This is a genomic window from Aliivibrio sp. S10_S31 (assembly GCF_014694495.1).
Classification (GTDB): domain Bacteria; phylum Pseudomonadota; class Gammaproteobacteria; order Enterobacterales; family Vibrionaceae; genus Aliivibrio; species Aliivibrio fischeri.
Window position 1 is genome coordinate 1 of the sequence record NZ_JAAUWR010000018.1, and the last position, 57671, is coordinate 57671.

Consider the following 57671-nt stretch of genomic DNA (forward strand, 5'->3'; position numbering starts at 1 on the left):
CGCCGCTCGACGCCCTTAACGTTCCCCGAAGGTTCAGTTAAGTCGTTTCCGCTCGACTTGCATGTGTTAGGCCTGCCGCCAGCGTTCAATCTGAGCCATGATCAAACTCTTCAATTAAAGTTTTTTTGGGTTTGTTTCAGCAGAAACAAAACCGACTCAATGATTAATACTGATTGTTACATAAAAGTAATTTTGTGTAGTCACTCAGTTCATTGATTCCATTTGTTTTCGCAAATAGTGATTATCAATTCACAAGTGCCCACACAGATTAATAGGTTTCTAATTTTTAAAGAGCTTTTCTTCTACTTTCAAAGCGTTTCCGCTTCTCTGCGAAGAGGACGGTCATTTTAGCTAATTAAACTTTCGTGTCAAACACTTTTTTAAATTTAATTTTCAAACCGTTTTTCTTACCAACCCTTTGCAGCTCTTGGTTGAGCGCTCCGTGTCAGTGAGGTCGCATTATAGGGAGTTCGATTTCATTAGCAAGCATAAAATAGCTTTTTTTTTATATTTTATGCTTGTTTGATGGCATTTTATTCAAAAGAAAACTTATCTTTTTTTACCCTTACCATGGCAACAGCTTACCCACAAAGTTATCCACATTTAACCTATTTTAATCAAATTCAAACTGATAAATTAAATCAACAGCATTATCTACTCCTGATACAGCTTCTATATAGAGATCACTAATAATTCGATATCTCAATGTAAATTCACCTAATGAGTTAAATATGCCGACTCCATACTTCACTTGTAATCCAGGGGCTATATAACCACTAATCGTTACTTGTGAGTCATCTCCTGAACCAGCCGTATCTAATTGTAAATCTTGTACACCAAATGCCTGGCCAATTTCACCAACAACCTTTCCGCTTTTTGCCAAACTTAATCCAATTAAAGTGGTTGTCATTGCATTGCCACCTGACTCCCCATCAATATCTTGCCCTCTTAATAAATAAGAAAGCGCATTAGCTTGAGGCATGCTTGGTGATGAAAATATTTCCACTCTTGGTGTATCAGCAGGACCTGTGACCTTAATACCAGCAACAACGTCATCTTGTGTATTCTCAGGATTTCGAATTGCCTTTATATCTACATAAGGTTGGTCTGCTGGACCATTAAATAGAATTTTACCTTTTCTAATTTGTAGATCTTGCCCAAATGAACGATATGTCCCTTCTTTAATATTTACTTCACCTGTAATAAATGGCCCTTTATTTTTTTGAGTAATATTAAGATTACCAACTAACCCACCTTCTAAACCAAACGCTGATAACAGTACATCATTACCAATATTGATATTAATATCGGTTTCAACCGTCATAGGTAATGGTGATGGTTTTTCTATTGGTTTTAGATCATCGCCAAGAATAACTTCATCTTTAGATACTCCAATAGCACTCTCTGGTAATTCTTGAACAACAATCCTGCCCCATGGTATTCCAATAGAACCCGTAATCTTAGCGAGTGTAGGGTTAATTCGAATCTTCATATCAGGCTTAACTTTGAGTTTTACCATTGGTGGCACATTAACTTGTAATTCATTCCCAAAAATATCTAAGCCAGCATCCCACTTATTCAAATCACTCCAATGCGCAGTACCATCAATATGCAAGTCACCATCAGCAGTTGTAATTAATGAGCTTAGTTTTCCGCTATGACCTGCGAAAACAATATCAATATTTCCCTCATTAATATCTACGGGAGATACCTCACCTTTGACTTTTATCTCATCGATACTCAAGTTACCTAACAATTTCGGATGTTCTATTGGTCCAGAAATATCAATATCAGAATTCACCATCGCTCTCAGTTGGCTATATTCACCTAAAATAGGCTCTAACATTGCTAATGAAACTTGCTCTATCTTTGAGTTACCCGTTAATGTTTTTGCTTTTGTTAACTGGTCAATTTTCATATTTCCTGTTAATTGGCCATTATCAGTTAACGCTAGCAGCCAATCAGCAGCTAACTCATCATCTTTCATTTCAGCATTAACAGTAAAATCGTCCCAACCAATAATAAGTGGGCTTTCCATCTGCTGTTGAATATTACCCTTTGGAAGATGCAATTTAGCTTTAACATAAGGAGACTGACCAACAGACCACTTAGCTAATGCATCAAGATTAACTTCACCATTAATAACGGTTTCTTCTGGAATGAATTTTTGCAGTTTACTAAATTCAAAATGTTTAATGCTTATATCAGCATCACCGGACTTACCGGCATATAAATCTTTATTCAAACAAAGCGCCGTTTTTCCCTGACTCCAACAGTTTGCCTGAACAAATAATTCTTCTTTTTTAATGTCATAAGCAAGGTCTGCTTTTTTATCTAAATTCCATGGTCCAATTTCAGTAATCACATCAGCTTCACTTAATTCCCCTGTCCAACCTTGGGTTCGATCAAGTGAGCCTTTAAATACAAGGTGAGAATCAATAACGTTTGAATTTAAGTCTATTTGCAATTTGTGAGCTTGTTCTTTACCACTAAATCGAATAATCAAATCATTCAATACTTGTTTTTGGTATTTTCCGTCTAATAACTTAATACTTAAATTGGCATCAATTGTTGGAGACGGTACTATATATCCTTCTATAGAAGCTTTATTTAAGGTTGCCTTCTTAGGTAACTGTAATCCTAGAGCATCGATATCAAGATCGATTCTAGGTTTAGTTAACTCTCCCGTTAATGCAACATTACCAATCAATTTGCCATGAACATCTGGCACGCTATCTGATAACTCTGGGAAGTCGATATTAACGTTTAGATCCCACTCTTTGTTTAATTCACCAGAAACCGCTAAACCATTATCACCATGGTTAATTGTTAACTGGGAAATACTTAAATGAGGTTCGCCCACACCTCGAACATCGTCAGCTTTTAATGCACCCTGAACTAGCAAAGGGTAATTTCTGAATACGCCATTAATATCTATAGTTGGTACATCAACAACCCAGCCACCATTTTCAGTTAAATGTCCATCAGTAATCAATTGCCCACTGATATCCCCTTCGGCTTCTGGCCACTGTAATCCGGGTTGTATATTCTGCAAATTAATATCTGTTTTCCACGATACCAATGAAGCCCAATTGACTTCTGCACTTCCTGAAATGGATCCACCTAACGTATCAATTAACAAATCAGATAAATCGACTTTCTCTAAGGTTCCTCTTCCTTCTAAGCGTAAATCTGTTTGAGGAATTGATTTCCCCTCTATATATAGAGCACTTGCAAAGTTATATTGATCAAGATTACCTTCTGTCTTTATATTAGGGATGTGAACCTTAATGTCTTTATCGCCAGTTAATGGCCAGTACAGGTCACCTTTATATACATGTATATCAAACGGAAATTTTTTATCTAAAGGATGAACATTTGCATCGACTTTAACCTTTAGACCACCACTCAAGGTTAATGAAGCATTCAAATCAGCAACACTTCCATCAACTTCTATAGCTAACTTATGACCTTTTAGTTCCGTTTCTTTTAGTTCAAGCAATCCGTCTAAAGTAAGAGGGTAATCCCCCTTTAAAACCACTTCATTATTAAGTGATAAGTTTGCTTGTGGTACATCCAAGTAAAAATCATTAATACTCGCGTTATTTTCACCAGCAGTTGCTTTGAAGTTTAGTTTGTTTACTTTTACGGGGGTCTCTTGCTGTAGGATAAAATCACGAAGTGCGAACTGTTCAACTTTTATATTTAAAGGGATAAATACTTCAGGTAAAACGATAGGTGCATCATCTTTTTTTGACGATGTTGTTTTTTCTGTATTTTTTACAGCAGTGCTTTCACTTGAAGCAAGCTCTAAGCGAATATGATCCCAGTTCAAAGGAGTTAATGTTAATTCACTTTTATGGATATTCACTCCAGTAGAAAATGTTTTCCACTGAATATGATTTCCCAAAATATTCGCATCTATATTGTTTAAGGTAATATTGGTTATTGCAATCGGGATAGGAATCGACAACAACGTATTTTCAGCAGTATTCGTTGGCTCTTCTTCATTTGAAGTTGGGAGTGTTGGAAAATCTAACGTCAGTCCATCCACAGAAATCTCATCAATACAAACGGAAGGAATTAATAGACATTTAGGTGTTAGTGCAAAATGAAAGCGAGATATCTCCGTACTAAGCAATTGTCTATTGTCATAGGTTATATTCGATAATGTAAATTCAGGAATGACACTTCCTTCTACACCTTCAATTGATAGTTCAGGAAGTGCTTTTTCTGCGCCCCAAACTATCAGCTTTAATCCTGAATTCGTAAAGACAACGGCGCCTACTATTAATAGGAGTAATAATAAAATTGATGGAAAAAAAAGAGCAAAGCAAAGACAGTGGCGACTAAAACGTCGTTTTTTCTTCAACTCTTGATTGTTATGTTCTTCGTTCATGTTAATGGAACTCATACTTCTGGCCCCAAGGTAAAATGGACTTTAAATTCATCGCCTGGCTCAGCATCAAACCCCCATGCGAAATCAAGTCGAACGGGACCTACAGGCGAAGCCCATCGTATACCAACACCGGTACCCATTTTCCAATCTGGAGTATCTAACCATGCATCACCATAATCAACAAACGTTGCAACCCACCAATTACCGACTACTCGATATTGATACTCAAGGCTAGCTGTCGCCATATATTGGCCACCAGTTAAATAACCTTCACTGTCTTTTGGAGATACTTCTTCATATCCATAACCACGAATACTATTATCACCACCAGCGAAAAAACGAATTGATGGCGGTAACTTATAAAAATCATCAGTATATATAGCACCAATATCGGCACGAGCTACACCTCTATGGTTTTCTCCGATACTACGAACAATCGCACCTTGAGCTTGTAAACGTAATAACTTCACATCCGATGTTAAGGCTTGATCTGTTGCCTCAATGGTAAATGCTTTTTTATCTCCCCACATTGGCATGGTGCCACCACGGGAACGGCTTTGAGAAAAAGAAATACCAGGTAACACTAACCATGCAGTGCCATCTTGTACACCTTGAGTAAATTCTTCATATAAAAAACGAGTATAGATAGTTCGATGCCAACCTGAGTCATAAACCCAATGTCTTTCAAAAGCTAAATTCGACTCTAAACTGTCTGTATCATTATTATCTACGTTTTTAAGACCATATTTAACGATGTAATAATCTTTTAAAACTTGCTCTAACGGGATCTTATAAGAAATAGTTGCTTCTTGTTCTGGTTTTGAAATTGAAAGAGCAGTATCTAAACTGTGTCCTTCAGGGTTTAACCAAGGCTTTTTCCAGCGAATTTTCCCCCTCGCACCAACGTCAGTTGCATAACCAATACTTGTTTCTAATTGATTTTTAACTTGAGGCGAAAGATGGACTTTCATTGGCAGTTGATATGTTTTTCCAACAGCGTCGATATCTGGCTCAACATAAACAGAAGAGAACCACTCAGTATTTGAAAGGGATTGATTTAATTCACCGACTTGACTTGCAAGATAAGGGTCTCCAGCTTTAAACGGAATAATTGAGCGAACTCTTTTTTCTTCAATTTGACTACCATCAATCGATGTATCCCCAAAACTGTATCGTTTACCACTATCATAATGCAAACGAACCATTGCTTGATGTCGACCAGGTGCTATTTCCAAAAGATTCGTCGTAAAATCACCATCAAAATAGCCTTTTCTCAATGCCAAATTTTGTAGCGTACTTTTTAAACTTTCATATCGACCATGATTAATGACTTGTCCAAGATTTAATCCAGAATTATCTACGGCCTTAATAAAATCCTCATCTGTCGCAGCTTCACCACTAATCACTATATCGCTGACATAGATAATAACAGGTGCACCTGCTTCGATATTCATAATTAAAGTATGATCTGATTGTTCTTCTTCGATAGTGAAAGTAGTGACTGGTTGATAATAACCAAGAGCTTTTAAGGCATCGGTAACACTTTCTTGAAGACGAGCTTGAAAACGAAGAGAGACAGAATAGTCTTCTTCTGGAATACCTGAGATATATGCTTCGACATTACTCAGCAAAGGTCCTTCTAATCCCTCTATTTCTAGTTCTGTTTCTGCTAAGGCTTGAGATGAGATTGCAAGCAAACAAACTATAATGAATAAAGGTAACTTCTTTATCATACTTGTAATTATTCTATTAATTCATTAATGCATTATATGCAATGGTAATTTACTCGTTTTATAGAGTAGCACAAGATAAATGTCTTCTATCTTAACTCAGTTGAAGGATGCAACATGACAACTAAACAACCAACGTCACCACCACTTCATTTTATTTCTCAACGTAATTTAGAATTCATACCGCCAAATTTTGAACAAATATTTTTTGGTATGGGTTGCTTTTGGGGTGCTGAACGTCTTTTTTGGCAGTTAGAAGGCGTCTACTCTACTGCAGTTGGATACAGTGGAGGAGTGACATCACACCCTACTTATAAAGAAGTCTGTACAGGCACAACTAATCATACTGAAGTTGTAAAAATCATTTTTGACCCAACAATAATTTCATTAGATACCTTATTACATTCTTTCTGGCAAAAACACGACCCGACAGAAGGAATGCGACAAGGTAACGATATTGGGTCACAATATCGTTCAGCTATTTATACAACATCTAAAGAGCAACTGGAAACAGCGAAACAAACTCAACAGCAATACCAAGCAGCTCTACAAAAACAAGGTATCATGCGAGCTATTACAACGGAAGTTGTACCAGCCCAAACCTTTTACTTTGCCGAAGAGTATCACCAACAATATTTAGCTAAAAACCCTGATGGTTATTGTGGTCTAAAAGGTACTGGAGTTTGTTTCATATAAACAAAAAAGGTGCTCATGACCACGAGCACCTTCTATTAACTATTACTATAATTTTAAGCAGGCATCATTGATAGTTGACGAATATGTTGATTCACTTCACTCATAACTAATAGCATTTTCTTAGTTCCTTGATTTGGCATTAAAATTTTACCGCCATCAAACTCAAAAGTTCCAATTCCTTCAATATGCAAATTACCCTTAAATAACGTTTTTACAAAACGAGCGACTTGCAATGGTCGATAAGCCTTAAAATTTCTAAACATAGCCATTCCCCGATTATCCATATAAAGGTTTTATTAGTCCTGAAAACAAACGCCAATCCACACTGTTTTATTACAAACAAAACAAGTGATTAACATTATAGGAAGCAAAACTATTTTCAACAAGGAGAAAATCAAAACAGCAAGGACTGGTCGAATCGCTTTTTTCTTATCGCTACACTAAACTACGAAAGTTAATCATCAAGGATAATAAAAATGAAAAAAGTAAAACTACTTACACTTGCAGCTTGTCTGCTCCCTTCTCTTTCATTTGCTCACAACCTAACTCTTAATAAAGAAGTTCCATCTGTTTCGATTGAACAATATGGTGAAATCTTTTTTAAAAACTCAGCTGCAACCTATCAAAACTGGAATACTGAACAACTTAAAGGAAAAGTTCGAGTATTGCAGGCAATAGCAGGTCGAAGCAGTGCGAAAGCAATGAACGCCGAACTTATGAGTGCTATTACATTAGAAAAGTTCCCAGAAACAGAATATCAAACAACAACCATCATCAATCAAGATGATTCTATCTGGGGAACTGGTGGATTTGTGAAGTCTTCTGCTGAAGAAAGCAAAGAAGAGTTTTCATGGTCTTCAATGGTATTAGATGAGCACGGTAAGGTAGCAAAAGCTTGGGATTTACAACCTGAAAGTTCAGCAATTATCGTTCAAGATAAAGAAGGGAAAATTCTTTTTATTAAAGAAGGAAAGTTATCAAAGGATGAAATTAAGCAAGTTATTGCGCTAATTCACACTCAATTATAAATAATGCCTTGCTTATAAAATGTTATATTATTACATTTACTACTCATTCAATTAGGGTAGTACAATGCAATCGTATTTCTTTACTAAACAACGCTGGTTAAATTGGGGGTTTGCAATACTCCTAGCGTTGTTTGGTATTTTGGTTGCTAATCACCAAGTTGATACCAACTTACATCATCATGAAGATCATCATTGCCAGCAGTTTCAATCATTTAGCTCTGGAATTTGTATCAACATTACATCACCTCCAGTTATTCCCCAGCTAATTATTTGTTCTTTATTTTCTATAGTTGAAAACTCATCACCTTTAAACATAACAGTTCATTCGCGAGCACCTCCAACTCGGTCTATTCTCTAAACAATAATTACATTCAATTTATCATTCTTAGAAAATAGGAAATTATTATGTCTATCTGTAATAAAAAAACACTTCTTTGCCTAGCCGTTTCAGGTTCTTTATTCTCGGTAAGCTATGCTGCAAATGCTAATGACCACCATGATCATAACCACCATGATGGAGAGCATCATGAAACTGAACATCGTCACCACGATGCTCATGTCCATGGTGTTGTTGAAACTAATATTGCTCAAGATGGTGATCACTTACTTTTTGAGATCACCGCTCCTGGTGCTGATGTTGTTGGTTTTGAACATGCTCCAAAGGATGACGCTCAAAAGCAAGTACTTGCTAATGCAGTAAAAACATTAAACAACCCAAACCTAATCTTTACACTTCCTGAAAATGCAAAATGTACATTTGAAGAAGCTCATGTATCTCATAACCTAGTTAATCATAACGATCATGATGACCATGAACACGACCACGACCACGACCACGACCACGACCACCATGATGGTGAACACCATAAAGAACATGGCAAGCATGGTGAGTTTAGTGCTCAATATGAATATCACTGTGAAGCGATTTCAAACCTAGACCAAATAGAAACTCAGTGGTTCACTCACTTCCCTCATACACATAAAATGACAATTCAATATCTTGGTGATGCTGGACAAAAAGCCGCTTCATTAACACCAAAATCATCAGTTATCACTCTATAGCTTAGGTATGGCGGTGGTAACATCGCCAGTTTTACTATGAACATTATTGAATTATCAAACCTGACTTTTCATTGGCCCAATCAAAGTGAATTAACATTAAATATTCCTTCTTTTACTCAAAAACAAGGAAGCAAACTATTTATTAAAGGTCCGAGTGGAAGTGGTAAATCAACCCTATTGAGTCTTTTAACGGGTATCCTCTCACCAACGTCTGGTTGTGTAACAATTAATGGTACTGATATTAATCAACTCTCATCAAATCAAAGAGATAGATTCAGAGCTGATAATATTGGTTATATTTTCCAGCAATTTAACTTACTACCTTATTTATCCGTTATCGATAATGTAATTTTGCCTTATCAATTTTCTTCAAAAAAAACATTATCTATAAAAGAATTACGCATAGAAGCAACACGTCTTTTAACCCAGCTTCAATTACCAGCTTCTCATTTTAATAAGCCAATTACAGACTTAAGTATTGGCCAACAACAACGAGTGGCCGCCGCTAGAGCTTTTATTGGAAAACCTAAATTAATCATTGCCGATGAACCGACATCAGCACTGGATCACGAAACTCGTTTTGCTTTTATTGAGTTATTAATGAATGAGTGCAGAAACAGTAACGCGAGTTTACTTTTTGTCAGCCATGACCCAAGTTTAGAGTCTTTATTCGATCAAAGTATTGATTTAAGAGAATTGAATAAAGCTGGAGGCATCTCATGATAGGCATTACAAAATTAGCTTGGAAAAGTCTAATTAATCGTAAAACAACCGTATTACTTACTGTTGCAACAATTGCTATTTCGGTAATGCTATTGGTTGGTGTAGAACGCATTCGTACAGAAGCTAAGAATAGTTTTGCGAACACGATTTCGAATACTGATTTGATTGTTGGTGCTCGTTCTGGTCAAGTTAACCTACTGCTTTATTCTGTTTTTAGAATAGGTAATGCGACAAATAATATTGATTGGAAAAGCTATCAAGAAATCATTCATCAAAGAGCAGTAAAGTGGGCCATTCCGATTTCTCTAGGTGATTCCCATAAAGGTTTCCGTGTCATGGGGACGAATCAAGACTATTTTCGTTTTTATCAATATGGAAAAAAACAGCCTCTTGAGTTTAAAGAAGGCAAATCATTTAATGGATTATTTGATGTCGTATTAGGTGCTGATGTTGCTAATAAACTCAATTATCATTTAGGGGATAAATTGGTTATTGCGCACGGGATCAGTGATAAGTCTTTTACCAGACACGATAATTTACCTTTTACTGTCGTAGGTATTTTAAAACCAACAGGAACACCTGTAGATAAAACCCTACATGTTTCACTAGAAGCAATATCAGCCATTCATGTAGGCTGGGAAAGCGGTGCGCATTTAGGCAATACTCCAGATGCAAAAGTCTTAGAAAAGCAAAAATTTGAACCTGCAGAAATCACAGCTTTCATGCTTGGATTAAAATCAAAGATTCAAACCTTTGCTCTACAACGCTACATTAATGAATATTCAAAAGAACCACTTAGTGCCATTCTTCCAGGTATCGCATTACATGAATTATGGGGAATGATGTCTGTGGCAGAGCAAGCGCTCTTAGCCGTATCTGTTTTTGTTGTTGCCGCGGGCTTAATGGGAATGCTAACAAGCCTATTAACTAGCTTGCAAGAGCGCCGTAGAGAAATGGCTATCTTGCGTGCAATGGGGGCTCAACCTAAGCATATTTTTATCTTATTGATTAGTGAAGCCGTAGTAATAACTAGCTTTGGGATCATAGTAGGCCTAATGGGGCTTTACTTATCTCTCAGTATTCTACAACCTATAATCCAACAATATTATGGCATTGCCATTGAGTTAACCCTACCAACACTTTATGAACTCAAGCTACTTGGTCTTGTTTTGTGTTCAGGCTTTGTGATTGGCGTTATTCCAGCAATCCAAGCTTACCGACACTCTTTAAGTGATGGCATGACAATAAGGTTATAAGGACCCTTTTAATGAAAAAGAAAATAATTATCTTCCTATTGATGCTGGTGCCTTTTAGTGCATTCAGTAATGAGGTACTAAAACTTGATTGGATTGATTTGATTCCTGAACAAGAAAGAAATCAATTTGACTCGATGGGAATGCCTAAAATTGATCATAATGGTGGTCAAATGCAGCAATCTTTAGTGGGTTCAGTTAGACAAGAATTAAACGGAAGTATGGTAAAAATACCCGGTTTTGTGATCCCTTTAGAGGGCGACGATAAAATGATCACAGAATTTCTGTTAGTACCTTACTTTGGTGCGTGTATTCATGTTCCACCACCACCACCAAATCAGATTATTTACGTGAAATTCGAAAAAGGCGCTCCAATACAGCAACTATGGGATGTCATTTATATTGTTGGGAAGTTAAAAACAGAAACCATTGATAGCGAACTTGCTGAAACCGGTTATCTTATTGAAGGCGTTAGATTAGAAGAATATGATGATGACGAATAATTAACAAATATTTTACACTGGTTTATTTTGTTTAGTTAAATATAATTAGATAAATAAACCAGTGTTACTGCATAAACACTAACTAATGTAACGCTAAATAGAATTTTCTTAAAATTTGACTCTTTCATTTCCTCTCTCCATCGTTATTAATTAACTGGTTTATTTTAACAAAAATTTATCATTTGACCACTAATTACCTGCTACTTTATTTGACTAACTCGCAAATACTGCTTTGAGATTAAAGTTTTTATTTTCAGCAACCGATAAGATAATGGGAAATCATGTTAAATCGAAGCTAGGCGAACTCATGAATACGCAGCAAACTATCATCACTAAAGATGAAACAACTAAAAAAGAACAACCAACTCATAAAAAAGAACATTATGTAGTTAGCAGCGCTAGACGACTAAAAGAAATTGCAATTCAGCAAGGTCTTGCGGCCAATCTTCAGCCTCCAAAACCAGAAGAAACACTACTTAAACGTGCGTTATATCGTGAGAAATTATTGCGTGAACAACAACAACAAAATTTAGAAAAAATCGTAAAACTCGCTCACGATTATTGCAATGATGAAACCGCAGGCGACCCAGACCCTGATTGGCTACATCGTTTCTTTGAAATGGCAAAAGATATTCACGACTCATCAATGCAAAAACTGTGGAGCCAAATATTCAAACAAGAAGTGATCAGCCCTGGCTCCACTTCAATGAAAGCTCTCAAAGTTCTAAAAGACATGACCCAACGTGAAGCTCAAACATTTCAAAGAGCTGCTTCACTGGCTTGCAGCTTTGGACAAGACAACAGTAAAAAACTCCTATTGGGTTACAAATGTGCTGGTACTTTTTTTAATTTCTATAAAACAGATGGACCTCAGCTCATTCATTTAGGTAACTACAAACTGCCTTATTCAAGTTTATTACTTCTTATTGAGTTAGGTTTACTACTTAGCACTGAACTAGAGTCAGGAGAGATTGAGTTTGAACCCGCCTTACCCTTGCAATATCAAGGGAAGAACATAGCAATAAAACCAATGCAGAAAGGGTCTCGATTAGTATATTACCGATTTAGTCCTACTGGTGCTGAGCTATGTAAACTGCTAGGCAATAAACCGAATGAAAATTATTACGATAATCTCATCAGTTTATTAAGTCAGAAATTTATGGTTGAAACGGATGTTGCTGCGAAATCCATTTCAACAATGGCTTAGTTGTCTAAGTTAAAGGTAAGCATCAAAAATAATCAGAGCCCTAGATTGAATGGTTTCAAAAGACAGTCACTACTAGGGCTATGTTTTTCTTCTAGATAATTGAACGTACTTTTAGCTCTTCTAAACACTGCTCAACTAATACTTCTATCGACTGAGTTCCTGCGGGCAAATCAATTTCGGGGTTTAACGGTTGTTGATATTCAGAATCAATTCCTGTGAAATGTTTTATCTCACCGGCTCGTGCTTTTTTATATAAGCCCTTTGGATCTCTTTTTTCACACTCGTCCAGTGAGGTATTCACAAAAACTTCTAAAAACTCACCTTCAGGCAGTAACTCTCGAACCATTTGACGCTCAGCTCTATGAGGTGAAATAAACGCACTTAATACAATAAGCCCAGCATCTGCCATCAACTTTGCAAGCTCACCAATACGTCTAATGTTTTCTTGCCTATCATGATCTGAAAAGCCCAAATCTTTACATAAACCATGACGAACATTATCACCATCAAGTAAATAGGTATGATACCCAAGCTCTGCCAATTTACTTTCTAATGCACCTGCAATGGTTGATTTCCCTGACCCCGATAATCCAGTAAACCAAAGCACCGCCGGTTTTTGCTTTTTAAGATCGGAACGAATTTTCTTTGTTACTGTATGTTGATGCCAAACGACATTCTCATCTTTTATTACTGATTGTGCTGTCATGTTTCATCCTTGAATTAAAATGGGAAAAAGTAAGGGATTAATGCTAATACCAGTACCGAATAAATAATCGACATGGGTAATCCTACTTTCACATAATCGAGCAGTGTGTAATTGCCCACACTAAAAACGAGTAGATTGGTTTGATATCCATAAGGGGAAATAAAACTGGCACTCGCACCAAAAAGCACCGCCATAATAAAAGGCATGGGGTCAACGCCATACCCCAATGCCATGCTATAACCAATAGGAAAAGCCAGTGCTGCCGCTGCATTATTGGTAATAAGTTCAGTCAACACCAACGTAATAAGGTATACCGCAATTAATGCCCCCATTACTCCCCAGCCATTAAACAGCTCAATAAACATTTCGCCTAATTGAACAGAAAGACCTGATGACAACATTAACTGTGCAATAGAAAGCGCTGCACCAACAATAACAACAATATCAATTGGGAATCGCCTACGAATTTCACCTAAATTAATAATCCCTAGCGCCAGCATACCAAGTAAGTAAACAGAGAGTCCTTTAATAATAGGAAACACATCAAGTAAAGCGGCGGTAATCACAGCAGCAAAACCAACCAAAACTAAAGCACTCTTATCTCCATCCAGTTTTGCGGCTGAATCTAAATCACTAATAATGACGAATTCACGTTTTAGTTGTTGCTTGCTCTGTTCAAAGTCTTTGCCGGGAACCAAAATTAATGTATCCCCTGCTTGTAATTCAATTTTGCCTAATCCACCTTCAAGGCGCTCATGCCCTCGACGAATAGCAACCACTACCGCATCAAAGCGTTCTCTAAATTGAGCTGACTTAATGCTTTTTCCACGAATAGAAGCCGATTGACTTACAACAACCTCAAGTAGATTCTGTCCATTTAAATGATGCTGACCAAATAAGGTTAAGCCATTAATTTCTTGTAACGTCGTAACACTTTCAATGTCCCCACAAAACAGAAGCCTATCTCCTGCCAATAAAATCATATCTGGATCAACCGATGGTATGGTTTTTCCATTACGAATGACTTCAGCTAAAAACAACTTACGCAATGCTCGAAGGTTATTTTCACTGATTGATTTACCGACTAGTGGTGAGCCACCCTCTACTCTTGCTTCTAAAAAATACGGTAATTCATCTTGATGACTTTCATCGTATTGAGGTAATAAATAACTCAGTGGAATTAAAATCAATAAACCACCAAATAGAACGGCTAAACCAATCGTTGTTGGAGCAAAGAAACTTAAACTCGGTAAACCAGTGTCTTCCACAAAACTATTAATGATAAGGTTGGTTGAAGTACCAATTAACGTTAATGTTCCACCTAATATAGCGGCATAAGATAAGGGAATAAGTAATCGTGAAGGCGCGTGTCGTTGATTACGTTTGATTGCTCCAATCAGTGAAACAACAACCGCTGTATTATTGGTAAAAGAAGAAAGTAAGGCAGTAGATAGACCTAATTTGCCTACCACACTCCCTAACCTTCCTTCAGAAATATAACGCCCAACCCAACTGATAAGGCGTGTTTTTTCTAAAGCACAAGAACTTAAAATAAGCAGCACTAGCGTTAGCAAAGATGAATTAGTAAAGTTTTTTGCCAAGCTAGGTAAATCAATCATACCAAGCATAAAAGCAATAAATGCAGAGCCTGCAAATATGACGCTTGGTTTTAACTTACTTGCCAATAAACTCACAATAATCAGAGTTAATAACGCCAGAACGAATCCTTGTTCCCATGCCATAGTGACAGTCCTTAGCCTAATAGCTTAGAAATATCTTGGGTTTCCCAGTGTGGGAAGTGCTTACGAATTAACGCATTTAGCTCAATTTCAAACGCACTGATATTGTCATTAATTGGCTTAGTCTCACTCAAATCAGATAGGTTTTGGATCATCCCTGCCCCTACCGTTACATTAGTTAAGCGATCAATAAAAATAAATCCACCAGTATCTGCACAATCTTGATAGCGATCTAAACTCACGGTTTCCGTTAACGATACATCACATAAACCAATACCATTCAGCGGCAGCTCTTGAGTATCAAACTTTTCTAGACTGTTGATATTCACTTGATGGTGAATAGCATCAATTTGCCCCACGGTTTTCTTACCTGCAATTTTAATATCGTATTGGCGACCCGGTTCTAATCCTTTTTCCGTCATCCATACAATCTCTGCTTTAAACTGATCCGTGGCTTGCAAGTTCGATTGTGATTTAACTAACAAGTCACCACGACTAATATCAATTTCATCCTCAAGTGTTAGCGTTACCGCTTGGCCTGCTTGAGCTGATGTTAAATCACCATCAAAGGTAACAATACGAGCGACTTTCGATTTTTTACCTGATGGTAAAGCCACAATTTCATCACCAACAGAAATTCCGCCAGAAGAGACCGTTCCAGCAAAACCACGAAAATCTAAGTTTGGACGATTAACGTATTGCACAGGGAATCTAAACTCACCATTGCCTTTATCTGCATCAATATCCACATTTTCAAGTACTTCTAATAATGGCTCACCTTGATACCAAGATAATGCCTCGCTTGGGTTTACTACGTTATCTCCTTCTAATGCAGATAAAGGTAAAATAGAAATATCTAAATTTGGATTATTCAATTTCTTAGAAAAAGCTAAGTATTCCTCTTTAATCTCTTCAAAACGAGATTGAGAATATTCAACTAAATCCATTTTATTCACAGCTACTACAAAATGACGAATACCAAGAAGGTTCGCGATATAAGAGTGACGGCGAGTTTGATCAAGCACCCCTTTACGAGCATCAATCAAAATCACGGCGACATTACAGGTTGATGCACCCGTAGCCATATTACGAGTGTATTGCTCATGTCCCGGCGTATCTGCAATGATGAATTTACGTTTTTGAGTTGAGAAGTAACGATATGCCACATCAATCGTAATACCTTGCTCACGCTCAGCTTGCAGACCATCAACCAATAAAGCCAAGTCTGGACGTTCACCCGTAGTACCCACTCGTTGGCTGTCAGCATGAACTGCATCTAATTGATCTGCATAGATTTGTTTTGAATCATGGAGTAATCGGCCTATGAGGGTACTTTTACCATCATCTACTGATCCACACGTTAAAAATCGAAGTAATGATTTGTATTGATGTTCTTTTAAATAAGCTTCAATACCAAGCTCTGCCAATTGTTGCTCTACTGCACTATTCATTTATTTAATCCTTCCTTAGATGCCTGATATTAAAAGTAACCTTGACGCTTCTTGAGCTCCATGGAGCCAGATGAATCATGATCTATCGCTCGTCCTTGACGCTCACTTGAGGTCGCAACTAACATCTCTTCAATAATTTCAGGCAATGTATTCGCTTTTGATTCCACCGCACCTGTTAATGGATAACAACCTAGAGTTCTAAAACGAATATCTTTATGTTGGATCTCTTCACCTTCTTCCAGTTTTAAGCGCTCATCGTCTACCATGATCAACATGCCATCACGCTCAACTACTGGGCGTTTCTCTGATAAATACAGAGGAACAATTTCAATATTTTCTAAATAGATGTATTGCCAAATGTCCAGTTCAGTCCAATTTGAAAGCGGGAATACTCGAATGCTTTCCCCTTTATTTACTTGTCCGTTATACGTATTCCATAACTCAGGGCGTTGATTTTTCGGATCCCATGTATGGTTTTTATCTCTAAATGAATAAACACGTTCTTTGGCACGTGACTTTTCTTCATCACGACGAGCTCCACCAAAAGCAGCATCAAATCCGTATTTATTTAATGCTTGCTTCAAACCTTGTGTTTTCATGATATCGGTGTGTTTTGATGAACCATGCACAAACGGATTAATGCCCATTTCTAACCCTTCAGGGTTTTTGTGTACTAATAGGTCAAAGCCGTATTTTTCTGCTGTTTTATCACGAAATTCAATCATCTCTTTGAATTTCCAATCGGTATCAACATGAAGAAGTGGGAATGGGATCTTTCCTGGATAAAATGCTTTACGAGCTAAATGCAGCATCACTGATGAATCTTTACCAATCGAGTACATCATTACAGGGTTATCAAATTCAGCTGCCACTTCGCGAATAATATGAATACTCTCCGCTTCTAGTTGCTGAAGGTGGGTCAATCGTTTTGCGTCCATGTGCTTTTGTCCTTTAGGCTAAATTTGGTAATGGCTCCTGCTTCTGGTGATAGTCTTAACACTTCTTTTTATCGTTGCAGGCGGCGAATTGTCATTCCAATAAAACCACTATAGACGGGTTACTTTATTACCTGAAATTCTAAAATTTCATTTTTTATTCGATTTAATGCTAACGCAAAAAAATTAATGCGTTTCATTCAGAAAAAATAAAGAAAAATCGAGAAAGGAAAATCAAAATATCGGTCAATACCATGACTAACTAATTAAAAAATAAAGCTGTGATCTAATTACCATAAAGCGTACTGAAACAAGATCAACTGCACACATTGAGAGGCCAGTTACATTTATAACATAGCCAATCTGTTATCTTATTGGCGCTTTTATGATTATCACCTTTTGGAGACACACTATGAACCTCTCAGCAAAACCTGTTTCAATTGCAGTATTAGCTGGCCTAGGTCTACTTACCCTTTCAGGTTGTAGCCCAACAGTTACCGATACCGATGAAGTTATTAATCTACGAGTGGTAGAAACAACAGACATCCATACTAACCTTATGGATTATGACTACTACAAAGATAAGCCGACTCAAAAAATTGGTTTAGCTCGTACAGCAACATTGGTAAAAGAAGCTCGTGCTGAAGTAACAAACAGTGTTTTAGTTGATAATGGTGATTTATTGCAAGGTAGTCCAATGGGTGACTACATGGCAGATAAAGGCATTGAAGCTGGTGAAGTTCACCCTGCATATAAAGCGATGAATCAATTAGATTACGATGCAGGTAACATTGGTAACCACGAATTTAACTACGGTTTAGAGTTTTTAGCAGAATCAATTAATGATGCTGATTTCCCATACATCAGTGCTAACGTTTATGATGCAAAAACAAAAGAGCATTATTTCAAACCATACATCATTAAAACTCATAAACTAAAAGATACGGCAGGTGTAGAGCACGAAATCAAAGTCGGCTACATCGGATTTGTTCCACCACAAATCATGGTATGGGATAAAAAGAATCTTGAAGGTAAAGTTTTTGCTCGTGACATAAAAGAAACAGCAGAAGAATTAGTACCTCAAATGAAAGCAGAAGGTGCTGATGTTATCGTTGCAATTCCTCACTCTGGCGTATCAACGAATCCATACAAACAAGGTGAAGAAAACTCAACCTACTACCTTTCTGAAGTAGACGGCATTGATGCTATTGCCTTTGGTCACTCACATGCGGTTTTCCCAGGAAAAGGATTCGATAACCTGCAAGGTATTGATAACGAAAACGGTACAATTAACGGCGTTGCTGCTGTTATGCCTGGCCGCTGGGGTAGCCATGTTGGTGTAATGGATTTAACTCTTGAGCAAAAAGATGGCAAATGGAGTGTAGTAAAAGGTCAATCAGAAGCTCGCCCTATTTTTGATAAAACAAATCAGAAATCACTGGCTGACGCTGATAAAGGCATAGTACAAGCTTTAGAAGCTGATCATAAAGGCACGCGTGATTTCGTTAACCAGCCAATTGGTAAAGCTGATGATGTTATGTATAGCTTCTTAGCTTTAGTTCAAGATGATCCTACCGTTCAAATCGTTAACCTTGCACAAAAAGATTACGTTGAACGCTTCATTCAAGGCGACCCTGATTTAGATGGTACTCCAGTACTTTCTGCGGCAGCGCCATTCAAAGCTGGCGGTCGTGGAAATGATCCAACAAACTTCACAGAAGTTGAATCAGGCCAATTGACGTTCCGTAATGCGGCTGATTTATACCTATACCCGAATACCTTAGTTGCAATGAAAGTAACGGGTAAAGAAGTAAAAGAATGGCTTGAATGCTCTGCTGGTCAATTTAAACAAATCGACATCAACAGTACTGCACCTCAACAGTTAATTGATTGGGATGGTTTCCGTACGTATAACTTTGATGTCATTGATGGTGTTAACTACCAAATTGACATTACTCAACCAGCAAAATATGACGGTGACTGTAATTTAATTAATGAAGGTTCTGAGCGTATCATCGGTTTAACATACCAAGGCAAACCAATTGATGCGAAGCAAGACTTCCTTATCGCAACTAATAACTACCGAGCTTACAGCAATAAGTTCCCAGGCACGGGTGCTGATTTCATCGCTTTTGATTCTCCAGATGAAAACCGTACCGTTCTTGCTAACTACATTTCTCGAGTTAGTAAAGAGGCAGGTCAAGTTCAACCATCAGCTGATAATAACTGGTCTTTCGCACCAATAAAAAATGGCGAAAAACTGGATATTCGCTTTGAAACATCACCAAGCGAAAAAGCAACTCAGTTTATTAAAGATAAAGGTCAATACCCAATGAAACGTGTTGCGACTGATGATGTTGGTTTTGCTGTATATCAACTTAACTTAGCAAAATAAAATTCATCTCTTTTACAAAACAAATAGCATGGTGATTTCACCATGCTATTTTTTTATCTGTATGCTAAGTTTTCCACTATTAAAACATCATCTTCTAATAATAAAAGTACTTAACTATGAATGATCTTTTTACCACTCAACTGGAATCACACGGGTTTACTCCCCATGAAATATCTCAAATAGTTAAGTTAGGTAAGCTAAAAACTCTTCCTGCTAAGTCTATACTTATCAAACAAAATAATGTTGCTAATGAATTCTATTTTCTTATTGATGGGTTTTGTCATTCTTGTTATCTCACCGAACAAGGCAAGCAATTTAGTAAAGAATTTTATTGGAAAGGAGATTGGGTTGTTGGATTTGAAGAATTATTAGACCAAACGTCATCTCCCTACACTCTTGAAACCATCACTCAAACAAGTTTAATAACATTGCCTATCTCTCTACTGGATAGATGGCGAAAAAATGCTCTCCCTCTTTATATCAAGTTATTAGAAACACAACTTTTGTATAAAGAAAGAAAAGAACGCTTTATGTTATTACACTCTCCTCAAGCTCGTTACGAGGTTTTCTGTCAAAATTATCCAGAACTATTAGCCCAACTCAACGATTACCAAGTTGCCGCTTACCTTGGCATAACTCATATCAGCTTAAGTCGAATAAAAAACAGAATTAAAAAGTTAACATAAGTTAATGCCAAAAAAAGTGAACATAGGTATCTTGGATACTCTTCGTTTTCACTGAGATAAATTCCATGATCCATTGGCAAAAAATACCATTTACCGAATTAACCACCTCTCAACTCTATGAATTACTCCGTTTAAGAGTCGATGTTTTTGTTGTAGAACAAACCTGCCCTTACCCAGAACTTGATGGCAAAGATTGCCAAGATGGGGTTTATCATTTAATTGGCACTAAAGATAATGAAATTATAGCCTGCGCTCGATTGCTGCCAGCTGGTACCAGTTATATCAATGTCAGTATTGGACGAGTTGCAACCAAAGGCACTGCAAGAGGTGATGGTTTAGGACATAAACTTCTATCACAAGCTTTAGCGTGTTGTGAAGAATTATGGCCAGGAGAGACGATTGATATTGGTGCTCAAGAACATCTAACTCACTTTTATCAAAAACATGGATTTCAGGTAATTTCTGATATGTATCTTGAGGATGATATTCCCCATGTTGATATGCGTTTAGAAAAATAAGATGAGTATGAGATCAATAATGGCTCCTACTCATTTAGCTATTATCTTATTGATATTAGGAAACTTACTTGCTTCACTTTCTGATGTTGCAGTTAAAGTATTGGATGGTGGAGTCTCCCCTTTTCAATATATATTTCTGCGTCAATTGATCTCACTCGCTCTTCTGTTTCCTTTTTGGTTTCATCAACAACCCAAATTAAGATGCTTAAGTAACCCTAAAGTAACGCTAATACGAGCTCATGTTCTTTTAATTGGTAGTGGTTGTATGGTGGTATCAATCACCTACTTAACTTTAGCGACTGCCAATGCTGTTTTTTATACTGCACCATTGTTAATGATCCCGCTTTCAATACTATTACTTAATGAAAGACCATCGACGAAAAAAATTATCCAAACCATTATCGGTTTTATTGGTGTTCTTATTATTCTTCGTCCTTCTCAATTCCACTGGGCTGCTATTTTTGCCTTAGGAACTGCAACAACCCTAGCGTTATATAATATTTTGGTAAGAAAAATTCCTAACGATCAATCTGTCATCACCACACTGTTTTGGACGACATTATTATCCTTACCGGTTTCAGGCGGTTTAGCTTGGCTTTATTGGCAACCATTGTATTATCATGACGTTCTTTGGATTGCTCTGAGCGCAACTTTTATTATTAGTTATAATGGGTTAGCGACCATTGCATACAAAAAAGCTCCTGCTACTCAGATTTCTTTGGCTGAATATTCAGGATTAATTTTTGTGGTTATATTTGGTGTGATTTGGTTTGACGAGATCCCAGACATATTAACAGCAGTGGGAATTGCATTGATTGTCATTCCTCTTATGCCTAAAACGTGGTTAAAGAACATAAGAGGAAGATCGTAAAAAAAGAGATTATTTACTGCGTCCAAAACTACCATCGGACATTCTAAAGTACATGATCGCTTGACCATCACGTTCTATTTGTACGATATCTAGATCGCCTTGTTGATTGAGTTTAAAGCGAAACAGTTGACCTTTCTTAATATTACTTAATGGTTTATCTGCACCTTCAATTTTCACCACTTTATTTAATTCAGTTAATGGCAGATTATTTTTTCTAAATACCTGATAAAGGGTATCGCCTTCTTGAATTTGATAATCGTGCCATTTAGCTTCAACGGCCATTGTTTCTTTTTCAATAGAGGCTATTTGAGTTGGTACTTTTTCTTCTCTATTAATCGTTGTTTCTCTTTGATTACGATTTGATGATGCCTCTTGTTCACTTAACCCTTCAAGGTTTAAGCTGACACTTTGTCTCTGCATTTCAGGCGCAGGGATCACGGTAGGCTGAATACTCTCTACCTCTTCCTCAGCACCACTTGGTAATAAAATTAAAACAAAGGTAACAGGAACTAAAATGCGTAATGCTTTTTGATGAAATTGAGGTAATCGCTGCCAATAAGGTGCAACTTTTTCAATAAGAGGCCCACACTTTTCCTTTAAATTAGCCAATTGCTCAGAAAAATCTGGGCGTTTTACATTCATTTTTTTCTTTTTATTCATACCATCGCCTCATGCGAAACTGGTGAGCTCACGTTTTATTCTAATATCAGAGTTCAAAGAAGTACAAAAGTTTACCTTAAGCTTAGATCTCTGTATCCTTTATGCTTTCGTTTATACCATATAAAGAAAGAGAGACTGTATGTCTGAAGTAAAATTAGAAACAGTAGAACAAAGAGCAAGCTACGGCATTGGTCTTCAAATGGGCCAACAACTAGCACAATCAGGTCTTGAAGGCCTAAACGTTGCTGCTATCGCTAAAGGTATCGCTACTTCACTAACTGGCGACATGCCAGAAATCGAAGTTGACGCTATCAACGAAGCTCTTCAAGCACTTCACATGCGCGCTGAAGAAGCTCGTGCAGAAGCATCTAAAGCTGCTGCTGCTGAAGGCGAAGCTTTCCTAGCTGATAACGCACTTCGTCCAGAAGTAACTGTACTTGAGTCTGGTCTTCAATATGAAGTACTAACTGAAGGTACTGGTGAAATTCCAACTTCTGATAAAACAGTACGTGTTCACTACCACGGTATGCTAACTAACGGTGCTGTATTCGATAGCTCTGTAGAACGTGGCCAACCTGCTGAATTCCCAGTTACTGGTGTTATCGCTGGTTGGGTTGAAGCTCTTCAACTAATGCCTGTAGGTTCTAAGTGGAAACTTTCTATTCCACAAAACCTAGCATACGGTGAGCGTGGCGCTGGTGCTGCAATCCCTCCATATGCTGCTCTAGTATTTGAAGTTGAACTACTAGATATCCTTTAATCTTTCTCAAAAAAGATTAAATATAAAATTAAAAAGCGATGCCCATGGGTATCGCTTTTTTTTGTGTCATACTCTAACTACAATGTTACAAAAACAATATTGATATGTTAAAAGGAAATGACAATGAAAAAAACGCTAATCTTATCAACGCTTGCACTTTCACTCACCGCAGCTGCACCAGCTAATGCTTTTCTTTCTAACCTTTTCGGTGGCAGTGACGATGCCAAAACAGAAGAGACAACCGCTTCTAACCCATTAGTTGGAATGTTAACTGAAAACCTTGATATCTCAGCTGATCAAGCTGCTGGCGGCGCTGGCGCTCTATTAGCGATGGCAGGTAATGGCCTATCGGATTCTGAAAGCTCTGAATTAAATAGTATGATCCCTGGTCTTGAATCTCTAACAAGCGCAATTCCAGGTGGATTAGGTAGTATGATTTCAAATATGGACAGTGTAAAAGCAGCTTTTTCAGCTCTTGGATTAGACCCAGCTTTAATCTCGCAATTTACTCCTGTAATTACTGAATACTTAAGCTCTCAAAATGCAAGTTCTGGTTTACTAGATTCATTAACGGCGCTTTGGAAGTAATGGATTTATAAATAATATAAACAAATAAAGGCAGCGTTATCGCTGCCTTTAATCCTTTAGATTCATTATTGATAGATTTGTTACTTAAATTCCAGAACCACCAAGTTCACCGTCATCTTCATGTAAACCACACTCTCGCTTTAAGCCAAAGAATCGAGTTTCTTCTTCACTCATTCCCGGTTCCCATTTTTGAGTTGTATGCGTATCACCTACGGATAAATATCCTTGATCCCATAATGGGTGATAAGGCAAGTCGTACTCTTTCAAAAAATAATGTACTTCTTTGTTTGTCCAATCTAAGACAGGAAGAAATTTAAAAACACCATTTTGAATACTTAAAATAGGTAAATTTGCTCGTGAACCCGATTGCTCTCGGCGCAACCCTGAAAACCAAATCCCGACTTCAAGTTGGTCCAGAGCACGGCGCATAGGCTGAACTTTATTGAGTTTATTATATTTCTCAATGCCTTCTACACCTTGCTCCCATAACTTTCCATAACGGGCTTCTTGCCAATTTGGGCTCTCATCCGCAGTAAATACATGAAGATTTAAATTCAATCGATCCGTTAATTGATCGATAAATTGATAAGTTTCAGGAAATAGATACCCGGTATCAGTCAAAATAATGGGCGTATCTGATTTTATTTCAGTAACTAATTGCAACATCACCGCAGCTTGAATACCAAAACTGGATGACAACGCAGGGTTACCTTCTAAGTTTTCTAACGCCCAAACAACACGCTCTTGGGCTGTTAGTTTCTCAAGCTCAACATTAACCTCAGCTAAACGTAATGTTTGCTCAACCTTGGTTAATGATAACAGCTCTGATAATTGCAATTTAGGCATGAAAATCCCTCTTTGATACTTTCACTTCATCTACGATACCGGCACGGATCGTAAAGTCACCAAACCCTTCATTTTCATTGCGCTCAATTGCCCAACGACCAACAAGATGATCAATTTCAGTAAGGATTTGGCGGTCAGTGATGTTTTCCTTATACATTTTAGGAACTCGAGTTCCACTGCGATTACCACCAAGATGGAAGTTATAACGCCCTGGCGCTTTACCAACAAGACCAATTTCAGCCAACATCGCTCGGCCACAACCATTTGGACAACCAGTAACTCGAAAAATAATGTTGTCTTCTTCTGGCAGATTGTGTTTTTTCAATACACCTTCAATTTCAGTCACAAATTCAGGTAAGAAACGCTCGGCTTCCGCCATGGCTAATGGACACGTAGGAAACGCCACACAAGCCATTGAATTTTTACGCTGCTCTGAATGAGTATCATCAATCAAACCATGCGCACGAGCAATTTGCTCTATATGATCTTTTTGCTCAAAAGGGACACCAGCCACAATCAAGTTTTGGTTTGCTGTCATTCTAAAATCACCTTGGTGAACCTTAGCAATTTCAGCCACACCTGTTTTTAGTGGTTTTCCCGGATAATCTAATAAACGCCCATTTTCAATAAATAATGCTAAGTGATGCTTACCATCAATCCCTTCAACCCAACCGATTCGATCACCACGTTCCGTTAACTCATAGGGACGACTTTCTTCAAATTGAACGCCAGCTCGTTTTTCAACTTCCGCTTTAAATACATCAGAACCCACACGATCTAATGTGTATTTGGTTTTTGCATTTTTACGATTTGAACGGTTACCCCAGTCACGTTGAGTCGTAACCACTGCAGCAGCTACTTCTAACGTTTTCTTTAATGGTACAAATCCAAAATCATCTGCTTTACGTGGGTAAGTTGCTGTATCGCCATGCGTCATTGCAAGGCCACCACCCACAAGCACATTAAAGCCAACCAGTTTTCCATTATCTGCAATGGCAATGAAGTTCAAATCATTCGCATGCACGTCCACATCATTTTGCGGAGGAATAACAACGGTGGTTTTAAATTTACGAGGCAGATAATTACTACCTAAAATCGGTTCTTCATCCGTGGTTTCTAACTTCTCACCATCTAACCAAATTTCAGCGTAGGCACGTGTTTTTGGTAATAAATGCTCACTGATTTTTTTCGCCCATTCATACGCTTCTTGATGAAGCTCAGATTCAACAGGGTTAGTCGTACACAACACATTTCGATTCACATCCCCTGCTGTCGCAATCGAATCTATACCAATACTGTTTAATGTTTGATGCATTAATTTAATATTTGGTTTTAACACACCATGAAACTGGAAGGTTTGACGTGTCGTTAAGCGCAAACTGCCATAAGAGGTATGTTCTTCAGCAAATTTATCAATCGCCAACCACTGTTTTGGTGTAATAATGCCGCCAGGCATACGAGCTCGTAGCATGACATTATGCAAGGGTTCTAATTTTTGTTTCGCACGCTCAGCACGAATATCACGATCATCTTGTTGATACATGCCATGAAAGCGGATCAGCTGAAAATTATCTTTGGTAAATCCACCAGTAATTCGATCTTGCAGATCTTCTATGATCGTGCCGCGTAAATGCTTACTTTCACGCTTTAATCGCTCGTTATCAGCAAGTGGACCAAGCTCTGTCCCTGATAAAATCGTTTTAACGTCAATTAATTCGCTCATTAGTACACATCCCTTTGATAACGTTTTGCCTTACGCAGCTCATTTACAAATTGCTCTGCTTCTTCTCTCGTTTTCTTCCCATGTTGCTCTACAACGCAAATCAATGCTTCGTGTACGTCTTTCGCCATACGAGTTGCGTCACCACATACATAGATATACGCCCCATCTTGCAGCCACTGCCATACTTGTGCGGCATGCTCTAAGATTCGGTGTTGTACATACACTTTTTCTTGTTGATCACGACTAAAAGCAACATCAAGCTGATTCACAATTCCCGATTTAAGGTATTTCTGCCACTCCACCTGATATAAAAAATCTTGAGTAAACGTTCTATCACCAAAGAATAACCAGTTTTTACCTTCTGCATCACGGTTATCACGCTCTTGCACAAATGAGCGGAATGGAGCAATACCAGTACCTGGTCCAATCATAATCACTGGGGCATTATCATCTTGAGGTAATTTGAAATTGTTATTGTGCTCAACAAATACTTTCACATCACCGCCTTCTTCTAAGCGATGAGATAAAAAGCTAGATGCACCACCAAAACGTGTTTCATCTCCTTGCTGATACTCCACAACACCTACTGTCAAATGTACTTCTTCATCTACTTCTGACTGACTTGATGCAATAGAATATAGACGAGGAGTTAAGCGACGAAGCAAACCAACCAGTTGCTCTGCGGTGAGTTTTGCTTTTTTCTCAGACAATACATCAATAACTTGAGTATTCGCTGAATACTGACGAAGCTTGTCTTTATCTGTTGCTAACTTTTCTAGCTTTTTACTGCCTGACAACTCAGCATATTGAGTCACTAATTGCGGATTTGCTGAGGTGATTTCATATTTTTCAACCAAGGCTTTTTGAAGCGATATTGAATCACCATCCACCTCAACCGCTTCATCACCCGTTAAACCGACTTGCTTCAAAATTGCTGAAGCGAGCTCTGGGCTATTTTCAAACCACACACCAAGAGCATCACCCGGTTGATAAGTTAATCCTGAACCATCTAAATCAATTTCGATATGACGAACATCTTTACCTGAATCTCGTCCTGTGATTTTTTGGCTGGTTAATAGCGTAGCGGTATACGGATTTTGTTTTGAGTATTGAGAGGTATGAGCGGCTTGTCCAACAGGAAGCTGAACCACTTGCGCACTTTGTGCTTCAGAAGCTAATGCCTCTTTTACTTTATCGAGAGCTTGCTTTCGCCACTCTGCAGCCGGAGCTTCATAATCAACATCAAGATCAACACGTTCAATAAACGGTGTTGCCCCTTGTTTTGATAAGAAGGCATCAAAATCTTTACCTGTTTGGCAGAAAAACTCATAACTTGAATCCCCTAGACCAATAACACCGTAATGTAAATTATCGAGCTTAGGTGCTTTTTTCGATTGTAAAAATTCATGTAACTCAATGGCATTATCAGGCGCCTCACCTTCACCATTGGTTGAAGCTACAATAATGACATGAGTTTCTTTTGCTAAATTTTTACCTTTGTAATCACTGGCATCAAAAAGCTCAACAGCAATACCGGCCGCTGCCGCTTCTTCTTTTAATGCTTCAGCAACGCCTTTAGCATTACCTGTTTGAGAGGCAAAAATAATAGATAATTTACCAGCAGGCTGGTTTGATACCGCTGCGGTAGCTTGATTGATTGGTTGTGTTGCACCTGATGTTTGGCTTATCCCCCAGAAGTAGCCACTGACCCACGCTAATTGCTGTGGTGATAATTCAGAAGCAGCTTGCTGTAACTGACCTATTTGTTGATCATTAAGTGGACTAGCGAGTGCGGAGAGTTCCTTTAATAACATGACGACATCCCTATTCATTGCGTCATGTTAGATTAGCGAGAATTTTCTATAACAAGAAAGAATAGATAAGTATGTTTTATAACTTTTTGGAAGATAGAAATGGTTGCTTTGCGTTAACAGGATGACTTTTATCGTTTATTCATTGATTCTGACTTGGTTAAAACCGACAGCCAACGCGCTCTTTGAGGCCGCTTCTAAATCACGATATTTCACTTCTCCTCCTTTCAAATCCGTTAATAAAACCAGACCACCACGAACATGGCGAAACTCAACGATCCAAGAGTCTTCAACAATAACGGGTTCAATTACTGCTTCAACCAATTGATCTTCTTGATACATTAATTTTAATTCACTTAAAGTGGTCATAATGGCATCCTTCTTACGACAACAGCCATAACACAACTTATGGCCGTATCCACTTTATAAGCATGGTCAATAAACGTAATTTGAGCAAATTTAAAATAAAAAAATAGCGACTCAGTCACCTGAATCGCTACCTTAAAAATAATTCGTATGTTTTTATCGATTAGAAATCAAATGATAAGCCACCAAACCAGCCATCAACCATGACGTTTGCTTGATCACTATCAAAGCCTTCAAAATAACCAAACTCATGATCCATTACGCGATAACCAAGTTTGAATTCAACATCGACAGCATCAACAGGAAGAATGTATTTCACACCAGCCTGACCATCCATTGTACGAGTGTCACTGCTGCTACCAAAATCATACTGACCAAAAATATGGAAGTTTGTGTTTGGAATGTGCATCGATGCATCTGCATACATGTTTATTGCTGTTTCACTAAAACTCTGGTTTGCAGGTTGAGCAGGATCAGTAGAAACAGAACCACCTTTATTAAATTCACCGTTTGCAAATTGAGTTAGTGTTAAACCCACATCAAATTGCAGACCATCAGTCTCTAATAATTTATAGTAACCGGTGTAGTCAATTTGGTCGTATTCAAAACGATCCGCTTTTACTGGTGTATAACGTACTTTTACATTAGGTAAAATTGGGTATGGATGTTCAAAAGCAATAGAGAAAGCTTGTGATGCATCAACATCATTATCTCTTACCGCTCCATCTTTAGAACCAACTTTTCCATCAGGGAACCACGCATCAATAGCAACTTTAGTTGTAAATTCCTTCTCTGCTGAATGTGCAGGTACTGCCATAACTAAGGCAGCAGAAGCAACAACAGTGGCGAGGGATAGTTTGTTCATGCGTAGTCTCCATTTGCGACGCTATTTGGTTCATATGAAGTAATAATAAACGATTTGGTTTATTTATATACTCTTCTTTTACGTATCTAACTTAATTTATCGACAGAGCGGCTAAAATCTATACATCTAATTCAGAAGGAATTTTAGCAAGAGCAGTTTCTACCACTTCAATGCCTGCTCCTGGTTTATGCGCATTTTCGCTGATATAACGACGCCATTGTCTCGCACCCGGCATGCTTTGGAATAAACCTAACATATGACGAGTAATATGGCCTAAGTAAGCCCCATTCTCTAGCTGACGTTCAATATATGGGTACATAGACTCAACAATTTCACGACGCTTTCTAATTGGCTTATCACTACCAAAAAGTTGTTGATCAACTTCCGCTAATAAATACGGGCTTTGGTAAGCTTCACGTCCAATCATCACACCGTCTAAATGCGCTAAATGCTCTTTTGCTTCCGCTAAGGTTTTAATACCACCATTAACCGCAATAATTAATTGTGGGAAATCTTTCTTAATTTGATACGCACGTGGGTAATCAAGTGGCGGGATCTCGCGGTTTTCTTTCGGGCTTAAACCACTTAACCATGCTTTACGAGCATGAATAGTAAATTGATCACAACCGCCCTTTTCATGAACTGTTGAAACAAACTTAGTTAAAAACTCATAGCTGTCTTGGTCATCAATACCAATACGGGTTTTTACCGTTACAGGAATATCAACAACCGCTTTCATTTCAGCGACACATTCAGCTACTAAGTCTGGTTCTGCCATTAAACAAGCACCAAAACGGCCATTTTGTACTCGATCTGATGGACAGCCCACATTTAGGTTTACTTCATCGTAACCACGTTCTGCTGCTAATTTCGCACAATGAACTAAATCTTTAACGTTTGAACCACCTAGCTGCAAGGCTACAGGATGCTCTTCTTCGTTATACGCAAGAAAATCACCTTTACCATGAATGATCGCACCAGTAGTTACCATCTCAGTATATAAAAGCGCATGCTCAGATAATTGACGATGGAAGTAACGACAGTGACGATCTGTCCAATCAAGCATAGGGGCAACAGAAAAACGTTGTAGTGGATAAGAGCTCATAGGTTAATTCTTTCAGTGATCAAGGCCTCAATTCTAACATAATAAGAACACAAACAACCATCCCATAAACTCTATTAGGCAACTCACATAACAAATAATAATTCTCTAAATAGTGGATAAAAAATAACGAGAGTTATGTTAAACTCCTCAACTTGTTCAAAAAATAAGACATATTTTCATTGAATCGTACACAAAAACAAAAGGTTGAGCTGTTATGCCAACAACGTGGAGTAAGGTTAACTCCACAACGATTAACTGTTTTAGAGCTGATTGTGACTCATCAGGGGGCGATCAGTGCTTATGATCTATTAGAACAATTAAAACAAATAGAACCCCAAGCAAAGCCGCCAACCATTTATCGAGCATTAGATTTTTTGGTCACTCAAGGTTTTGTGCATAAGGTCGAATCAATAAATAGTTATATTTCTTGCTGTGTGATCGGTGAACACGCTCATTTTTCACAACTTTTCATCTGTCGAACTTGCGATGACGTTGTTGAATTCCATGATAATGATATTACTAAGCAGCTAACTAAGCATGCTGAACAGATCGGCTTTTCAGTTGAGAACCATATTGTTGAAACTCATGGCACTTGCAAGACTTGTTTAAGTAACAATAAGAAAAATTAAAATAATATTTAAAGGACATCACTCACCATGCGCGCTGAATTTGTAAACCCATTCTTAGCTTCATTTATGAATGTTATTAAAACGATGGCATCAATGGACTTAAAACCTCAAAAGCCTCGTATCAAAAAAGATGAAATTGCCCGTGGTGATGTATCAGGTCTAATAGGTATGGTTGGCCCTCAAAGTAAGGGGTCAATGTCGATTACTTTTGATGAGCAACTTGCTCTACAAGTAATGCAAAACATGTTGGGTGAACGCCCAAACAGCATTAATGAAGAAGTGACTGACATGGTTGGTGAAATTACCAATATGGTTACTGGTGGTGCAAAGCGCATTCTTTCTGAAAGTGGTTTTGAATTTAATATGGCAACGCCTATCGTTGTATCAGGTAAAGGCCATACCATTACTCATAAATGTGAAGGGGCGATAATTATCATGCCATTTGCTTCTGAATGGGGTAATGCGTTTATTGAAATCTGTTTTGAGTAATAGGGACTAGGGACTAGGGACTAGGGACTAGGGACTAGGGACTAGGGACTAGGGACTAGGGACTAGGGACTAGAATGATAGAGGTTGATATTTAGGTATCAACCTTTTTTATTGCCTGTAATATCGATAAATAATACCAATCCGGATAAGTAGTTGATCAGATAATTGCGTAGGAAAAATCGATGAAAGCAAGGCATAAATGGCAGTAACTAGTGGCTCTAATTACAAAATTTATAACGCAGCTATAATCGATTTTAACAAGCAAGAATGATCAAATATTTATGTGGATTGGTATAAATACAAAAGAGCCGACCGAAGTCAGCTCTTTCAATAACACATCAACAAATATAATTAAGCTTGAAACGCTTTAAATGCGTTGATTAAGCCGTTTGTTGAACTGTCGTGAGACGTTACTGCTTTTTCATCAGCTAGTTCAGGAAGAATTTGGTTAGCCAGTTGCTTACCAAGCTCTACACCCCATTGATCGAAGCTGAAGATGTTCCAAATCACACCTTGAACGAAAATTTTGTGTTCGTACATTGCGATAAGGTTACCTAGTGTTTTAGGAGTAACTTGTTTAACAAGAATTGAGTTCGTTGGACGGTTACCTTCAAATACTTTAAATGGTACAAGCTCTGCGACTTCCGCTTCTGTTTTACCTGCAGCAGCAAATTCAGCTTTCACAGTCTCTTCTGTTTTACCAAATGCTAACGCTTCAGTTTGTGCGAAGAAGTTAGACATCAGTTTTTGATGATGATCGCCTACTTGATTGTGGCTAATTGCAGGAGCAATAAAATCACAAGGGATAAGTTTTGTACCTTGGTGAATTAATTGGTAGAACGCATGTTGACCATTTGTACCTGGTTCACCCCAAATAATTGGACCTGTTTGGTAATCAACAGGATTACCATTACGATCAACACACTTACCATTTGATTCCATGTTGCCTTGTTGGAAGTACGCAGCAAAACGGTGTAAGTATTGGTCGTATGGAAGAATCGATTCAGATTCAGCACCGTGGAAGTTGTTATACCATAGACCGATTAACGCTAAGATAACAGGTACATTATTTTCAAGGTCGGTTTCAGCGAAGTGCTTATCTACTTCATGAGCACCTTCTAACAACTCAATAAAGTTATCAAAACCAACCGCTAATGCGATAGAAAGACCGATAGCTGACCATAGAGAGTAACGACCACCAACCCAATCCCAGAATTCAAACATATTGTCAGTATCAATACCAAACTCAGACACAGATTGTGCGTTTGTTGATAGTGCTGCAAAGTGTTTAGCAACGTGCGCTTGATCGCCAGCTTCAGCAAGGAACCAATCACGAGCACTGTGTGCGTTCGTCATTGTTTCTTGAGTTGTGAACGTCTTAGAAGCGATTAAGAATAACGTCGTCTCTGGGTTTAACGGCTTCAGTGTTTCAACAATGTGCGTACCATCTACGTTAGAAACAAAGTGCATATTTAGACGAGTTTTGTATGGTGCTAGAGCTTCAGAAACCATGTATGGACCAAGGTCTGAACCGCCGATACCGATATTTACGATATCAGTAATTTCTTTACCTGTGTAACCTTTCCACTCACCAGAAATTAGACGCTCTGTGAAGCCTTTCATTTTTTCTAATACTGCATTTACTGCAGGCATTACATCTTCACCATCAACCATTACTGGTGTATTGCTACGGTTACGAAGTGCAGTATGAAGCACTGAACGACCTTCAGTTTTATTGATTTTTTCACCACTGAACATCGCTGTAATTGCTGAAGATAATTCTGTTTGCTCAGCAAGTGCAAACAACTTCTTCATTGTTTCTTCAGTAATTAAGTTTTTAGAAAAATCGACTAAAATATCTTGGCCAAACGTTGCTGAAAACTTATCGAAACGTTGTGCATCAGCAGCAAATAAATCTGATAAATTAAAATCTTGTGCTGTTTCAAAGTGCGCTGTTAAGTCTGCCCAAGCTTGAGTTTCTGTTGGGTTGATGTTTTTTAACATGGTAAAAATATCCTGTGTAATATGCTTGTAAGTTCAAAGTCGTAGCTAAGAACTCCCCGTTTATACGAATCTAAAAATTGGTGAACTTTATTTATTATGACCAAAACTACGCTCACCCTTTTTGAGTTAGGTCACATTAAAACTTTTATTAGTGAACATTATCCCAATCCAAATGAAAGAACACTAGAGTTCACTTCATTTTTCTCATAAATATCTAGAAAGGCTGATTTATCATTACTCTAAATTGGCTTTCTTCATTCCCCCACGCCATTTCAGTTCTAACAACAATTCCTTCAACCTGAAAACGAATAGCACCGCCAGCGCTCCATTTCATATCACTATGAAGTGTCGATAAAGAGAATTCATCTGCCACACGTCCGGCATCAACAAAAGCGACCCACTGCCACCAAGGTACATCATAAAGATTAAAGATAGGCCATTCTTCTAAAGGCTGCCAATCAGGCATAACACGATATTCTGCAGAGTAATGCACAGCAGATCGTCCATGAAAGCGTCCACCACCAAAACTTCTTAATCGATATAACCCACCCAACTTTATGCCTGCGTATTCAGGTGGTTGATGCTGCTCATCCCAACTAGGCGTGTCTGCAATATACATATCTAAAGCCAAAACTTGTTTATTGATCACATCACCTAAACTGCCTAAATCAAAAAAGGCACTTTGTTGGAACTCCCACGTCCACCACTCTTGCTGTGAACTCGCTTCTGGTGAATAGGTAAAATCTAATTCAGTACGAGAACCATGCGTAGTGTTTCGAACGCTATTTCGATTATCCCAATCAAAATGAACCTTCATACCCCAATTCGATTCAGGTTCATTCCATCCGGCGACATCAGACAATTCACGAGAATAATAAAATGGACTTAATTCTATACTCGACACACCGCTATCAAGAGGGTTAAATCCCTTAATTTTTCGTTCTGGTTGATACGCAGCCCTTGCCCCAAGACTTTCCCCATTACCAATAGGCAAGACATATTGTGCAATTAAATGATATTGAGCCTCAACACTGTCCGTAAACACCTCTTGTTCTGGCAACGAATCATTAGTACCCGCAGCACCAAGATGATAATCCATGTCTTTAAAACTGGCGTTATAAGCATTAGCTCCAACTAACCATGAATGACTAATTTGAAAGTTATTTGCTGATAAGTAAGTTAGATAAGAGCCTTTACTGGAATACAAACCAGCGGCAAACAATGTTGCTTGAGGTTGCCCAACGCCTTTCATTACACCCGCAGCGCCTATGGTAGTCCCCAAGCTATCTGATGAGTACATAAAAGGGACGGCAGCGGTTTCGGGTAAAGACGTTGGCCAAATATCGCTTTCTGAAAAAGCCAAGTTAGAAATAAGAAAAAGCGCTAAACCAGTAGCGCTTTTAAAAGAAAATGAATTCAAGAAGACTCTCATTAGGTGTATTGCATTTGCACACGTGATGTTAATTTAGTCACTAATTCGTAGGCAATAGTTCCAATATGCTCTGCGACTTCTTCAGAAGGAAGATCTCGTCCCCATAAAATGGCTTCATCTCCCACTTTATCTTGAGCGTCCGGACCCAAATCAACGGTCAACATATCCATAGACACTCGACCCGCAATAGGAACTTTACGCCCATTAACTAACACTGGCGTACCATTTGGAGCTGTGCGAGGGTACCCATCACCATAACCAATCGCAATAACCCCAATTTTGGTATCACGTTCGCTGGTCCACATTGCCCCATAGCCAACACTTTCACCCGCTTTTACATCACGAACAGCGATCAAATGAGAGGTAAGGGTCATCGTAGGTAAATAACCCAACTCTTGTGCTGATTGTTCTGAAAATGGTGAAACACCATACATAATAATGCCAGGTCGTACCCAATCTAAACGACTATCAGGCCAAGCTAATAAGCCAGCAGATGCAGCAAGAGAACGCTCTCCCTGACACCCTTTTGTTAGCGACATAAAGGTATCGATTTGCTCTGTTGTCGTTGAACTATCAAGTTCATCGGCGCAACCAAAGTGGCTCATATAGCGCAAAGGTTTAGCGACATTCTTACAAGCATGTAGTCTATCAACATACTCTTGAAACTCTTCAGGGCGAATACCTAAACGGTGCATACCTGAATCTACTTTTAACCAAGCAACGACTGGAAATTCTAAATCGGTGCTTTCTAATGCTTCTAACTGCTCTTTACAATGAATAGCCGTTTGAATGTTATTAGTCACCAAAATAGGCAAGTCACCAGCAGAGTAGAACCCTTCAAGTAATAAAATAGGTTTTACAATACCGCCAGCTCGAAGCTGTAGCGCTTCTTCAATACGAGCGACACCAAATGCATCGGCTCCTTGCGCACCTTTGGCGATATTCAGCAATCCGTGGCCATACCCATTTGCTTTTACAACAGCCAGTAATTTACTGCTTGGCGCTTGTTGCTTAATCTTTTGCAAATTGTGGGCAAGTGCAGACATATCAATCTGCGCTGTGGCCGCTTTCATATAACTCATGATTCAGCCTTATTATTCATCATCAAACGCAGGGCCTGCGTAATTATCAAAACGAGAAAACTGCCCTTGGAAAGTCAAACTAACAGAACCGATAGGACCGTTACGTTGCTTACCAATAATAATTTCAGCGATGCCTTTACGATTACTCTCTGGGTTATATACCTCATCACGATAAATAAACATGATTAAATCGGCATCCTGCTCGATCGCACCCGATTCACGCAAATCCGAGTTAATCGGACGTTTATCTGCACGTTGCTCTAGGGAACGGTTAAGTTGCGACAGCGCCACAACAGGAACGTTCAACTCTTTAGCTAACGCTTTTAACGATCGTGATATTTCAGAGATCTCTAACGTACGGTTATCTTGCAAACCAGGAACACGCATTAATTGAAGGTAATCGACCATGATCATACTTAGACCACCCGATTCACGCGCAACACGACGAGCACGTGAACGCAATTCTGTCGGTGTTAAGCCTGAGCTATCATCGATATACATGTTTTTCTTTTGAGTCAAAATGCCCATGGTAGACGAAATACGCGCCCAATCTTCATCGTCTAATTGACCGGTACGAATTTTAGTTTGGTCAACACGAGAAAGTGACGCTAACATACGCATCATTAGCTGTTCGGCGGGCATCTCTAAAGAAAAGATAAGAACGGGTTTATCTTGGTCCATTGCTGCGTTTTCACATAAGTTCATCGCAAAGGTAGTTTTACCCATTGATGGACGTGCCGCCACAATAATTAAATCAGAACCTTGTAAGCCTGCGGTTTTCTTATTGAGATCAGTAAAACCAGTTGAAACCCCCGTTACACCATCTTGTGGGCTTTGGTATAAAATTTCGATACGTTCTAGCGTTTTCTCTAGAATTGAGTCGACATTTTGAGGGCCTTCATTTTCGGTAGTTCGCTCTTCTGCAATGGCAAAGACTTTACTCTCTGCCATATCAAGTAAATCTTCAGACGTTCGACCTTGAGGATCATAACCCGCATCTGCGATTTCATTCGCAACACCAATCAGATTACGTACCATTGCACGCTCACGCACAATATCTGCATAAGCATTAATGTTTGCTGCACTTGGTGTATTTTTGGCTAAATCAGCTAAATAAGCAAAACCACCAACCGAGTCTAAATTTTCATGACGTTCAAGATGTTCTGATAACGTAATCAAATCCAAAGGCAAACTGTCTTCTAGGATGGCTTTAAGTGATTCAAAAATCAGTCTATGTGGGCGACTATAGAAATCACTTGCCACTACTTTTTCAGCAACCGTATCCCAACGTTCATTATCAAGTAGCAAGCCACCTAAAACCGATTGTTCAGCTTCTAACGAATGCGGTGGTACTTTTAACGCGTCTACTTGTGCGTCAGGTTTGCGATTTTGCTTACGATTATCAGCCATTACTACTCTTTCACCATCCTAAATTTAGCCCTACATTATAACCATTTGGCAAAGGGATGAAATAACTATCCTTCCATCTCCATCACTCCTTTCGCAAAATAAAGATTTTGACTCAAATTTAACTCACGAATGTAATAATATACTTATACTCGTCTACGATTTTATCTCTCAGGATTCATGTGTGTTAAAAAAAGGTTTACTTACAGGGCTTATCGCAATCAGTGCATCTGTTCATGCAAGTGAGATCGATATTGAAGACGCAGATACATCATCTTCCTCTCCTAACTCAATCGAAATCGATTATGGAAACGATCGCTCGTTATCTCAAAATTGTAGTCTAGAATCGGTTTATACCTCTGGGACGAACTCCCATGCGGATGAAAAAAAATATTATTTATCCAAAGATGACTGTGAAGCAGGGACGAAAGAGTTAACACTTGAGAAAAAACCAAGTATTAACCCTGTAATTAGTCAACTAGAAGTGGAAATGGAAGAGCCTGATACAACTCCACCTTCACCATGGAAAAGCCAAATTGAATTCGGTTACCAATCAAGTAAAGGTAACGATGATTCTCAATCTCTTAATGGTCGTTTAGAAGCCAGTTACACCGCTGGGCAGCATCGTCATACTGGCGAGGTTAAATACTATCTAGCAAAAGACGATGGTGAAACAGATAAAGACCAATTAAGCCTCAATTTACAGAGTGACTATAAGATCAGTCCTGATTACTACCTTTACGCCAACTTTAAAGGGTTAAACACCAAATATAGTGCGTATTTCAATGATTATACGTTTTCGGGTGGTTTAGGTTACCAAGTCAGTAATACAGAAAAATTATTATTAGAAGTGGAATTTGGTCCAGGTTTTCGTTACCAAAATCCGAACCTTGATGAAATTGATGATGATGACTTAATCCTGCCTGAGACAGTGCAAGAGCCAATTATCCGAACTAATGTACGTACATCTTGGAAAGCTCTTAGTAACCTAACGTTAGCAGGAGAAGTTACTGTAACAGCAGGTCACAGTAACACTCGTGTGGATTCAGAAGTCAGTGTGACAAACAACATAACAGAAGAAATCGCCCTAAAGATTGCGCAATCGCAACAGTATTTAGATCGCGTACCTCCAGGGCTAAGTAAAACCGATTCTGTATTTTCTATTAACTTACTGTTTTCATTCTAAGCTCTATCAGTTTAATGAAGTTCTTCATGTTTCTTCACTAAACCAAAGTCAGCTAAAATCGCATAAGCCGCAGGTATCATAAATAGCACCAACAAGGTTGAAGTAAAGATACCAAATACGATTGAAACCACTAAAGGCTGAATAACTTGAGCTTGTAAACTGGTCTCTAATAATAATGGCAACAGCCCTGCAGCCGTCGTAATTGAGGTTAAGAATACCGCCCTAAAACGCTCACGACTTGCTTTAATGACTGACTCATAAACAGAATCTCCATCATCAACATGATGTCGTATATATTGCACCAGTAAAATGGAATCATTAACGACGATGCCCGCTAAAGAAACAAAACCCATAATACTTGGCATACTCAATGGGTGGCCTAATAAAACATGTCCCCATAACACGCCAATTAGCGCTAATGGTATCGCTAGCATGACTACAAACGGTTCTAAGTAACTTCTAAATTGGAAGCTGAGAATAACAAATACCCCAAACAACCCAAGCATAAATCCGGTACCTATGGATTGCCCCGTTTCCGCCGAATCTTTCGCTTCACCTTCAAAATCAAAACGCAATCCTGGGTATTTCTTTTTCAATTCAGGTGCGAGATCTTTTTTAAACTGATTCAATATTTCTGTTGAACTGACTTGTGATGCGTGAACATCACCAAACACACTTAAGGTTCTTAAACCATTAATTCGCTGTATTCGAACATAATTTCTTTGAAAATCTAATGTTGCGATAGAGGCTAGAGGTATTTGGTCTCCCGTAGGCAAAATGATGGGAAAGTTCTCTAAAGTATGTAAATCACCTGCTTGTTGTTTATTTAAACGCACTTCAATTTCAATGTTTTCAACACCTAATTGAATTTCATCTGCTGTTTGTCCAAAATAAGCCGCACGTAATTGATTCGCAATCAATTGTCCCGTCACACCATACGCTTCAGCTCCTGGGCGAAGTTTTACTAATACTTCTTCTTTTCCCATTCTCATGTCATCAAGCACACCATAAACGCCAGCAAAATCATTCAAATAGGCTTGAACTTCTAACGATGCTGATTTTAATGTGTGTAAATCATCATCCATCATACGAATTTCAATTGCTCGTCCACCCGGCCCCATGGTTGGCTGCTTAAATACCATCGCTATCGGCTCAGCCAAATCTCCCACTTCCTCACGCCATGCATAGATAAAATCATCAATTAACGTATTTCGTTTCTCAGCCCCTAATAAATCGAGTCGAATAGTGGCTAAGTGTGGCCCTGACTCATTAGCGTCGGCATTAGTATTAAACTGCTCGGTAATATGCTCAACTAATGGTGTGCCGCCTTCCTTTTCTTCACTCCATTGTTTATTTAATTTATTCGCTGCATTAACAATTTTATCGACTACTAACTCAGTTTGAGATAATGAAGAACCAGGGGGCAAAATAATACGAGCTTCGGCAATATCACCATCGAGCTCAGGGAAACCAACAAACTTTAATGCGCCGCCAGATATCAAAGAAAAAGAAACCAATAGACTCGCAATAACCGCACCTAAAAACGCATAGCGCCATTCCACTACTTTCGTTACCGCATTAACCAAGGTGGTATTTCTAAAGTACTCAAAACGATCCAATACTTTCTTTTTAAACCCAGTAATCGGTTTATCGTTTTTTGCTCTGTGTAATGAGTGACTCAGGTGGTTAGGTAAAATTAAAAACGCTTCGATTAAGCTCAATGACAAAACTAAAATCAGAACTTGTGGGATAACCTTTAATACTGCTCCCATTTCTCCCTGTAAAAACATCAAACTACCAAAAATGCAGACAGTAGTTAAAAATGAAGACAACACTCCAGGGAATACTTTTTTAACCCCGTTATACACCGCATCATCAATACTCTGGCCTCTATCAAGGTGAGAGGCAATGGACTCTGCAATTACAATCGCATCATCCATCATGATCCCGATAGCCATTAATAAGGCGACAAGAGACATGATATTGATAGAGAGCCCTAAGCTCGCCATTAAAAACAAACCACCTAAAAAAGCCACGGGTAAACCAGCAGCAACCCAGAAAGAATAACGGAATGTAAAAAACAGCCACATGGTTAAGAAAACCAGAATGATCCCCTGCCATCCGTTTTTTACCATCATGGTCAAACGATCCCAAAGCAGTGACGAGAGATCGTTGGTCATTTCTAACGTCACACCATCTGGTGCTACGGATTGCTGATACTCAACAAACGCAGAAACACGATCTTTAATTCGCAGTGCATCATCGGCTTTATTTTTACTGATCTTAAGTACCGCTGATGGCTTACCATCAAACAGCACTTTCTGTTCATCAAGTTCAAAACGATCAGTAATGTTTGCAATGTCTCTTAAGCGAAGTAATGCCCCATTCTCTGATGCTCCTATTACCGTTTTTGCTAATTCCTCTGGTGTGGTTTTTCTCTCATCAAAACGAATTAAAAAGTTCTTTTCCGGCGTTTCGATATTACCGCTAGGCAATTTAATGTTTTGCTGAGCTAATTGATTGGCAATATCACTGACATTTAATCCCAATTGACGAATGGCACTCTCATCCAGTTCCACTCGATATTGATGATCCGAAAAACCACTCACTTCAACAAGTGATACATCGTAATCAAGCTTTAGACTTTGCTTTAATTTCTCTGCGTATGCTTTTAATTCCGGCCATGTCGTATCTGCGGTGATCGCCACATCTACTACAGGTTCATTCCAATCAAGCTCTTGAACAATTGGCGATTCAATCTCTGTTGGAAAGTCATTGATTGAGTCAATTTGAGTTTGTACATCCACCAACATTCGCCCGATATCCGCTTTTTCATTCAGCTTAATAACTAATCGAGCTGAGCCTTCTATCGCTTCACATTTGGTCTCTTCAATATTACCTAAACCATCAACGGCATCTTCCATACGAATACAAATGCTCTCTTCCACCTCTTGTGGAGAAGCCCCTGGGTACACAACGCCAGCTAAAATATAAGGAGGACTAAATTCGGGAAATGTCTCTCGTTTTAATTGAGATAAAGAAACCAAACCAAGCAGCAATAAAGTGAGCATTAATAAGTTAGCGGCGGTTGGATGACGAGCAAAGAACTTGATCATTGCACAGGCTCCTCATCATTATTTGATTTGGCCAAGCGCAATTGCATGCCATTAATCGCAGGCAACAGATCATTTAAGATCAAACGATCATTACTCTTAATATCTCCGGCAACGACAACTTGGTTATTACGTCGATAAACAATCTCAATCGGAAGGATAATTAATTTGTTATCTTGCCCTAATAAATAGATCTTATCGCCATGCAACGCGCTTTCTGGGATCACCCATTGTGCTGACGCCTCACCCTCGATCCTTGCTTTCACAAACATCCCATTCACTAATGGTGGCAATGAGTTAGGTTGCAAAGCTCGATAGTTTTGATCTATTTCTAAAATGACACCAACCGTCGCTTGATTTGGATCGACAGTCTCACTAATACGAGCGACTTTCGCTTCCCATTTAGCATCAAAGCGACCACTGCTTAATTCCACATTCGCCGTTAATGGTAATGAATCAATATTTGGCATACCTTGTTCGCTGACCTCAAAGGCTTTCACACTTTGAGCTAATGTCTGCATGTCATGAATAGAGATTTGCGCTTCCATCTCCATGGTTTTAATTCCGTGAGCAATGAACATGGTTTGCTGTAGATTGACCACTTGATCCGCTTCTATATCTATCTCAGAAATACGCACATCCGTTGGTAATACAATCGATGTTTTTTCTAAAGAGCGTTGCGCTTCTTCTAATTTAGCTTGGTTTACCTTAACCATTGCCGCCGCTACTTTTCTTTCATCCGGCAATAATAAGATTTGATTCTGAATATCTTGTACCACTTTCTGTTGCGCTAAATAAGATTGATTTTGCTGATCTAAATCGGATTGAGAAGTTAATCCTTTCTTTTGCAAATTTATTTTACGGCTTAACTCTTTTTTACTGATAGAGAGTCGATTTTTTTCTATTTTTAATGTATTTCGAATGTTTTTTTCTTCTAAATCCACTTTTGCTAATTGAGTTTGACTCGATCCTAAGTCCGCTTCTGCTTGAGCTAATTTCAACTCATAATCCAATGGATCTATTCTCAGTACTTCAGTACCGGCTAATAAGATATTTCCTTTATGTAATTCAGGGTGGCGATACACCACTTTACCTGATACTTCAGCAATGGCTTTCCATTCAAACTTCGGTCTGATTTTTCCATAACCAATGGCTTGAGGTGCAATTGATTGAGGTTCTAACACTTGGATATTGACGACTTTTGAACGGTCTTCAAGTGGCTTAGTTTCAGCTGAGGGACGTAATTTAGTCACAACAATAAGCGTTATTACGCCTAGAGCGATAACAGGAAAAAAGAGGTATTTTTTATTCATTTTCATTATCTGTATCTCTTTTATTTTTTAATAATCCTTCGCTTAATAAACGAATATTATGTTCTAGTAATTCCATCAAAAACGTTTCATTTAACTCAATATTATGAAGCTCTAACATTTTCTTAGGGGCAAGAAATGGAAAAATCATTAAACTCATTAACGAAAGACGGGCCTTAATTGGATCAACACCATTCTTAAATAACGCCTTACTTTTTTGGGGATCGAATAATTTATTTTGCATTGGTTGCAATATCCCAAGAATGATTTGCTGAAGCTTCGCTTGCTGTTCGCTCTCAGCATCCATGATACGAAGGATTAATTTAGGGAAGGCAGGAACTTTAATCATGGCTTTATAATAGGCTCGCATAAACCCAACCAGATCTTGCTCTGTATCGTCTTTTAATAATCGTTGAAATTGCAGTGTCACAGGAGCAATGGTCTCTTTAAACATCGCCTCAAAAAGCCCTTCTTTGTTACCAAAGTAATAACGGATCATGGCAATATTTACATTAGCATTAGTGGCGATCAGTCTCGTCGATACTTTGTTATAAGGCATAGAAACAAAAAGTTCTCTCGCATGAAAAATGAGTTTTTCTCGAACTTCTGATTCACCTTTAGGCCTTCCTGAATGCTTCATTGTTAATAACACCTTCTTTACAGTTGGCTATTTTAAATACAGTTAATCACTTGATTAATTATAGATAACTTCCCACTTTGTTCTAACAAATTAATTCACTCATATTTAATCATTTGATTAATTAAATTAAAAAACAATCAAAAAGCGAGCAATACGCACAAATAAACATCAAAGCAATCGTTTTTCTTCTTATTTTGTAACATTTAAGCAAAAAAACATTAATAACCACTGAAAATAGGATTTAGGGGTTGACGATACTTACTGAGTGCGATATTAATTTGTTAATTATTTTTATGGATTGTATTTCAAATGAAAACAGTATCTTCTTTTGCTCTAAACCTCCTCCTTCTCGTGAACATCTCACGCGGGTAGGTTATGGACCAAAAGAAACCATAAACCAAATTTTAAAACCCGCTAACCATGGCGGGTTTTTTTATGGATATCCGTCATCAAGGCAAATGACAAACACAAGGAAGCAGGCTCATGAGCGATCAAGTCATTATCTTCGACACCACCCTACGTGATGGCGAACAAGCACTATCAGCAAGTCTAACGGTTAAAGAAAAATTGCAGATTGCTTATGCGCTTGAGCGTTTAGGAGTCGATGTCATTGAAGCCGGTTTTCCGGTGTCATCTCCGGGTGATTTTGAATCCGTAAGAACCATTGCCCAACATATTAAAAACAGTCGAATTTGTGGTCTTTCTCGTGCTGTTGCAAAAGACATTGATGCCGCAGCTGAGGCGCTAAAAGTAGCTGAAGCGTTCCGAATTCACACCTTCATTTCAACCTCTACCGTTCATGTTCAAGATAAATTACGTCGTAGCTACGATGATGTGGTTGAAATGGGCGTAAAAGCGGTAAAACATGCCCGTAAATATACGGATGATGTTGAGTTTTCTTGTGAAGATGCAGGCCGTACTCCTATCGATAATCTATGCCGCATGGTTGAAGCCGCTATTGATGCAGGTGCAAATACCATAAACATTCCTGACACCGTTGGCTATACCGTTCCAGGTGAGTTTGGTGGCATTGTTCAAACCCTATTTAACCGTGTTCCTAATATAGATAAAGCCATCATTTCTGTGCACTGTCATGACGATTTGGGTATGTCGGTTGCCAACTCCATTGCTGCTGTTCAAGCTGGTGCTCGACAAGTTGAAGGGACGATTAACGGTATTGGTGAACGTGCTGGTAACTGCTCTCTAGAAGAGATCGCCATGATTCTAAAAACACGTTCTGAATATCTAGGCGTACACACCAACCTTAAACACGATGAAATTCACCGCACCAGTAAACTAGTGAGTCAGCTTTGTAATATGCCGATTCAAAGCAATAAGGCTATCGTAGGCGCAAACGCTTTTAGCCATTCATCAGGTATTCACCAAGATGGCATGCTAAAGAATAAAAACACTTATGAAATCATGACGCCAGAGTCGATTGGCCTTAAAAATCAAGCGCTAAACCTAACTAGCCGCTCAGGCCGTGCAGCGGTAAAAAGCCATATGGATGAAATGGGCTATATGGAAGACGAATATAACCTAGATACCCTTTACGCTGATTTCGTAAAACTGGCGGATCGTAAAGGACAAGTATTTGATTACGATTTAGAAGCACTAATGCATTTTGCTAACCTGCGCGATGAAGATGACTTCTATAAGTTGAACTATCTAAGCGTTCAATCTGGCAGCGTAATGGCGACAACGAGTATCAAATTACTTTGTGGTGACGAAGAGAAATGCGAAGCCGCTGTCGGTAATGGTCCTGTAGACGCACTTTATCAATGTATCTACAAACTAACAGGCTACGATATCGTGCTAGATAAATTTGATTTAACCGCTAAAGGCGAAGGTGAAGATGGCTTAGGTCAAGCAGATATTATTGCCAATTACAAAGGTCGTAAATATCACGGTACCGGTTTAGCGACCGATATTATCGAAGCATCAGGACAAGCACTACTTCACGTAATCAATAGTATTCACCGTGCTGATCAAATTGCTGAAATTAAACAGAAAAAAGTAGAAACCGTTTAGAACCTAACAATAATAAATAAGCGGAGATAAACCTTTCTCCGCTTTAATTTGCCAAATTATATTGAAGATTAAAGGATTAACATGACAAACAAAACATACAAAATTGCGGTTCTACCAGGTGATGGCATTGGTCCTGAAGTGATGGAACAAGCACATAAAGTTCTGGATGCAATTGAGAAAAAACACGCAATTTCATTTTCTCGTCAACAACATGATGTTGGCGGTATTGCCATTGATAACCACGGTTGCCCACTTCCAGAAAGTACAGTAAAAGGCTGTGAAGAATCTGATGCGGTATTATTTGGTTCTGTTGGAGGTCCAAAATGGGAACACCTTCCACCGAATGACCAACCAGAGCGTGGTGCTCTACTTCCTCTTCGTAAGCACTTCCAACTGTTCTGTAATCTTCGCCCTGCACAAATCCACAAAGGATTAGAAAATTTTTCACCTCTACGTGCTGATATTTCTGAACGTGGTTTTGATATCGTCGTTGTTCGTGAACTGACGGGTGGTATCTACTTTGGTCAACCAAAAGGCCGTGAAGGTGAAGGCCCTCAAGAGAAAGCGTACGATACTGAAATTTATCATCGTTATGAGATTGAACGCATTGCAAAAATTGCTTTTGAATCTGCTCGTCTACGTAATAAAAACGTTTACTCTATTGATAAAGCTAACGTTCTACAAAGCTCTATTTTATGGCGTGAAGTAGTAGAAGAAGTGGCCAAAGGCTACCCTGATGTAACCCTAAATCATATGTACATTGATAACGCGACCATGCAGCTAATCAAAGATCCATCTCAGTTTGATGTGATGCTATGTTCAAACATCTTTGGTGACATCATCTCAGATGAGTGTGCGATGATCACAGGTTCAATGGGCATGCTTCCTTCTGCTAGTTTAAATGAGAGCAACTTTGGTCTGTATGAACCTGCAGGTGGTTCAGCTCCAGATATTGCAGGTAAAAATATTGCTAACCCTGTTGCTCAGATCTTATCTGCAGCACTCATGCTACGCTATAGCCTAGGTGAAGAAGAAGCAGCACAAAGTATTGAAGCTGCCGTATCTAAAGCGCTATCAGCAGGAGAGCTAACGGCTGACTTAGCCGGTGATAAACCAGCACTAACTACATCAGCAATGGGCGATAAAATCGCTGAGTACATTTTGAATTCGTAATTCAAGGAAGAAGCAATGTCTAACGCAAAAACATTATACGAAAAAATTTACGATGCCCATGTTGCCGTTGCAGCTGAAGGCGAAAACCCTATTTTATACATCGACCGCCATTTGGTTCACGAAGTAACGTCACCACAAGCGTTCGATGGTCTACGTGAAAAAGGACGTAACGTTCGCCAAGTAGGAAAAACCTTTGCGACGATGGATCATAACGTTTCAACACAAACCAAAGACATTAACGCTTCTGGTGAAATGGCACGAATCCAAATGGAAACGCTGTCTAAAAACTGTGAAGAATTTGGTGTTACCCTTTATGATCTAAACCATAAATACCAAGGTATTGTGCACGTAATGGGGCCAGAGCTTGGTATCACTTTACCGGGTATGACGATTGTTTGTGGTGACTCACACACCGCAACTCACGGTGCATTTGGTTCACTAGCATTCGGGATCGGTACTTCAGAAGTTGAGCACGTACTAGCAACACAAACGCTAAAACAAGCACGTGCGAAAACCATGAAAATCGAAGTCAAAGGCAAAGTTGCTGAAGGCATCACTGCAAAAGATATCGTACTGGCAATCATTGGTAAAACAACGGCCGCTGGCGGTACGGGCTACGTAGTTGAGTTCTGTGGCGAAGCAATTACTGACCTTACTATGGAAGGTCGTATGACGGTGTGTAACATGGCTATTGAGCTAGGTGCTAAAGCGGGTCTAATCGCACCAGACCAAACCACATTCGATTACATTACAGGTCGTAAATTCTCACCACAAGGTGCAGATTTAGACGCCGCTATCGAATACTGGTCATCATTAAAAACCGATGATGATGCTGAGTTTGATGCAGTCGTTACGCTTGATGCCTCTGAAATTAAACCGCAAGTAACTTGGGGAACCAACCCAGGCCAAGTAATCGCAGTAGATGCACCAATCCCAGCACCAGAAAGCTTTGCCGACCCTGTAGAAAAAGCGTCTGCAGAAAAAGCCTTAGCGTATATGGGTCTTGAAGCGGGTAAATCTCTGTCTGATTACAAGGTTGATAAAGTTTTTGTTGGCTCTTGTACTAACTCTCGAATTGAAGACATGCGTGCTGCGGCAACCATTGCTAAAGGACGTAAAGTTGCCTCTCATGTGCAAGCTTTAATTGTTCCAGGCTCTGAGCAAGTAAAAGCACAAGCGGAAAAAGAAGGTCTAGATGTGATCTTTAAAGAAGCAGGCTTTGAATGGCGTCTGCCGGGTTGCTCTATGTGTCTTGCAATGAACAACGACCGCCTAGGTCCACATGAGCGTTGTGCATCAACATCGAACCGTAACTTTGAAGGTCGTCAAGGCCGTGATGGTCGCACTCACCTAGTGAGCCCTGCGATGGCAGCTGCCGCAGCGATTGCTGGTCACTTTGTTGATATTCGCACCATTACAGAACAAGCATAAAAGGAATTTACTATGTCAGGTTTTAAGCAACATACAGGTCTAGTCGTTCCTTTAGATACGGCGAACATTGATACTGATGCCATCATACCAAAGCAGTTTCTACAAAAAGTAAACCGTATTGGTTTTGGTAAACATCTATTTCACGATTGGCGTTTTCTTGATGATGCTGGTGAGCAACCCAATCCAGAATTTGTCATGAACGCACCTCGCTATCAAGGTGCTACCGTTCTACTTGCTCGTGAAAACTTTGGTTGTGGTTCTTCTCGTGAACACGCACCTTGGGCACTAGCGGATTATGGTATCCAAGTGATGATCGCACCAAGTTTTGCTGATATTTTTTATGGCAACTCAATCAACAACCAAATGGTTCCAGTTCGCCTGACCGAATCTGAAGTGGATGAAATTTTTCAGTTCGTTGAAGCGAATGAAGGTGCTGAGGTTACTGTGGATTTAGAAGTAATGTTAGTGACCGCTAACAATAAACAGTATTCTTTTGAAATTGATGAATTTCGCCGCCATTGTCTGTTAAATGGTTTAGATAATATCGGGTTAACACTGCAACATGCTGATAAAATCGCAGAATATGAAGCGAAGATCCCGAATTTCTTAAAATAGGATTCAGGATTCAGGATTCAGGATTCAGGAAATGTTAGAGGTTGATATGAACGTATCAACCTCTTTTTTGTCTATAGAATAGTGTCATCTATAATCACATATAACTAAACCAAAACAAAAGTCAGGAACCCTTTATGAAAACCTTTATATCCTCGTTACTTTTGCTTTTCTCATTCAATACGTTCGCTGCACCAAAATCTGAATTATGGAGCTACTGGAACGTAAGTAATGAAAAAAATGCCACCACAATATCTCACCAATACTGGCAGCAAACATTAGATAAATACCTTATTACTAAAGGGGAATTCACGCTTTTTGACTATGCTCACGTCACAGATGCGGATGAACGAACGCTCAATAGTTATTTACGTCAAATGAGCCGTATAGACCCAAGAGAGTATAAAAAATCAGAACAATATGCTTATTGGGTTAACCTTTACAATGCTCTTACGGTAAAACTTATCCTGATGGATTACCCAATTGAATCTATTACCAAGCTGGGGGGATTATTCAGCTTTGGCCCTTGGGATGAAGAGATTATTACGGTTGCAGGAAAAGCACTCACTCTTAATGATATTGAGCATCGAATTTTAAGACCGATTTGGAATGATCCTAGAACTCACTATGCTGTAAATTGCGCAAGTTTAGGTTGTCCTAATTTACAACCTAAAGCCTTTACTGCCAGAAACAGCGATAAATTATTAGATAAAGCGGCAAGCGAATTCATTAACAGTGATAAAGGGGTTTTAATTAAAGAAGAGAATGTCCAACTCTCTTCTATTTATGATTGGTTTGTTGTTGATTTTGGTAATCAACAGCAGCTATTTGAGCACCTAAAAAAATATCGCCCAGAATTAAAACCATTCAAAGGCGATATTCGTTATGACTATAACTGGAAATTAAATCAACAATAAACCTGATTTCAAATAAGTATACTTCCTATGGGCATAATACATGCCCATATGACTTCTTTGATGACTCTATTTAATGCCCTTTTCTTTCTTTATTAAATCATAAGCCGCTTGGATTTCTTGTGCTTTCTCTTTGGCCATATTCATCATTTCTGGCGGTAAACCTTTTGCTACCAACTTATCAGGGTGATGCTCATTCATTAATTTACGGTGAGCACGCTTAATTGTTTTAGGATCTGCATCTTCACTAATACCAAGTAAATTATATGCATCCTTTAACTGACTAGCAGAACTTGCTTGTTGCCATTGCCCTTGTTGATGTGAGCCACCACTTTGGTGCCCAGAGAATCCACCACCTTGTTGGAAACGAAATGCAGCTTCTTGCATTCTCAAACGTTTTTCAAGTTGTTCTGCACTAAATCCAAGCTCTTCAGCCACGATATGCAGTACATCACGCTCACTAGGATGAATATCACCATCCGCTATCGCCGCTGCAATTTGTAATTCTAAAAAGAACTGCAATAAATCGTAACGACCACCTGTAATTGAGCGGATATTTCTTAATGTTTCACGTAGTGGAAAATCACTTTCTTTACCTTCACGGAAAGCTTCTTGCGCTTCTCGTTTTTGTTCATCAGAAAGATTCATTCGATCCATCATCATTGATGCTAATTGGATCTCTTCACGTGTTACTTGACCTTTTGCTTTTGCAACATGCCCCATCACAGCATACGCCGCATGGAAGAACTCAGCTTGTCTCTGAGTTTGAGATGCACCGCCAGTTTGGAAAGTAAATCCACTATTAGCCATACGCTTGGCTTTATCAAACTGATGGCCAATAAAGATCCCTAATGCAGCCCCAAAAAAGCCGCCAAATAGGAAACCAAAAAAACCGCCTAATATTTTGCCGAATATTTGCATTTTATATTCCAATTAATGAATTTTTCTATTTTTACTCTGTCACACCATGAGCAAATGGAGCCTTACACTTTACAATGATTAATCAATGATCGCGACATCTTAAGGTGGTTTGGGCATAGCTTTTGCTTTATTATAAAGAAGTGACTCTGTCTAGTATCTTTGAGTATATCAGCGGATTAATATAACAAACAGGAACGTCTAACTCGATGTCTTTTACTTCTCGTAGCCTACTTGCCTCATTTACTGGATGCCTTCTTTACGGCACTCCTGCCATTGCTGATAATGGTAGTGAACCTGTATCTCCAGAAAATGGCATTGTTTTTCCTCTGCAAACTGATGCAGTTAACTCTTGTGAAGTCCCTGATAAAAAATCAAAAGAGGAAGAAGATCAACAACCTGTATTAATTCAAGCAGACAGTGTTGAAGCGAGCAACAATTCAAAAGCCGTTTATAAAGGTAATGTTCATATTATTAAAGGCCGACAAGAAATTAAAGCCGATAGCATTACTTTGCATCAACAAGAAAACATCGCGATTGCTGAAGGTAATGTTGATTACTCAAGCATGGAGATGCGAACCACTTCAGATAAAGTAACCACTAACTTATCGACTGAAGATACAACCATGGTAAATACGGCGTATAAAATGTCGTGTCAGCCAATTCGTGGGCAAGCTGGACGCGTATTAAAGACAGGTCAAGAAATTTACGAATTAGAAGACGCCTCTTTTACAACCTGTCCTGCTGATGATAATAGCTGGCGTTTTAAAGCAAGCGCTATTGAGTTAGACCAATCAGATGAATGGGCAACATTCTATAATGCTCGTTTTGAAGTACTTGATGTACCTATTTTCTATTTACCTTACGTAACTGTACCGGTTGGCGATACTCGTAAAACCGGTGTATTGATCCCTAGCATTGGTCTTGATAGTAAAAATGGTTTTGAACTTTCGGTTCCTATTTACTGGAATATTGCACCAAATTACGATGCAACCACGACCATTAACTATATGGAAAGACGTGGTACTCAACTAGAAGCTGAATTCCGATACTTAACTGAGTTAGGTAAAGGTACTGTTGATGTTGAATACTTAAATGAAGATGCCAAATTCAAAGACAAAGGTTCTCGTTGGGGTGTTAGCTGGGATCATTCTGGTATTTATCAACAACACTGGAAATTTGATGTTGAGTATTCAAAAGTAAGTGATATTGATTACTTCCAAGATCTTAACTCAAATATTGGTACTCGTGACGAAGGTCAACTACAACAATCTGGTGAAGTTTCTTATCGTAGCCAAGATTGGGATATGACCATGCGTGTACGTGATTTCCAAGTACTAGTTGATGATAGCTTCCCGTATCGCTTAATGCCGCAGGTTGAGTTTAACTATTATGCACCACAGCTTTATAAAGAACTCGACTTTACGCTGCACAGCCATGTCAGTAAATTTACAACTGATGACCCAAGTAAACCATCAGCAACACGTGTTCATATGGAACCAAAACTGAGTTTACCTTTAAGCTCAACTTGGTGGTCACTCACGCCTGAAGCTAGCTTACTTTACACTTATTACTCACAAGAGTTTGATGATAAGTATGCTGCTTTATCTGATCTAGAAGAACAAACAGAAAGAACCATTCCTGAGGTTCGTATTAACGGGGCCATTTACCTAGATAGTACTCATAAGTTCCTAGGTGAATACTTACAAACCTTAGAACCAAAAGTACAATATCTTTATGTTCCAGAAGTAGATCAAAGTGCCATCTATGGTGGCCGTGGCGAAGGTGGTTATGACAGCAGTAAATTACAGTTGGATTACTATGGCTTATTTAGAGATCGTCAATACAGTGGTGTCGATTATATTGCTGCAGCAAACCAATTTAGTATTGGTGCAACCTCTCGCTTCTATGATGATTCATATAAAGAGCGAATGAATGTTTCATTTGGACAAATTCTATATTTGAACGGTTCAGGAACCATTAACGATACTAACGATAATAAGAACTCATCTGCATGGGCAATGGAGAGTGATTTTAACTATGATGATTACCTTTTTTATCATGGTGGTATTCAATACGACTCAAATGTAAGTGAACTTCAAGTAGCCAACAGCACGCTTGAATATCGTTTTTCAAAGGGTTATATCCAAGCAAACTATCGTTATGTAAGTAAAAACTACATCGAAAGTAATGTTAGCTTTGAAGATGACCTGGGTCTCATTACGCAGCACGGTATCTATCAAGCCGGTCTTTTAAGCGAATATAATCTAGGGAAAAACTGGGCTCTTAAAGGGCAATATTTCCACGATACAAAAGAAGATCAAATGATTGAAGCGTTAGTAGGCGTAACTTATCTAAGCGATTGTTGGTCATTCGGATTAACTTACAGCGATCAATTAATCGCTCCAAGTAATGATCCTGCGTTACCTATTGGTTCTTATGAGCCAAAATACGAAAGTAACTTAATGCTTTCTATTGCTATTCGTGGCTTAGGTAACAATACGGGAATTACATCCGGCTCTGCAAATAACGCCTTAGACTACGGTCGCCCGTTCTATCTAAATAATTAATTATATGGAAATACATGAAGAGCCAACACTCTAAGGCTCTTCATTCTCCTTACTCTTGGATGACACTATGAAAAACTGGAAATTCCCACTGATTAGCACACTTTTATTGCTGCTAACCATCAATGTGCATGCTGCTCCTGTTGAGCTTGATCGTGTTGTTGCGATCGTTGATGAGGGGGTTGTACTACAAAGCGACATTGATACCTCATTAAAAACAGTAAAAATTAACGCACAAGAAAAGGGGCAACCTCTTCCTGATGAAGCGGTCCTTCGTGAACAGGTACTAGAGAAACTCATTGTTGATACGATTCAAAGCCAGCAAGCTGAAAAAATGGGTATTCGTATTGATGATACTCGCCTTGAAGCTGCATTGAATGACATCGCAAAAGAAAACAACATGACACTGGCGCAGTTACAACAAAAAACCGCAGCTCAAGGTCTTCCTTATGCCAATTTCCGCGAACAAATTCGTAAAGAAATCGCAGCAAGTGAAGCGCGTAATGCTCAAGTACGTCGCCGTATTAATATTCTTCCTCAAGAAGTAGAGAGTCTTGCTCAGCTACTTGCAGAAGAAACTCAAGCAACAGTTCAATACAAAATCAGCCATATTCAGCTAAGAGTTGAAGATGGCGCAACTCAAGCAGATAAAGAAGCATTAGAGAAACAAGCTGAAGATCTTACAGAGCGATTAAAGCAAGGTGCTGATTTTGCGACAATGGCTTACACCTACTCTAAAGGACCAAAAGCCTTACAAGGTGGTGATTGGGGCTGGATGCGTAAAGAAGAGATGCCGACAATCTTTGCCGACCAAATTACCGGGCAAGGTAAAAACAGTATTATTGGTCCATTCCGTTCAGGCGTTGGTTTCCATATATTAAAAATTGATGATGTGAAAGGACTTGAAACGGTTGCTGTAACAGAAGTAAATGCACGTCATATTCTAATCAAAACCTCAGTAATCATGAGTGATGAAGGTGCACAGCGCCTATTAAATACAATCATCGATGATATTAAATCAGGCAAAGAAACCTTTGCAGATATGGCACAACGTTATAGCCAAGACCCAGGTTCGGCAGCAAATGATGGTGAACTAGGCTTCCAAACACCTGATTTATACGTACCAGAATTTAAACACCAAGTTGAAACTCTACCTGTAGGTCAAATTAGCGCACCATTTAAAACGGTTCACGGCTGGCATATTGCTGAAGTATTAGAGCGCCGCCAAGTTGATAGAACTGATGCTGCGATGAAAAACAAAGCATACCGTATTCTTCTTAACCGTAAATTTAATGAAGAAGCCGGAGCATGGCTGCAAGAAATCCGTGCGAGTGCTTATGTTGAAATCTTACAAGACGACGATGGTGAAGATGACAATGAATAATATTAAACGCATTGCGATCACTCCCGGCGAACCATCGGGTATTGGCCCAGATCTTGTTATTGCTATTGCTCAACAAGACTGGCCTCATCAACTTGTCATTTGTGGTAGCAAACAAGTTTTAGCAGAAAGAGCTGCGCAACTTGGTATTCAAATCCAAATTGAAGATTATAACGCTCAATTAGCAGCGACTAGTCATAAAGCGGGCACACTACTCGTAGAAGATATCGAGTTAGGCTCTAGCGTTATTGCCGGTGAACTAAATGAAGCAAATGGGCACTATGTTCTTGAAACATTGCGTCGTGCTGCACAAGGTAATATGGATGGTGAGTTTGATGCCGTCGTAACAGGCCCTGTGCACAAAGGGGTAATCAACCGAGCAGGTGTCGCTTTTAGTGGCCATACTGAATTTTTTGCTGAACAATCCAATACCCAGCAAGTTGTGATGATGCTTGCTACTGAAGGGTTACGAGTTGCGTTAGTAACGACTCACATTCCACTAGCATATGTATCAAAAGCAATTACTGCCGATCGTTTAAAACAAGTCACTCGTATTCTGCACCAAGATTTAATAACCAAGTTTGGGATTGCTAACCCATCTATTTTTGTTTGCGGATTAAATCCTCATGCAGGCGAAGATGGCTGTCTTGGTCGCGAAGAAATTGATATCATAGCACCAGCATTAAATGAATTACGTGAGCAAGAAGGTATGAACTTAATCGGTCCATTACCTGCTGATACGTTATTTCAAGATAAATACTTACAAGAAGCAGACGCGGTACTGGCGATGTATCACGATCAAGGTCTTCCTGTGCTAAAATTTAAAGGCTTCGGAAAATCCGTAAACATTACATTAGGTTTACCATTTATCCGTACGTCCGTAGACCATGGTACTGCATTGGAATTAGCTGGTACTGGAAAAGCAGATGCAGGAAGCTTTATTACCGCACTTACCCATGCAATAGAACTGGTAGAAAATAAATGAGTACAAGAAATGATGTCCATTTAGGCCATAAAGCAAGAAAACGCTTTGGTCAAAACTTCTTAAATGACCCTTATGTGATCGATGGAATCGTATCTGCAATCAACCCTCTACCAGGCCAAAACCTTGTAGAAATTGGTCCAGGTCTTGGTGCTATCACTGAGCCTGTTGGGCGTGAAGTAGATAAATTTACGGTTATTGAACTTGACCGTGACTTAGCTGAACGTTTACGTAACCACCCTGAATTGGGCAGTAAACTAACGATTCATGAAGGCGATGCAATGCGCTTTGACTTCACTCAGCTAATCAAAGAAAACAACAAACTGCGTATTTTTGGTAATCTACCATACAATATTTCTACGCCATTGATGTTCCACCTTTTTGAATTCCATAAAGACGTACAAGACATGCACTTTATGCTACAAAAAGAAGTGGTTAATCGTCTAGCAGCAGGCCCTGGTACAAAAGCATATGGTCGTTTAACGGTTATGGCTCAATACTTCTGTAAGGTTATGCCTGTACTAGAAGTGCCACCAACAGCATTTGTTCCACCACCGAAAGTTGATTCAGCAGTTGTTCGTCTTGTTCCTTACGAGACACTACCGTACCCTGCTACAAACTTAAAATGGTTAGATCGTGTTTGTCGTGAAGGCTTTAACCAACGACGTAAAACAGTTCGTAACTGTTATAAAGCATTGCTAACTAAAGAGCAGCTAGAAGAATTAGGTATTAACCCTTCTATGCGCCCTGAAAACCTAACATTAGAGCAGTTTGTTAATATGGCGAACTGGTTAGACGCAAATCATAGTGCAGAGTAAGCATTAACTGATTTCGATTGAGGTGACCTTATGGTCACCTTTTTTATATTTATCATATTTTGAGAGAATGGCATGGCAACTTACTTTGTTGGTGATATTCAAGGCTGTTTAGATGAACTGCTTTTATTATTAGAACGCGTTGAGTTTAATCGAGAAAAAGATCAACTTTGGTTAACTGGAGATTTGGTTGCAAGAGGACCTAAATCATTAGAGACCTTACGCTTTGTAAAATCATTAGGTAACGCTGCCATCACGATTCTGGGTAACCACGATCTCCACCTACTTGCTGTATCTCAAGGCATTTCACGCGTTAAAGAAAAAGACAAAACCGCTCCTATTTTTACCGCACCAGACAGTGAAGAGCTACTTACTTGGTTGCGCCATCAACCATTGCTAGCTGTTCATTCTGAATATGACATCGTAATGACTCACGCAGGCATTTCGCCTCAATGGGATATGCCAACGGCAATAGAATGCGCTCGTGAAGTTGAATTCGTATTACTGTCTGATAAATGGGTATGGTTACTCGAAAACATGTATGAAAACCACCCTGATACATGGGATGTAACATTATCAGGTATAGAGCGTTATCGTTATATCATTAATGCCTTTACTCGCATGCGTTTTTGTCACTTAGATGGACGCTTAGATATGGAGTGCAAACTGCCTCCTCAAGATATTAATAGCAATGAACTCGTGCCTTGGTTTGAATTAGAAAACCGTCTTCCCCTTTCTCACAAAGTGATTTTTGGTCATTGGGCGGCACTCATGGGACATGAAGGAAATAACGTAATAGCACTCGATACAGGCTGTGTATGGGGGGAATATATGACGATGTACCGTGTTGATGATGGGAAGTATTTTACGCAGAAGGCGATAGAACAGTAACGAAAAGAAAGAAGGACGCTACGCTCGAGGGACGAGGA

General features: G+C 38.9%; 49 protein-coding genes and 1 rRNA gene. 27 read left to right on the forward strand and 23 right to left on the reverse strand.

Features of this window, described 5'->3' with window-relative positions; translation table 11 throughout:
- The 3 genes from HC728_RS14930 to HC728_RS14940 all read right to left on the reverse strand — a co-directional run.
- Positions 1-117, reverse strand: a 16S ribosomal RNA gene (locus tag HC728_RS14930); the annotation flags it as partial.
- A 496-nt stretch (positions 118-613) separates the two neighbouring features.
- The gene (locus tag HC728_RS14935) at positions 614-4414 is read right to left on the reverse strand and encodes a translocation/assembly module TamB domain-containing protein (protein WP_190395707.1); all 3801 of its coding nucleotides are present in this window, start codon (positions 4412-4414) and stop codon (positions 614-616) included.
- The gene (locus HC728_RS14940; RefSeq protein WP_190395708.1) at positions 4411-6132 is read right to left on the reverse strand and encodes an autotransporter assembly complex family protein; all 1722 of its coding nucleotides are present in this window, start codon (positions 6130-6132) and stop codon (positions 4411-4413) included. The genes HC728_RS14935 and HC728_RS14940 overlap by 4 nt, the downstream gene beginning before the upstream one ends.
- Before the next feature lie 114 nt (positions 6133-6246).
- Here HC728_RS14940 and msrA point away from each other — a divergent pair, with 114 nt between their 5' ends.
- Complete coding sequence (msrA, locus tag HC728_RS14945; protein ID WP_065639629.1) at positions 6247-6825, forward strand: peptide-methionine (S)-S-oxide reductase MsrA; 579 nt, start codon at positions 6247-6249, stop codon at positions 6823-6825.
- Between the two features lie 53 nt (positions 6826-6878).
- On the opposite strand, the gene HC728_RS14950 is transcribed toward msrA, so the two are convergent.
- Positions 6879-7094 (reverse strand): DUF1107 domain-containing protein, encoded by a 216-nt coding sequence (locus HC728_RS14950; RefSeq protein ID WP_005417417.1) that lies wholly within the window; start codon positions 7092-7094, stop codon positions 6879-6881.
- 207 nt (positions 7095-7301) lie between these two features.
- Here HC728_RS14950 and HC728_RS14955 point away from each other — a divergent pair, with 207 nt between their 5' ends.
- The 7 genes from HC728_RS14955 (at position 7302) to HC728_RS14985 (ending at position 12601) form a co-directional block, all read left to right on the forward strand.
- Positions 7302-7853, forward strand: coding sequence for a YtfJ family protein (locus HC728_RS14955; RefSeq protein WP_190395709.1), 552 nt, complete (start codon positions 7302-7304; stop codon positions 7851-7853).
- A gap of 64 nt (positions 7854-7917) precedes the next feature.
- The gene (locus HC728_RS14960) at positions 7918-8211 is read left to right on the forward strand and encodes a DUF2607 family protein (protein ID WP_072055390.1); all 294 of its coding nucleotides are present in this window, start codon (positions 7918-7920) and stop codon (positions 8209-8211) included.
- Positions 8212-8258: 47 nt separating this feature from the next.
- Positions 8259-8915: a DUF2796 domain-containing protein gene (locus tag HC728_RS14965; RefSeq protein ID WP_012532640.1), complete on the forward strand. Its 657-nt coding sequence runs from the start codon at positions 8259-8261 to the stop codon at positions 8913-8915.
- A gap of 36 nt (positions 8916-8951) precedes the next feature.
- On the forward strand, positions 8952-9638 hold the full coding sequence (locus tag HC728_RS14970) for an ABC transporter ATP-binding protein (RefSeq protein ID WP_012532759.1): 687 nt from the start codon (positions 8952-8954) through the stop codon (positions 9636-9638).
- On the forward strand, positions 9635-10894 hold the full coding sequence (locus HC728_RS14975) for an ABC transporter permease (protein ID WP_011261129.1): 1260 nt from the start codon (positions 9635-9637) through the stop codon (positions 10892-10894). Before HC728_RS14970 ends, HC728_RS14975 begins: the two co-directional genes overlap by 4 nt.
- 11 nt (positions 10895-10905) lie before the next feature.
- The gene (locus HC728_RS14980; RefSeq protein ID WP_012532832.1) at positions 10906-11394 is read left to right on the forward strand and encodes a DUF3299 domain-containing protein; all 489 of its coding nucleotides are present in this window, start codon (positions 10906-10908) and stop codon (positions 11392-11394) included.
- A 307-nt stretch (positions 11395-11701) separates the two neighbouring features.
- The gene (locus HC728_RS14985) at positions 11702-12601 is read left to right on the forward strand and encodes a TIGR03899 family protein (RefSeq protein ID WP_005417387.1); all 900 of its coding nucleotides are present in this window, start codon (positions 11702-11704) and stop codon (positions 12599-12601) included.
- Positions 12602-12692: 91 nt separating this feature from the next.
- Here HC728_RS14985 and cysC read toward each other — a convergent pair whose 3' ends face one another.
- From cysC to cysD, 4 genes are read right to left on the reverse strand one after another with little or no spacing between them, the layout of a single operon-like run.
- Positions 12693-13307 (reverse strand): adenylyl-sulfate kinase, encoded by a 615-nt coding sequence (gene cysC / locus HC728_RS14990; protein WP_190395710.1) that lies wholly within the window; start codon positions 13305-13307, stop codon positions 12693-12695.
- Positions 13308-13321: 14 nt separating this feature from the next.
- Positions 13322-15049: an SLC13 family permease gene (locus tag HC728_RS14995; protein ID WP_063668550.1), complete on the reverse strand. Its 1728-nt coding sequence runs from the start codon at positions 15047-15049 to the stop codon at positions 13322-13324.
- 11 nt (positions 15050-15060) lie between these two features.
- A complete protein-coding gene (gene cysN, locus HC728_RS15000; RefSeq protein ID WP_017018251.1) occupies positions 15061-16497 on the reverse strand; it encodes a sulfate adenylyltransferase subunit CysN in 1437 nt (478 codons plus the stop codon).
- Between the two features lie 29 nt (positions 16498-16526).
- On the reverse strand, positions 16527-17435 hold the full coding sequence (cysD, locus tag HC728_RS15005) for a sulfate adenylyltransferase subunit CysD (protein ID WP_005417374.1): 909 nt from the start codon (positions 17433-17435) through the stop codon (positions 16527-16529).
- Positions 17436-17844: 409 nt separating this feature from the next.
- Here cysD and HC728_RS15010 point away from each other — a divergent pair, with 409 nt between their 5' ends.
- The 4 genes from HC728_RS15010 (at position 17845) to HC728_RS15025 (ending at position 21902) form a co-directional block, all read left to right on the forward strand.
- Positions 17845-19827: a bifunctional 2',3'-cyclic-nucleotide 2'-phosphodiesterase/3'-nucleotidase gene (locus tag HC728_RS15010; RefSeq protein ID WP_011261124.1), complete on the forward strand. Its 1983-nt coding sequence runs from the start codon at positions 17845-17847 to the stop codon at positions 19825-19827.
- A gap of 116 nt (positions 19828-19943) precedes the next feature.
- A complete protein-coding gene (locus HC728_RS15015; RefSeq protein ID WP_011261123.1) occupies positions 19944-20513 on the forward strand; it encodes a Crp/Fnr family transcriptional regulator in 570 nt (189 codons plus the stop codon).
- 65 nt (positions 20514-20578) lie between these two features.
- On the forward strand, positions 20579-21031 hold the full coding sequence (locus HC728_RS15020) for a GNAT family N-acetyltransferase (RefSeq protein WP_011261122.1): 453 nt from the start codon (positions 20579-20581) through the stop codon (positions 21029-21031).
- A gap of 19 nt (positions 21032-21050) precedes the next feature.
- Positions 21051-21902: a DMT family transporter gene (locus HC728_RS15025; RefSeq protein ID WP_012532785.1), complete on the forward strand. Its 852-nt coding sequence runs from the start codon at positions 21051-21053 to the stop codon at positions 21900-21902.
- Positions 21903-21911: 9 nt separating this feature from the next.
- Here HC728_RS15025 and HC728_RS15030 read toward each other — a convergent pair whose 3' ends face one another.
- On the reverse strand, positions 21912-22562 hold the full coding sequence (locus HC728_RS15030) for a LysM-like peptidoglycan-binding domain-containing protein (protein ID WP_065597421.1): 651 nt from the start codon (positions 22560-22562) through the stop codon (positions 21912-21914).
- Between the two features lie 139 nt (positions 22563-22701).
- On the opposite strand from HC728_RS15030, the gene HC728_RS15035 reads away from it, so the two are divergent.
- Complete coding sequence (locus tag HC728_RS15035) at positions 22702-23322, forward strand: FKBP-type peptidyl-prolyl cis-trans isomerase (RefSeq protein WP_005417363.1); 621 nt, start codon at positions 22702-22704, stop codon at positions 23320-23322.
- Positions 23323-23445: 123 nt separating this feature from the next.
- Positions 23446-23910, forward strand: coding sequence for a DUF2780 domain-containing protein (locus tag HC728_RS15040; RefSeq protein ID WP_012532795.1), 465 nt, complete (start codon positions 23446-23448; stop codon positions 23908-23910).
- A gap of 84 nt (positions 23911-23994) precedes the next feature.
- On the opposite strand, the gene HC728_RS15045 is transcribed toward HC728_RS15040, so the two are convergent.
- The 6 genes from HC728_RS15045 to dusA form a co-directional block, all read right to left on the reverse strand.
- Positions 23995-24756, reverse strand: a complete 762-nt coding sequence (locus HC728_RS15045) for a phosphoadenylyl-sulfate reductase (protein ID WP_012532711.1) — start codon at positions 24754-24756, stop codon at positions 23995-23997.
- A complete protein-coding gene (gene cysI, locus HC728_RS15050; RefSeq protein WP_190395711.1) occupies positions 24749-26479 on the reverse strand; it encodes an assimilatory sulfite reductase (NADPH) hemoprotein subunit in 1731 nt (576 codons plus the stop codon). Before cysI ends, HC728_RS15045 begins: the two co-directional genes overlap by 8 nt.
- On the reverse strand, positions 26479-28293 hold the full coding sequence (locus tag HC728_RS15055; protein WP_190395712.1) for an assimilatory sulfite reductase (NADPH) flavoprotein subunit: 1815 nt from the start codon (positions 28291-28293) through the stop codon (positions 26479-26481). Before HC728_RS15055 ends, cysI begins: the two co-directional genes overlap by 1 nt.
- Before the next feature lie 135 nt (positions 28294-28428).
- Positions 28429-28659 (reverse strand): hypothetical protein, encoded by a 231-nt coding sequence (locus tag HC728_RS15060; protein WP_012532649.1) that lies wholly within the window; start codon positions 28657-28659, stop codon positions 28429-28431.
- 160 nt (positions 28660-28819) lie between these two features.
- Positions 28820-29521, reverse strand: a complete 702-nt coding sequence (locus HC728_RS15065; protein WP_011261115.1) for a TIGR04219 family outer membrane beta-barrel protein — start codon at positions 29519-29521, stop codon at positions 28820-28822.
- 118 nt (positions 29522-29639) lie between these two features.
- Positions 29640-30626 carry a tRNA dihydrouridine(20/20a) synthase DusA gene (dusA, locus tag HC728_RS15070; RefSeq protein WP_190395713.1) on the reverse strand — a complete coding sequence of 329 codons (987 nt, stop codon included), beginning with the start codon at positions 30624-30626 and terminating at the stop codon, positions 29640-29642.
- 179 nt (positions 30627-30805) lie between these two features.
- Here dusA and zur point away from each other — a divergent pair, with 179 nt between their 5' ends.
- Both zur and HC728_RS15080 read left to right on the forward strand, forming a co-directional pair.
- Entirely contained in the window at positions 30806-31255 is a 450-nt protein-coding gene (zur, locus tag HC728_RS15075; RefSeq protein ID WP_011261113.1) for a zinc uptake transcriptional repressor Zur, read from the forward strand.
- Between the two features lie 27 nt (positions 31256-31282).
- Positions 31283-31744, forward strand: a complete 462-nt coding sequence (locus tag HC728_RS15080; protein ID WP_005417353.1) for a chemotaxis protein CheX — start codon at positions 31283-31285, stop codon at positions 31742-31744.
- 351 nt (positions 31745-32095) lie between these two features.
- On the opposite strand, the gene pgi is transcribed toward HC728_RS15080, so the two are convergent.
- The 4 genes from pgi to HC728_RS15100 form a co-directional block, all read right to left on the reverse strand.
- Positions 32096-33748, reverse strand: a complete 1653-nt coding sequence (pgi, locus tag HC728_RS15085) for a glucose-6-phosphate isomerase (protein WP_065596509.1) — start codon at positions 33746-33748, stop codon at positions 32096-32098.
- Positions 33749-33962: 214 nt separating this feature from the next.
- The gene (locus tag HC728_RS15090; RefSeq protein WP_035457399.1) at positions 33963-35180 is read right to left on the reverse strand and encodes a hypothetical protein; all 1218 of its coding nucleotides are present in this window, start codon (positions 35178-35180) and stop codon (positions 33963-33965) included.
- On the reverse strand, positions 35180-36262 hold the full coding sequence (gene alr, locus HC728_RS15095) for an alanine racemase (RefSeq protein WP_017018265.1): 1083 nt from the start codon (positions 36260-36262) through the stop codon (positions 35180-35182). Before alr ends, HC728_RS15090 begins: the two co-directional genes overlap by 1 nt.
- Positions 36263-36274: 12 nt before the next feature.
- Positions 36275-37672 (reverse strand): replicative DNA helicase, encoded by a 1398-nt coding sequence (locus HC728_RS15100; RefSeq protein WP_012532865.1) that lies wholly within the window; start codon positions 37670-37672, stop codon positions 36275-36277.
- Between the two features lie 181 nt (positions 37673-37853).
- Here HC728_RS15100 and HC728_RS15105 point away from each other — a divergent pair, with 181 nt between their 5' ends.
- Complete coding sequence (locus tag HC728_RS15105) at positions 37854-38855, forward strand: YdiY family protein (protein ID WP_012532801.1); 1002 nt, start codon at positions 37854-37856, stop codon at positions 38853-38855.
- Between the two features lie 11 nt (positions 38856-38866).
- Here the strand turns inward: HC728_RS15105 and HC728_RS15110 are convergent, their stop codons facing one another.
- The 3 genes from HC728_RS15110 to HC728_RS15120 are packed head-to-tail and all read right to left on the reverse strand — an operon-like array spanning position 38867 to position 43918.
- Positions 38867-41971 (reverse strand): efflux RND transporter permease subunit, encoded by a 3105-nt coding sequence (locus HC728_RS15110; protein WP_190395714.1) that lies wholly within the window; start codon positions 41969-41971, stop codon positions 38867-38869.
- Positions 41968-43287, reverse strand: coding sequence for an efflux RND transporter periplasmic adaptor subunit (locus HC728_RS15115; protein ID WP_190395715.1), 1320 nt, complete (start codon positions 43285-43287; stop codon positions 41968-41970). Before HC728_RS15115 ends, HC728_RS15110 begins: the two co-directional genes overlap by 4 nt.
- Entirely contained in the window at positions 43274-43918 is a 645-nt protein-coding gene (locus HC728_RS15120) for a TetR/AcrR family transcriptional regulator (protein ID WP_012532850.1), read from the reverse strand. The genes HC728_RS15115 and HC728_RS15120 overlap by 14 nt, the downstream gene beginning before the upstream one ends.
- 483 nt (positions 43919-44401) lie before the next feature.
- Between HC728_RS15120 and leuA the strand changes: the two genes are divergently transcribed.
- The 5 genes from leuA to HC728_RS15145 all read left to right on the forward strand — a co-directional run bounded on the left by leuA (position 44402) and on the right by HC728_RS15145 (position 50082).
- The gene (gene leuA / locus HC728_RS15125) at positions 44402-45949 is read left to right on the forward strand and encodes a 2-isopropylmalate synthase (RefSeq protein WP_065621692.1); all 1548 of its coding nucleotides are present in this window, start codon (positions 44402-44404) and stop codon (positions 45947-45949) included.
- 81 nt (positions 45950-46030) lie between these two features.
- The gene (gene leuB, locus HC728_RS15130) at positions 46031-47122 is read left to right on the forward strand and encodes a 3-isopropylmalate dehydrogenase (RefSeq protein ID WP_065624666.1); all 1092 of its coding nucleotides are present in this window, start codon (positions 46031-46033) and stop codon (positions 47120-47122) included.
- Between the two features lie 15 nt (positions 47123-47137).
- Entirely contained in the window at positions 47138-48553 is a 1416-nt protein-coding gene (leuC, locus tag HC728_RS15135) for a 3-isopropylmalate dehydratase large subunit (protein WP_065624667.1), read from the forward strand.
- Between the two features lie 12 nt (positions 48554-48565).
- Entirely contained in the window at positions 48566-49168 is a 603-nt protein-coding gene (leuD, locus tag HC728_RS15140) for a 3-isopropylmalate dehydratase small subunit (protein WP_065604997.1), read from the forward strand.
- A 134-nt stretch (positions 49169-49302) separates the two neighbouring features.
- Positions 49303-50082, forward strand: a complete 780-nt coding sequence (locus HC728_RS15145; RefSeq protein WP_012532658.1) for a DUF547 domain-containing protein — start codon at positions 49303-49305, stop codon at positions 50080-50082.
- 66 nt (positions 50083-50148) lie between these two features.
- Here HC728_RS15145 and djlA read toward each other — a convergent pair whose 3' ends face one another.
- Positions 50149-51000, reverse strand: a complete 852-nt coding sequence (gene djlA / locus HC728_RS15150; protein ID WP_005417332.1) for a co-chaperone DjlA — start codon at positions 50998-51000, stop codon at positions 50149-50151.
- A gap of 206 nt (positions 51001-51206) precedes the next feature.
- On the opposite strand from djlA, the gene lptD reads away from it, so the two are divergent.
- From lptD to apaH, 5 genes are all read left to right on the forward strand, one after another.
- Positions 51207-53567, forward strand: coding sequence for an LPS assembly protein LptD (gene lptD / locus HC728_RS15155; protein WP_017018274.1), 2361 nt, complete (start codon positions 51207-51209; stop codon positions 53565-53567).
- A 67-nt stretch (positions 53568-53634) separates the two neighbouring features.
- Entirely contained in the window at positions 53635-54948 is a 1314-nt protein-coding gene (gene surA, locus HC728_RS15160) for a peptidylprolyl isomerase SurA (RefSeq protein WP_005417328.1), read from the forward strand.
- A complete protein-coding gene (gene pdxA / locus HC728_RS15165; RefSeq protein WP_017018275.1) occupies positions 54941-55930 on the forward strand; it encodes a 4-hydroxythreonine-4-phosphate dehydrogenase PdxA in 990 nt (329 codons plus the stop codon). Before surA ends, pdxA begins: the two co-directional genes overlap by 8 nt.
- A complete protein-coding gene (gene rsmA / locus HC728_RS15170; RefSeq protein ID WP_005417325.1) occupies positions 55927-56745 on the forward strand; it encodes a 16S rRNA (adenine(1518)-N(6)/adenine(1519)-N(6))-dimethyltransferase RsmA in 819 nt (272 codons plus the stop codon). Before pdxA ends, rsmA begins: the two co-directional genes overlap by 4 nt.
- Positions 56746-56817: 72 nt before the next feature.
- Positions 56818-57633 (forward strand): bis(5'-nucleosyl)-tetraphosphatase (symmetrical) ApaH, encoded by an 816-nt coding sequence (apaH, locus tag HC728_RS15175; protein WP_190395716.1) that lies wholly within the window; start codon positions 56818-56820, stop codon positions 57631-57633.
- Positions 57634-57671: the final 38 nt, after the last annotated feature.

Bases quoted from the DNA above. Each gene is read 5' to 3' on its own strand.
- surA (WP_005417328.1), top strand. From the start codon at position 53,635: ATGAAAAACTGGAAATTCCCACTGATTAGCACACTTTTATTGCTGCTA.
- HC728_RS15120 (WP_012532850.1), bottom strand. From the start codon at position 43,918: ATGAAGCATTCAGGAAGGCCTAAAGGTGAATCAGAAGTTCGAGAAAAA.
- rsmA (WP_005417325.1), top strand. From the start codon at position 55,927: ATGAGTACAAGAAATGATGTCCATTTAGGCCATAAAGCAAGAAAACGC.
- HC728_RS14950 (WP_005417417.1), bottom strand. From the start codon at position 7,094: ATGGCTATGTTTAGAAATTTTAAGGCTTATCGACCATTGCAAGTCGCT.
- HC728_RS15055 (WP_190395712.1), bottom strand. From the start codon at position 28,293: ATGTTATTAAAGGAACTCTCCGCACTCGCTAGTCCACTTAATGATCAA.
- HC728_RS14940 (WP_190395708.1), bottom strand. From the start codon at position 6,132: ATGATAAAGAAGTTACCTTTATTCATTATAGTTTGTTTGCTTGCAATC.
- HC728_RS15060 (WP_012532649.1), bottom strand. From the start codon at position 28,659: ATGACCACTTTAAGTGAATTAAAATTAATGTATCAAGAAGATCAATTG.
- cysD (WP_005417374.1), bottom strand. From the start codon at position 17,435: ATGGACGCAAAACGATTGACCCACCTTCAGCAACTAGAAGCGGAGAGT.
- HC728_RS14965 (WP_012532640.1), top strand. From the start codon at position 8,259: ATGTCTATCTGTAATAAAAAAACACTTCTTTGCCTAGCCGTTTCAGGT.
- cysN (WP_017018251.1), bottom strand. From the start codon at position 16,497: ATGAATAGTGCAGTAGAGCAACAATTGGCAGAGCTTGGTATTGAAGCT.
- cysI (WP_190395711.1), bottom strand. From the start codon at position 26,479: ATGAGCGAATTAATTGACGTTAAAACGATTTTATCAGGGACAGAGCTT.
- HC728_RS14970 (WP_012532759.1), top strand. From the start codon at position 8,952: ATGAACATTATTGAATTATCAAACCTGACTTTTCATTGGCCCAATCAA.
- djlA (WP_005417332.1), bottom strand. From the start codon at position 51,000: ATGCAAATATTCGGCAAAATATTAGGCGGTTTTTTTGGTTTCCTATTT.
- pgi (WP_065596509.1), bottom strand. From the start codon at position 33,748: ATGTTAAAAAACATCAACCCAACAGAAACTCAAGCTTGGGCAGACTTA.
- HC728_RS14985 (WP_005417387.1), top strand. From the start codon at position 11,702: ATGAATACGCAGCAAACTATCATCACTAAAGATGAAACAACTAAAAAA.
- dusA (WP_190395713.1), bottom strand. From the start codon at position 30,626: ATGAGCTCTTATCCACTACAACGTTTTTCTGTTGCCCCTATGCTTGAT.
- HC728_RS15015 (WP_011261123.1), top strand. From the start codon at position 19,944: ATGAATGATCTTTTTACCACTCAACTGGAATCACACGGGTTTACTCCC.
- HC728_RS14975 (WP_011261129.1), top strand. From the start codon at position 9,635: ATGATAGGCATTACAAAATTAGCTTGGAAAAGTCTAATTAATCGTAAA.
- HC728_RS15020 (WP_011261122.1), top strand. From the start codon at position 20,579: ATGATCCATTGGCAAAAAATACCATTTACCGAATTAACCACCTCTCAA.
- apaH (WP_190395716.1), top strand. From the start codon at position 56,818: ATGGCAACTTACTTTGTTGGTGATATTCAAGGCTGTTTAGATGAACTG.
- cysC (WP_190395710.1), bottom strand. From the start codon at position 13,307: ATGACAGCACAATCAGTAATAAAAGATGAGAATGTCGTTTGGCATCAA.
- HC728_RS15145 (WP_012532658.1), top strand. From the start codon at position 49,303: ATGAAAACCTTTATATCCTCGTTACTTTTGCTTTTCTCATTCAATACG.
- HC728_RS15010 (WP_011261124.1), top strand. From the start codon at position 17,845: ATGAACCTCTCAGCAAAACCTGTTTCAATTGCAGTATTAGCTGGCCTA.
- HC728_RS14995 (WP_063668550.1), bottom strand. From the start codon at position 15,049: ATGGCATGGGAACAAGGATTCGTTCTGGCGTTATTAACTCTGATTATT.
- HC728_RS15045 (WP_012532711.1), bottom strand. From the start codon at position 24,756: ATGCCTAAATTGCAATTATCAGAGCTGTTATCATTAACCAAGGTTGAG.
- HC728_RS15065 (WP_011261115.1), bottom strand. From the start codon at position 29,521: ATGAACAAACTATCCCTCGCCACTGTTGTTGCTTCTGCTGCCTTAGTT.
- HC728_RS15030 (WP_065597421.1), bottom strand. From the start codon at position 22,562: ATGAATAAAAAGAAAAAAATGAATGTAAAACGCCCAGATTTTTCTGAG.
- HC728_RS14980 (WP_012532832.1), top strand. From the start codon at position 10,906: ATGAAAAAGAAAATAATTATCTTCCTATTGATGCTGGTGCCTTTTAGT.
- HC728_RS15025 (WP_012532785.1), top strand. From the start codon at position 21,051: ATGGCTCCTACTCATTTAGCTATTATCTTATTGATATTAGGAAACTTA.
- HC728_RS15100 (WP_012532865.1), bottom strand. From the start codon at position 37,672: ATGGCTGATAATCGTAAGCAAAATCGCAAACCTGACGCACAAGTAGAC.
- HC728_RS15110 (WP_190395714.1), bottom strand. From the start codon at position 41,971: ATGATCAAGTTCTTTGCTCGTCATCCAACCGCCGCTAACTTATTAATG.
- HC728_RS15090 (WP_035457399.1), bottom strand. From the start codon at position 35,180: ATGAGAGTCTTCTTGAATTCATTTTCTTTTAAAAGCGCTACTGGTTTA.
- HC728_RS14960 (WP_072055390.1), top strand. From the start codon at position 7,918: ATGCAATCGTATTTCTTTACTAAACAACGCTGGTTAAATTGGGGGTTT.
- leuB (WP_065624666.1), top strand. From the start codon at position 46,031: ATGACAAACAAAACATACAAAATTGCGGTTCTACCAGGTGATGGCATT.
- HC728_RS15035 (WP_005417363.1), top strand. From the start codon at position 22,702: ATGTCTGAAGTAAAATTAGAAACAGTAGAACAAAGAGCAAGCTACGGC.
- leuD (WP_065604997.1), top strand. From the start codon at position 48,566: ATGTCAGGTTTTAAGCAACATACAGGTCTAGTCGTTCCTTTAGATACG.
- HC728_RS14955 (WP_190395709.1), top strand. From the start codon at position 7,302: ATGAAAAAAGTAAAACTACTTACACTTGCAGCTTGTCTGCTCCCTTCT.
- msrA (WP_065639629.1), top strand. From the start codon at position 6,247: ATGACAACTAAACAACCAACGTCACCACCACTTCATTTTATTTCTCAA.
- leuA (WP_065621692.1), top strand. From the start codon at position 44,402: ATGAGCGATCAAGTCATTATCTTCGACACCACCCTACGTGATGGCGAA.
- HC728_RS14935 (WP_190395707.1), bottom strand. From the start codon at position 4,414: ATGAGTTCCATTAACATGAACGAAGAACATAACAATCAAGAGTTGAAG.
- HC728_RS15115 (WP_190395715.1), bottom strand. From the start codon at position 43,287: ATGAAAATGAATAAAAAATACCTCTTTTTTCCTGTTATCGCTCTAGGC.
- HC728_RS15040 (WP_012532795.1), top strand. From the start codon at position 23,446: ATGAAAAAAACGCTAATCTTATCAACGCTTGCACTTTCACTCACCGCA.
- HC728_RS15080 (WP_005417353.1), top strand. From the start codon at position 31,283: ATGCGCGCTGAATTTGTAAACCCATTCTTAGCTTCATTTATGAATGTT.
- pdxA (WP_017018275.1), top strand. From the start codon at position 54,941: ATGAATAATATTAAACGCATTGCGATCACTCCCGGCGAACCATCGGGT.
- lptD (WP_017018274.1), top strand. From the start codon at position 51,207: ATGTCTTTTACTTCTCGTAGCCTACTTGCCTCATTTACTGGATGCCTT.
- alr (WP_017018265.1), bottom strand. From the start codon at position 36,262: ATGAGTTATATGAAAGCGGCCACAGCGCAGATTGATATGTCTGCACTT.
- leuC (WP_065624667.1), top strand. From the start codon at position 47,138: ATGTCTAACGCAAAAACATTATACGAAAAAATTTACGATGCCCATGTT.